This is a genomic window from Pseudoxanthomonas sp. z9 (genome assembly GCF_006542425.1).
Classification (GTDB): Bacteria; Pseudomonadota; Gammaproteobacteria; order Xanthomonadales; family Xanthomonadaceae; genus Pseudoxanthomonas_A.
Map to the genome: position 1 here is coordinate 230,687 of NZ_VFID01000003.1, position 57,671 is coordinate 288,357.

Consider the following 57,671-nt stretch of genomic DNA (forward strand, 5'->3'; position numbering starts at 1 on the left):
CCAGGCGACCCTGGCCAACCCCGACAGCGCCCTGCGTCCGGGCACCTTCGCCCATGTCGGCTTCGATACCGGCAGTGCGCAGGACGTGGTGGTGGTGCCGCAGACCGCGGTCAGCTTCAATCCCTACGGCAACGCGGTCTACGTGATCCAGGAAGTCGCCCGCGCCAAGGGCGAGACCGACATGCAGGGCAAGCCGCTCACCGGCAAGAAGCTGATCGTCAAGCAGCGCTTCGTCAAGACCGGCACCACCCGCGGCGACCTGATCGCGATCACCGAAGGCCTCAAGGCCGGCGAACGGGTGGCCACGACGGGCCTGTTGAAGCTGCGCAACGACGCCGAGGTGGTGATCAACAACAAGGTCCAGCCCAGCGCGAATGCCGCGCCGGCGCCGGAAAACCGTTGACGGAGCCCGGCGATGAAATTCACCGACATCTTCATCAACAAACCGGTGCTGGCGGTCGTCGTCAGCCTGTTCATTCTGTTGTTCGGGCTGCGCTCGTTCACCGAATTGAACGTGCGCCAGTATCCGGAACTGCGCAACGCGGTGGTCAATATCAGTACCACCTACTACGGTGCCGACGCCGACCTGATCCAGGGCTTCATCACCACCCCGCTGGAGCGTGAAGTCGCCAGCGCCGAAGGCATCGAGTATCTCAGCTCGACCAGCTCGGCCGGTGTCAGCCTGATCCAGGCCTACATCCGCCTGGACCAGGATCCGAACGAGGCGTTGACCCAGATCGCCGCCAAGGTCAACAAGATGCGCGGCCAGCTGCCGCCGGAGTCCGAGGACCCGGTGATCGATCTGCAGCAGGGCCAGCAGATCGCGGCGATGTACGTGTCGTTCGCCTCCGAGACCCTGGACAACAACCAGATCACCGACTACCTGACCCGCGTCGTCCAGCCCAAGCTGGTGACCGTGTCCGGCGTGCAGCGCGCCGACATCCTCGGCGCCGGCACCTTCGCCATGCGTGTCTGGCTCAAGCCCGATCGGATGACCGCGCTGCGGGTCACCGCCAGCGACGTCGCCAGCGCCCTGCAGAACAACAACGTGCTGTCGGCGGTGGGTTCGACCAAGGGCGAGATGGTCGCGATCGACATGACCGCGCGTACCGATCTGCGCAACGCGGACGAGTTCCGCCGCCTGATCGTGCGCGAGGAGAACGGCGCGATCGTGCGCCTGGGCGACGTCGCCGACGTGGTCCTGGGCTCGGAGAATTACGGCACCTCGGTCCGCATCAACGGCGAGGCGGCGACCTTCATGGGTATCTTCGTCGCCCCGGACGCCAACTCGCTGGACGTGATCAAGGACGTGCGCAAGCTGTGGGACGGCGAAATCGTGCCGCAGCTGCCGGAAGGTATCAAGGCGACGATTCCCTACGACAGCACCGAGTCCATCCAGGACGCCATCGACGAGGTGGTCAGCACGATCGTCGAAGCGGTGATCATCGTGATCGTGGTGATCTTCCTGTTCCTGGGCTCGCTGCGCAGCGTGCTGATTCCGGCGGTGACCGTGCCGCTGTCGCTGGTCGGCGCGCTGTTCCTGATGCTGCTGATGGGCTTCACCATCAACCTGCTGACCCTGCTGGCGATGGTGCTGGCGATCGGCATCGTGGTGGACGACGCCATCATCGTGCTGGAGAACATCCACCGCCACATCGAGGAGGGCATGTCGCCGTACGATGCCTCGATCAAGGGCGCGCGCGAACTGGCCTGGCCGGTGGTGGCGATGACCACCACCCTGGTCGCGGTCTACCTGCCCATCGGTTTCCAGGGTGGCCTGACCGGCGTGCTGTTCACCGAGTTCGCCTTCACCCTGGCCGGATCGGTGCTGCTGTCGGGCGTGATCGCCCTGACCCTCAGCCCGATGATGTGCGCCAAGATCCTCAAGCCGCACAGCGCCGGCGGCAAGGGCAAGCTGGAGAAGTGGCTGGACGCCCGCTTCGAGACCCTGCACCGCAGCTACCAGCGTCGCCTGCACGGCACCCTGGAAACCAAGGCGGTGATCGGCATCTTCGGCCTGCTGGTGCTCGCCTCGTGCGCCTTCCTGTACACCTCCGCGCCGCAGGAACCGGCGCCGCTGGAAGACGAAGGCTTCATCTTCTCCATCGCCAGCGCCGATCCCTACTCCACCCTGGACTACGTGGAGCGCTACACCGAGGAAGTCACCACGATTGCCAAAGGCGTGCCCGAGATCCAGGACTACTTCCTGTTCAACGGCGGCTTCGGCGGCAGCGGCGGCGGCGCCAGCCCCAGCGCCATGGCCGGCTTCGTGCTCAAGCCCTGGAGCCAGCGCGAGCGTTCGACCAAGGCGGTGCTGGAACAGGAACTGCAGCCGAAGATGAGCGGCGTCAGCGGCCTGAACGTGTTCGCGCTGGTGCCCCCGTCCCTGCCCAGCGCGGGCGGCGACGGCGGCGGCGAGTTCATCATCGGCGGCGTGGGCGAACTGAGCCAGCTCAATGAACTGGCCGACACCATCCTGCAGAAGGCCATGGCCAGCAAGCGCTTCATCTTCCTGGACAAGGACCTGAAGATCGACAAGCCGCGCATCGAGGTGGAGATCAACCGCGACAAGGCGGCCAGCCTCGGCATCGACATGCGGACGCTGGCGGCCGACATGTCGGCCATGCTGTCAGGCGGCTACACCAACCGCTTCGCCATGCAGAACCGCTCGTACCTGGTGATTCCGCAGGTGCAGCGCAACGACCGCCTCAACGCCAGCGATCTCGAGAATTACTACACCCGTACCCGTGATGGCGAACTTGTGCCGCTGTCGACCATCGTGACCCTGAAGGAAAGCGCGCAGCCGCAGTCGCTCAAGCGCTTCCAGCAGCTCAATGCAGTGTCGATCACGTTCGCGCCGCGTCCGGGCGTCAGCAAGGGCGAGGCGCTGGCCATCCTGGATCAGGCCGCCAAGGAGGTGCTGCCGCAGGGCTACTCGGTCGACTACGCCGGCGAATCGCGCCAGTTCAAGCAGGAGGGCTCGGCCATGCTGATGACCCTGGTACTGGCCCTGATCGTGATCTTCCTGGTGCTGTCGGCGCAGTTCGAGAGCTTCCGCGACGCATTGATCATGCTGCTGACCGTGCCGATGGCGATCTGCGGCGCGTTGCTGACCTTGAACGTGCTGGCGCTGGCTGCGCAGGTCCTGCAGATGATGGGTATCGAGGCATTCCCCGGGATGAGCATCAACATCTACACCCAGGTGGGCCTGGTGACGCTCGTCGGCGTGATCTCCAAGCACGGCATCCTGATCGTGGAATTCGCCAACAAGCTGCAGATCGATCGCGGCCTGTCCAAGCGCGAAGCCATCGAGGAAGCGGCCGCCATCCGCCTGCGCCCGGTGCTGATGACCACCGCCGCGCTGGTGTTCGCGATGATCCCGCTGCTGATCGCCACCGGCCCGGGCGCCGCGTCGCGCTTCTCGATGGGCGTGGTGATCGCCTCGGGCATGACCATCGGCACCATGTTCACCCTGTTCGTGCTGCCGGCGTTCTACCTGTACCTGGCCCGCGATCATTCCCGTGAACGTGCCCATGCGGGAGAAACCGCTCCGCCGGCCCTGCCCAGCGAACCCGCGCCCGGGCACTGAAAGACGACGAATCCGTCGTGATTGCAAGGAAAAGCCCCGGCCATGCCGGGGCTTTTTCATTGGTGTTCCCGCTGGGTCGCGAAGCGGTTTGGGAATCCTCCGATGGTGTCGGCCGGCGCACCGGCACAGGCTGGCATCTCCTTTCCCTGCTTCCACGCGACACCATGTCCCACGAATCCCGGCGCCGCCGGTCGGTCTCCGGCCAGGTGCTTCTGCTGCTGGCCATGATGTTGCCGGTACTCATCCCCGGAACGGCAATTGCGCGGACGATCTACGGCAGCGCCACCGGCCATGGCTACGCGGAGTTGTTCGCCGGGCAGCCCGGCCGCGTGTTCACCGCGCCGGCGTACTCGGAACGGGGGCATTCGGTCCGCAATATCTACGTCAGCAGGGAAGCGTACGGCCGGGAGAAAATCGAGGATCCGCGTGCGCGCTTCCAGCCGTACATCGATGGCCAGGACGTCGACGTGTGGCTTGCGTACGATGGCGTCACGGTGGGTGAACGCAGCTTTCGTTTCGACGACGCGCGGACATTCGGCGAAGAGACGTCCGCAACGCATCACCCGATGTACGTCGACCTGCACGTGGCATCGCGCCACGGTGATCGCCCGGCCCTGTTCTGCATCGAAAGCCATCCCGGCGACGAGGATGCCGGTGTCTCCGAGATTCCGCTCTTCCTGCTCGTCGACCCATTGTCTGCGGGGGCCCGACTGTATCGCCTGCCTGGGCTGTTTACCTCCTGCGCGGCCGTGACCGCCACACCGGATGGACAACTCTCGTTCCCCGCCGTCCACCGTGTCCGCGATGAAAACGGGCAGCCTATCGGCGCCCGCCTGATCGACCATCGCATCGACGGGGAACGTTTCGTGGAGACCGGACGCCTCCGCACAGTCCGCTTCGTCGATCCGCCCGATCCATTCCGGTTCGTTGTCGATTCCGATTGATTCCGGCTTTCCGGCACCGACCGGACGGTTTGCCGGCGCGGTTCGGCAGCACCGGGCCATGAAAAAACCCCGGCAAGCCGGGGTTTCTCATCCGGGTCCTTCCGTCCCTTGGGAGCGGAAAGGCGCGGCCGGCTCAGCGCAGGCCGGTCTCGTTGCGGGCGATGACCAGGCGCTGGATTTCGCTGGTGCCTTCGTAGATCTCGGTGATCTTGGCGTCGCGGAAATAGCGCTCCAGCGGCATTTCCTTGGAGTAGCCCATGCCGCCGTGGATCTGCACGGCCTGGTGGGTGATCCACATCGCCGCCTCGGAGGCGGTCAGCTTGGCAATCGCCGCCTCGTTGCTGAAACGCTGGTCCTGGCCCTTCACCCAGGCCGCGCGCAGGGTCAACAGCAGCGCCGCGTCCAGCTTGCACTTCATGTCGGCGATCTTGGCCTGGGTCATCTGGAAGGTGCCAATCGGCGCACCGAAGGCCTTGCGCTCCTTCACATAGGCGATCGTCGCCTCATAGGCTGCACGGGCCACGCCAATGGCCTGCGAAGCGATGCCGATGCGACCGGCATCCAGCACGCCCATCGCGATCTTGAAGCCCTCGCCCTCGGCACCCAATACATCCTCGGCGGGTGCCACGTAGTCGGTGAACTCGATTTCACAGGTGGCCGAGGCGCGGATGCCCAGCTTGGGTTCGGTCTTGCCGCGATGGAAGCCCGCCTTGCCGGTATCGATCAGGAACGCGGTGATGCCGCGCGCGCCCTTGTCCGGCTCGCTCATCGCGAACAGCACGATGTACTTGGCGACCGGCCCGGAGGTGATCCAGCTTTTCTTGCCGTTGATCACGTAGCTGCCGTCGGCCTGCTTGACCGCGCGGCAGCGCATGGCGGTGGCGTCGGAACCGGACTGCGGCTCGGTCAGCGCGAAGGCGCCGATTTCCTTGCCTTCGGCAATCGCGCGCACGTACTTCTGCTTCTGCGCTTCGGTGCCGAACTTGAGGATGCCGTTGCAGAACAGCGAGTTGTTCACCGACATGATGGTCGAGTGGGCCGCATCGCCGGCGGCGATCTCGACCATCGCCAGCACGTAGGCAATCGGGTCCATGCCGGCGCCGCCGTACTCGGTCGGCACCTCGATGCCCATCAGGCCGTTCTCGCCGAGCAGGCGGATGTTCTCCAGCGGAAACTCGCCGGTCTTGTCGTGGTGCTCCGCACTGGGGGCGATCTTTTCCTGGGCGATCCGGCGCGCCACGTCCTGGATCATCAACTGCTCTTCGGTGAATGCGAAATCCACGGCTAAAACCCCTCACTCCAAAATATTTTGAATACCAATTGTAACCCGGCGACCCCACACCATGCGCTGGCGTATGTACCGCTTGACCAGACCCGGTGTCAGGCGGAAAATATCTCTATATCGCGATAGGAAGATATTTATGGATCTGGAAGCCTGGTCCACCCGACTCAAGGTCTTCGCCGATGCCACCCGCGTGCGGCTGCTCGCCCTGCTGTCCGGCGAGGAACTGACCGTGGCCGAGCTCTCCGCCATCACCCAGCTCGCCCAGCCCCGCGTGTCCACCCACCTGGCCAAGCTCAAGGAGGCCGGCCTGGTGCGCGACCGGCGCGCCGGCGTGTCCGCCTATTATCGCTTCGACGAGGACAAACTGGATCCGGCCCAGCGGGACTTGTGGCGGGCGCTGAAAGAAGGCAGCGACGATCCCCTGCTGCGCCAGGACGCCGAGCGCCTGCCGGCGGTGCTGGCCAGCCGCGCCGCCGACCAGAACTGGGCCGATTCGGTCGCCGGCGACATGGAACGCCACTATTCCCCGGGCCGCACCTGGGAAGCGCTGGCGCGCACCGCCCTGCCCCTGCTGGAAACCGGCGACGTGCTCGACATCGCCTCCGGCGACGGCGTGCTGGCGGAACTGCTGTCGCCGCATTCGCACCGCTATGTCTGCATCGACACCAGCGCGCGCGTGGTCGCCGCCGCCGGCGAGCGGCTGCGCCGTTTTCCCAATGTGGAGGTGCGCGAGGGCGACATGCACGCCCTGCCCTTCAAGGACGGCAGTTTCGATCTGGTGGTGCTGATGCATGCGCTGACCTATGCCAGCAAGCCGGCCCAGGCGGTCGCCGAGGCCGCGCGCGTGCTGCGCAGGGGAGGCCGCCTGCTGCTGAGCAGCCTGGGCAAACACGAGCACCGCGCGGTGGTCGAGTCCTACGGCCACGTCAATCTCGGTTTCACCGAGAAGGAATTGCGCAAGTTCGCCGAAAAGGCCGGGCTGCAGATCGTGAGCGCCGAGACCGTGACCCGCGAACGCCGTCCGCCGCATTTCGAAGTCATTTCCCTGCTGGGAGTCAAACCATGAACCCCCTTCCCTGGCTGCACCCGCAGCGCGTGCGGTTGCTGCTCGACGCCCTCGAGCAACGCATCCTGATCATCGACGGCGCGATGGGCACCATGATCCAGCGCCACAGACTGCAGGAAGCCGACTATCGTGGCGAACGGTTCGTGGACGGCTTCGACAGCCGACAACCGGATCACGGGCATGGCCCGGGTTGCGGCCATGATCTGAAGGGCAACAACGATCTGCTGCTGCTGACCAAACCCGAGGTCATCGCCGGCGTGCACACCGCCTACCTGGAAGCCGGCGCGGACCTGGTCGAGACCAATACCTTCAACGCGACCGCGGTCAGCCAGGCCGACTACCACCTGGAACACCTGGTCTACGAACTCAACAAGGCAGGCGCGCAGGTCGCGCGCGCCTGCTGCGATGCGATCGAGGCGAAGACGCCGGACAAGCCGCGTTTCGTCATCGGCGTACTCGGCCCGACCAGCCGCACCGCCTCGATCAGCCCCGACGTCAATGACCCGGGGTTTCGCAACACCAGCTTCGACGAACTGCGGACCACCTATCGCGAGGCCATCGACGGCCTGATCGACGGCGGCGCGGACTGCCTGATGGTGGAAACCATCTTCGACACCCTCAACGCCAAGGCCGCGCTGTTCGCGATCGAGGAAGCCTTCGATGCCCGTGGCGCGCGCCTGCCGATCATGATCTCCGGCACCATCACCGATGCCTCCGGGCGCACCCTGTCCGGGCAGACCGCGGAAGCGTTCTACACCTCCATGGCGCACAGCCGACCGCTGTCCATCGGCCTGAACTGCGCATTGGGCGCGCGCGATCTGCGCGAGCACGTGGAGACCCTGGCCAACGTGGCCGACGGCTACGTCAGTGCCCATCCCAACGCCGGCCTGCCCAACGCCTTCGGCGAATACGACGAAACGCCGGAGGAAATGGCGGCCACGCTGAAGGAGTTCGCACAGTCCAGGCTGCTGAACCTGGTGGGCGGCTGCTGCGGCACCTCGCCCGCGCACATCCAGGCCATCGCCGAGGCGGTGGCGGGAGTTCCGCCGCGGCGCCTGAAGCAGCCACTGGCCCGGGTGGCCTGACGCGCATGAAGATTCTCGTGGTCGGGGCCAGCGGCACCCTGGGGCGCGCGGTGGCCCAGCATCTGGGCGAGCGCCACCAGGTGATCACCGCGGGCCGCAACAGCGGCGAGCATCGCGTCGATCTGCGCGATGACGCCAGCGTGGGTGCCCTGTTCGCCGCGACCGGACGGATCGACGCCATTGTCAGCGCCGCCGGCAGCGTGCATTTCGGTCCCCTGGACGGGATGACCGCCGCCCAGTTCGACGCCGGCCTGCAGGACAAGCTGCTGGGCCAGGTGCGGCTGGCATTGATCGGCCAGCACCATCTCCAGGACGGCGGTTCGATCACGCTGACCACCGGCATCCTCGCCGAGCAGCCGATCCGCCAGGGCGCCAACGCCACCGCGGTCAACGCCGCGGTCGAGGGCTTCGTCCGCGCCGCCGCCTGTGAGCTGCCGCGTGGACTGCGCATCAACGCGGTCAGCCCCACCGTGCTCAGCGAAGCGTGGCACGCCTACGCCGATTTCTTCCCCGGCTTCGAGCCGGTTTCCGCCGCCCGCGCCGCGCTGGCCTTCCAGCGCAGCATCGAAGGCGTGCAGACAGGACAGGTCTACAAGGTCTGGTAATGGACAACAACACATCCCCGCCCCGCTATACCCGCCTCTCCGGGCTCGAACCGCTGGTCATCACCCCGGACCTGCTGTTCGTCAACGTCGGCGAACGCACCAACGTCACCGGCAGCGCGCAGTTCCGCAAGCTGGTCAAGGAGGAGCGCTACGAGGAGGCGGTCGAGGTCGCACGCCAGCAGGTCGCCAGCGGTGCGCAGATCCTCGACGTCAACATGGACGAGGGCCTGATCGATTCCGAGAAGGCGATGAGCCGCTTCCTCAACCTGATCGCCTCCGAGCCGGACATCGCCCGCATCCCGGTGATGGTCGACTCCTCCAAGTGGACCGTCATCGAAGCCGGCCTGAAATGCCTGCAGGGCAAGGGCGTGGTCAACTCCATCTCGCTGAAGGAAGGCGAGGAAGCCTTCATCGAGCACGCCCGCAAGGTCCTGCGCTACGGCGCCGCCGCCGTGGTCATGGCGTTCGACGAGACCGGCCAGGCCGATACCTGCGAACGCAAGGTGGAGATCTGCACGCGCGCTTACCGGATCCTGACCGAACAGGTCGGCTTCCCGCCGGAAGACATCATCTTCGATCCCAATATCTTCGCGGTCGCGACCGGCATCGAGGAACACGACAACTACGCGGTGGACTTCATCGAGGCCACCCGCGTCATCAAGCGTACCCTGCCGCACTGCCACGTGTCCGGCGGCGTCTCCAACGTTTCGTTCTCGTTCCGCGGCAACGAGACGGTGCGCCAGGCCATCCACTCGGTGTTCCTGTACCACGCCATCCAGGCGGGCATGGACATGGGCATCGTCAACGCCGGCGCGATGCCGATCTACGACGACCTGGAACCGGAACTGCGCGAACGGGTGGAGGACGTCATCCTCAACCGCCGCCGCGACGCCACCGAGCGGCTGCTGGAAATCGCCGACCGCTACAAGGGCAAGAAGGGCGAAAGCAAGACCGAGGACCTGGCCTGGCGCGGCAAGCCGGTGCGCGAGCGCCTGGCGCACGCGCTGGTGCACGGCATCGACGCCTTCGTCGAGGAGGACACCGAGGAAGCGCGACAGCAGGCCACGCGGCCGCTGGACGTCATCGAAGGGCCGTTGATGGACGGCATGAACGTGGTCGGCGACCTGTTCGGCGCCGGCAAGATGTTCCTGCCGCAGGTGGTGAAATCGGCGCGGGTGATGAAGAAGGCCGTGGCCTACCTGCTGCCCTTCATCGAGGCGGAAAAGCTGAAGACCGGCGACGCCGGCAAGTCCAATGGCAAGATCGTGATGGCCACGGTCAAGGGCGACGTCCACGACATCGGCAAGAACATCGTCGGCGTGGTCCTGGCCTGCAACAACTTCGACGTGGTCGATCTGGGCGTGATGGTGCCGGCGCAGAAGATCCTCGATACCGCCCGTGCCGAGAACGCCGACATCATCGGCCTGTCCGGCCTGATCACGCCCTCGCTGGAGGAAATGACCCATGTCGCCCGCGAGATGCAGCGCCAGGGTTTTTCCCTGCCGCTGCTGATCGGCGGCGCGACCACCTCGCGCGCCCACACCGCGCTGAAGATCGATCCGCATTACGACGCACCGACCGTGTGGGTGAAGGACGCCTCGCGCGCGGTCGGCGTGGCGCAGTCGCTGATCTCGCGCGACATGCGCGCGGCCTTCGTCGCCGCCAACGACGCCGACTACGCCGAGATCCGACAGCGCCACCGCAACCGTGGCGATGCCAAGCGGCTGGTGTCGCTGGAAAAGGCGCGTGGACAGAAGTTCGATGGTGGCTGGGACACCTATGACCCGCCCGCGCCGCGCCAGCCCGGCATCACCGCGCTGGATGATTATCCGCTGGCCGAACTGGTCGAATACATCGACTGGACACCGTTCTTCCAGGCCTGGGAACTGGCCGGCAAGTATCCGGCCATCCTGACCGACGAGGTCGTTGGCCCGCAGGCCAGCGAGTTGTACCGGGATGCGCGGGCGATGCTGGACCGGATCATCCGCGAACGCTGGCTGACCGCGCGCGGCGTGTTCGGCCTGTGGCCGGCGCAGTCGACCGGCGACGACGTCGTCATCCAGACCGAAGGCGGTCCGCAGACCCTGCATTTCCTGCGCCAGCAGGTCGACAAGCCGGTCGAACGCCCGGACTTCTGCCTGGCCGATTTCATCGCGCCACGGGCATCGGGCAAGGCCGACTGGATCGGCATGTTCGCGGTCACCGCCGGCATCGGCATCGATGAGCATGTGGCGCGCTTCGAGGCCGATCACGACGACTACAACGCGATCCTGCTCAAGGCGCTGGCCGATCGCCTGGCCGAAGCCTTCGCCGAACGCCTGCACCAGCGCGTGCGCACCGAGTTCTGGGGCTTTGCCGCCGACGAATCGCTGGACAACGAAACGCTGATCGCCGAAGGCTACCGCGGCATCCGTCCCGCACCGGGATATCCGGCCTGTCCGGAACACAGCGAGAAGGCCACGCTGTTCCGACTGCTCGATGCCGGCGCCAACGCCGGCATGACCCTGACCGAAAGCTTCGCCATGCTGCCGACCGCGGCGGTTTCGGGGTACTACTTCAGCCATCCACAGAGCCAGTACTTCGTGGTCGGCCGCCTGTCCAAGGAACAGGTCGCCGATTATGCGCGCCGCAAGGGCGTGGACCTGGCCCAGGCCGAACGCTGGCTGGCTTCCAATCTGGATTACGACCCGGATTGAGGCCGGGATCGGGAATCGGGAATCGGGAATCGGGAATCGGGAATCGGGAAAGGCTCGGCTTTTGCCTCCCCCTTGACCAGCCATTCGGCTGCTGAAAACGCAAAAGGGGGATTGAGGGGGATTTGCTTTTGGCGCCAGAAGCAAATCCCCCGTCACCTGCTTCGCAGGTGCCCGCCCCCTTTTTCAAAGGGGGCTACCGGGATTCGGCATGACCGGCTACGCAGCCGTTGAACGCCGGGATTCGGGGGAAAGGCTCGACTTTTGCCTCCCCCTTGACCAGCCATTCGGCTGTTGAAAACGCAAAAGGGGGATTGAGGGGGATGTGCTTTTAGCGCCAAAAGCAAATCCCCCGTCACCTGCTCCGCAGGCGTCCGCCCCTTTTTCGCTTTCAACAGCCGAATGGCTGGTCAAGGGGGCTACCCGCGCCTTGTGGAACAACACGGTTGGAAAACACACCGCATCATGCCGCGGCAAGCTTGTCCAGCGCGCATCGTTTAGGATCCGCGTTCCCTACCGCATCGCCTCCGCATGGACGCTGCCCAGAGCACCAACGCTGCCTTCCTGCTCAAGCATGCCGCGCCGGGCCGGATCGGCCTTTCCGGTGGGCGCGACTGGATCAACAAGCTGATTCGCAAGGCGCAGGCGCCGTTGACGGATGATGGCCATCGCAGCCTGTGGTCGCACGCATTCATCTTCATGGAACAGCGCGTGGACGGGCACTGGTGGGTGCTGGAGTCGGATCTGGATCTGCGCTACCGCCAGATTCGCCTCGGTGTGCAGGAAAACCGGTTGGCCCGCTATTTCGACGAGGAGACGTTTCCCAACCTCGCCGTGCTGGACTTCGGACTGGACGAGACGCAAATCCGCCAAGTGCAGATCGCCGGGCTGGAACTGCTGGCTGGCCTGTCCAGCTATTCACTGGGCGAATTGGTCGGCACGCTGTTCGCCCTGCACAGCACCCGCCTGCGCCAACGCGACAATCTGCTGGCCAAGGAAGGCGCGCTGTACTGTTCGGCGCTGGTCCAGCACTGCTATGCCGCCACCGGACTGGAATTCGTTCCCGGCGTGCCGGGCAAGAACGTGGCCCCGCACGATCTCTACGATTCGCCGCTGCCGCACCAGACCCACTCGCTGATCCGCGATCTGGGCATCTCGCACCTGCGCCGGCTGGCGCACGGCACCCGCGAACTGCTGGCTGCCCCCGTGCAGGATCTGCTGTGACACCGTCGGCCGCCGTTCCGATGGCGCGGCTGTCCAGCTTCTATCTCGCGTACTACGCCGCACTGGGTGCGTTCTCGCCCTACTGGAGCCTGTTCCTGCAATCGCGTGGCATGCAGGTCGGCGCAATCAGCGTGCTGATGAGCCTGTGGTATGCCACCCGCATACTCGCGCCCAGCACCTGGACCACGCTGGCGGCACGTTCGCCGCGCCCCATCCACTGGCTGCACCTGGGATGCTGGCTGACCCTGCTGGCGTTCGCGCTCTTCCTGCTGCCGCTGGGATTCACCGGCCTGTTCGTGGTGATGTGCGCGTTCTGCTTCGCCTACAACGCGGTGATGCCGCAGTTCGAATCCATCACCTTGGGCCATCTCGCCGCGCAGCCGCATCGCTACGGTCAGGTGCGGGTCTGGGGTTCGGTCGGTTTCATCGTGGTGGTCTCCTCCTATGGGCCCCTGCTCGACCGTTTCGGTGCCGGCAGTCTGCCCTGGCTGATGCTGCCGTTGCTGATCGCGCTGCTGGCTTCGGCTTACGCCAACCATTACGAGCATCCCCCGCGGGAAGCGGATTCCCCGGACCAGGCCGGTGTCCGGGAACGCCTGCGACAACCCGCCGTGCGCGCATTCTTCGTCGCCGCCTTCCTCACCCAGATCTCGTTCGGCCCCTACTACACGTTCTTCGCCATCTACCTGGGCGAGCACGGCTATTCCGCCTCCCGCCTGGGCCTGTTCTGGACGGTCGGCGTACTCGCCGAAATCGCGGTGTTCTTCCTGTCGGCGCGGATTTTCCGGCGCTGGGACGCCGGCAAGGTAATGGCGGTGGCGATGTTCAGCGCCGCCCTGCGCTGGTGGGCGACCGCGCTCTGGCCGGACAACGTCTGGTTGCTGGGACTGGCGCAGATCACCCATGCGCTCAACTTCGGTGGTTTCTTCGCCGCCGCGATGCAACTGCTCGCGCGGTTCTTCCCCGGCCGCCTCAATGGCCACGGCCAGGGCGTCTTCTATGGCTTGTCCTCGGGTGTCGGCGGCGTGGCCGGCGCCCTGATCGCCGGCCAGTTGTGGCGTTTCAGCGGCTCGGTGGCGTTCGCCGCCGCGGGTGGCTTCGCCCTGCTTGCCGCGCTCATCGCGTGGCGCTGGCTGGTGCCCCCGCGCCAGTCCGCCCGTCTTCCGGGAGACTAGGCAAGCCCTCGCCGTTCGAGGAATCCGGCAATCGCCGCGACCGCGGCGTCGGCGGACACCTGGAACAGGAAATGCGGCCCCTCGATCCGGCGCAACTCGGCATCCCGCGCCAGTTGAAGCACCTGGTTCCCAGCCCGCCGGCCGATGAGGCGATCCCGCGTCCCTTGCAGATACAGCATCGGCACTTGCAGGCTCGCCAGCGCCTTTCCCGCGTCGCTGCGCAGGGCCGCCAGCGCGCGGCGGCGCAGCACTTCCGTCGGGATGGCCCGCAGTACTGCCTGCAATTCCGCCCTCAGTTCGCCACCCGCGCCGCGACCGGCAAGCATCCGTTCCAGCAACAGACCGGGCGGCAGCGTCGCCGGCAGATGTTCCAGCACACCAGCCAACAGGCGACTGGCCGGCAACGGCGAGGACACGAAGCTCGCGGCCAGCACCACCGCGCGCAGTCCCTGCGGACGTCGGCCCGCAAGTTCGACCGCCAGCGGGCCGGCAAAGGATTCGGCGATCAGGACGAAGTCGCGATCCCGGGGCAACTGCGGTGCGAGCGCATCGGCCAACGGCGAATAACCATCAAACCGGCGGCTGTCATAGGCCAGCGTGCGGACCTCGAAATCCGCTTCCAGGCGTCGGGCCAGATTCCGGTAAAGGCGCCCGGTGCCATCCAGCCCGGGCAGCAGGCACAGCGTCGGCGCCCGCGTGTTCACCGGAGCGGCTTACCAGACCAGATCGTCCGGTACCTGGAACTTCGGATCCGCATAGGGATCGGCTTCGGCCGGCGCATCAGGATCGACCTTCAGCGCGACCGCCGGCGCGAACGCGGCCTCGGCCTGCGCCAGCACCTCCGCGGTCACCAGCAGGTAGCGGCCATTCAACTGGACCACGCCCAGTTCGCCCGCATTGAGCGCCTTGAGTTGGGTTTCGTTGACGTAGATGCGCTTGATCTTGCCGCCATAGGGGAAGTGCCGCGCGATCTCCGCCGCCGGATCGTTCAGCGCCTGGTCCTTCAGCAGGCTTTCCAGCCGCGCCTTGGCCTCGCGGCGCAGGCGCGCCTCTTCCTGTTTCTGGCGTTCGGCCTCGATGCGGTCGTCCTTTTCCTTCTGCGCGCGGATCGCATAGGCCTTGGCGAGATCGATGTCGCCCTCGCGCTTGCCGGTCCTGCCCTGGCCCGCCGCCGGATGCGGCTTGCCGGGTTTGCCGCCCGGCTTCCCCTTGTGGGTCTGTCCCGGCTTGCCGGGATGCCTGCCCTGGGGCTTGTTCGGATGCTGCTGGCCGGCCTGCGGCTTGCGCTCGGGTTTCGGCGCGGGTTTGAAGCCCAGGCCGAGGAGTTGATCGCGGAGGGAATCGCTCATTGCGTGAAATTCGGCGGTGAACACAGCGCGCCCGTGGCGGGCGCGGTGCCAAGCGTATCAATAATGCGGCGGCGGCGGTTCGTCGGCAGGATCGGCGTACAGCTCGCCGCGCAGCTTGCGCAGGTCCGACAGCAGGTTCATCAGCAACTCGGTGTTGCGCCCGCTCTCGGCGCGGGCGTCGGCCAGGGCCTCGCTCAACTCGGCCATGGCCTGCTCCTGGAAGGTCAGGCGCGTCTCCAGTTCGACCAGGCGCTGTTCCAGCCGGTCCTGCGCGAACAGGTCACTCGGCATGGCTGGAACGTCCGCGGCCGATGCCGTAGTACGCGAGGCCGGCCTGTTCGACTTCGGCCGGCTCGTAGAGATTGCGGCCGTCGAAAATCACCGCGTCCTTGAGCAGGCTCTTGAGCCGGGAGAAATCCGGGCTGCGGAACTGCTTCCACTCGGTCACCACCACCAGCGCATCGGCACCGTCCAGCGCGGACGCGGCGGAGTCGCACAGCACCAGATCATCGCGCTCGCCGAAGATGCGGCGCGCTTCATGGCTGGCTTCCGGATCGTAGGCGCGAACCTTGGCGCCGCCCTCCCACAACTGCGCCAGCAGGCGGCGGCTGGAGGCTTCGCGCATGTCGTCGGTGTTGGGCTTGAATGCCAGCCCCCACACCGCGAAGGTGCGACCGCGCACGCCCTCGTCCTCGCCACGGTCGTAGTGGCGCTGGATCAATTCGTACAGGTGTCCCTTCTGGGCGTCGTTGACCTCTTCCACGGCATCGAGCAGGCGCGGCGTATAGCCGTGTTGCTGGGCGGTGCGGGCCAGCGCCTGCACGTCCTTGGGGAAGCAGGAACCGCCATAGCCGGCGCCCGGATAGATGAAGTACCAGCCGATACGCGGATCCGAGCCGATGCCCTGGCGGACGTGCTCGATGTCGGCACCGACGCGCTCGGCGATGTTGGCGATCTCGTTCATGAAACTGATCTTGGTCGCCAGCATCGCGTTGGCCGCGTACTTGGTCAGTTCCGCCGAACGCACGTCCATCACCACGATGCGCTCGTGGTTGCGGTTGAACGGCGCGTACAGGCGCTTGAGCTTCTCGACGGCGCCCGGGTTGTTGGCACCGATGACGATGCGATCCGGGCGCATGCAGTCCTTGACCGCGTCGCCCTCCTTCAGGAATTCCGGATTGGAGACCACGTCGAACGGGATCTCGACACCGCGCTCTCGCAGCTCCGCCTGGATCGCGTCGCGCACGCGATCGGCAGTGCCGACCGGCACCGTCGACTTGTCGACCACCACGGTCGACCGTTGGATGTGCTGGCCGATGGTACGGGCCACCGCCAGCACGTACTGCAGATCCGCGCTGCCATCCTCGTCCGGCGGCGTGCCCACGGCGATGAAGATCACCTCGCCGTGCGCGATCGCTTCTGCCGCTTCGGTGGTGAAACGCAGGCGGCCGGCGGCATGGTTGGCCTTGACCATCGGTTCCAGCCCGGGCTCGTAGATCGGGATGACACCATTGTTCAGGCCTTCGACCTTGGCGGCATCGATATCGACGCAGATGATGTCGTGGCCGACCTCGGCCAGACAGGTACCCGTCACCAGGCCGACGTAACCGGTGCCGAAGATCGCTACTCGCATGCTGGAATTCCGTTGTGGGGGAGAACGGGCTTTATTGCAGGATGCCCATCAACTCAACGTCAAAAGTAAGCGTGGCATCCGGCCCGATCTTGCCGCCGGGCGCGCCTTCCTTGCCATAGGCGAGGTCGCCGGGAATCCAGAAACGGTACTTGGCGCCGACCGGCATCAGCGAAACGCCCTCGGTCCAGCCGGGGATCACCTGGTTCAGGCCAAACTCAGCCGGCTGGCCACGATCGTAGGAACTGTCGAACACCGTGCCGTCGAGCAGCGCGCCGACATAGTTCACGCGCACGCGGCTGCTCGGGGTCGGACGCGCGCCGTTGCCTTCGCGCAGCACCATGTACTGCAGGCCCGACGGCGTGGTGATGACGCCCTTCTTGGCCTTGTTCTCGGCCAGGAACTTGCTGCCTTCGTTGCGGTTGCGCTGCGCACTCTCGCTCTGCCGGCGGATCATGAAGGCTTCCATGGTCGCCTTGGCGTCTTCGGCTGTCAGCAGCGGCTTGGCGCTCTTGTCCAGCGCGGTGCGCATGCCCTGCATCACCACCGCCATGTCGAGATCCTGCTTCAGCGGAGCCAGTGACGGGCCGACCATGTAGCTGCCCAGCATCAGGCCGACCTTGTCCTTGGCCACGGCCGGTGGCGGGCTGCCCGGCGGCATGCCCGGGATCTGTTGGCCCTGGCTGGCGGCCAGATTGATCCGCAGCGCCTGGTCGGTGGCCTGCGCCTCTTCCTGGCTGATCAGCGGCTTGCCACCATCCATCGCGTTCTTCATGGCGCGCTCGAACGCGGCCAGGTCGATGAACTTCGCAATCGGTTCGAACGATTGACCCAGATCCAGGCCGACCGAGTAGCTGACCTTTTCGCGCTCATTCGCCAGCGCGGTTTTTTCCTGTGCAGACACGCTGCCTCCCAGCATCGAAAAAGTGATTGCCACAACCGCGGCAAAACCGCGCACCGACCGCTTCATCCCTCGACTCCTCGCAACTTGCCGCGATGGCGGCACCAATCCCGCATTGTCGCACGCAAGCTGCGGCCGCGTGCAGGGTTCAACGCTGCGCCGCCTTCAGTTCGCGCTCGATGGCGGCCACCAGCGCCGGGTCGTCCGGCTTGATCCTGCTGGGGAAATTCGCCACCACCCGGCCATCGCGCGCGACCAGGTACTTGTGGAAATTCCAGCCCGGCGCGACGCCGGTGGCCTGGGTGAGCGAGCGATACAGTGGCGTGGTTTCCGGGCCGATCACGTGGACCTTCTCGAACATCGGGAACTTGACCCCGTAGGTCAATGTGCAGAACTCTTGGATCTGCTGTTCGCTGCCCGGTTCCTGGCCCTTGAAATCGTTGGACGGAAATCCGAGTACCGCGAATCCGCGCCCGGCGTACTTCCGGTGCAGCGCTTCCAGTCCCTCGTATTGCGGAGTGAAGCCGCATTTGCTGGCCGTATTGACGATCAGCAGGACCTGGCCGGCGTACTTCTCGTTCAGCTTGACCGGCGCCTTGCCGGCCAGCGGCCGGTAGCTGACATCCAGCAATCCGGCGGCCCAGACGCTCCCCGCCGCCACCAGTGCGGCAACGAAAGCCATGTTTTTCAGCCACTTGCGCTTCATTTCGGGTTCCTGCCGGTCGGGGCCGACAAGTATGCCTTCAGTTGGGTTACGAAACGGCACCCGGGCAGTTGACGGCCTGTGTTCTGGTGTTATAGTTACATACAACACCACTCACCCAATGAAGGGGGAGACGCAATGAAACCGAAACTGCTCAATACGCTGTCCGGCCTGGCGGCCAGTGGCGCCCTCCTGACCCTGGGTCTGCTGATGGGCACCACCGAGACCCGCCAGCGGAATGCCATGGAAGGCAGTCCTCTGGCCGGCGTCGATTCCACCATCGAAGCCGCGGCCGCCGCCGAGGAAGCGCAGGTCCACCCGCGCCGCCGCGCCCGCGCCACGCTGTCGATGCCCTATTTCTCATTCGCGCAGTCGCTGCGCCCACGGGGTTGAGCCATGGTCAACATCCAGTGGAGCGACGGTGCTCCCATCTACCGCCAACTGAAGGACCGGGTGATCGCCATGATGCTAGACGGAGTTCTGAAACCGGGTGACGCCCTCCCCTCCGTCCGCCAGGTGGCGGCCGAGTACCAGCTCAATCCGATCACCGTCTCGCGCGCCTACCAGGAACTGGCCGACGAGGCGCTGGTCGAGAAGCGCCGCGGGCTGGGCATGTTCGTCACCGACGAGGCTTCCAGGAAGTTGCTCAAGAGCGAACGCGAGCGCTTCCTGCACGACGAATGGCCGGCCGTGGCCCAGCGCATCGAACGCCTGGGGCTGTCGATCGAGGAACTGCTGCAAGCCAAGGGGAACAAGTGATGAGCGCCGTGATTTCCAATACCGTGGTGACCGCCCAGGGCCTGCGCAAGGCCTACCGGAGCAAGCTGGCGCTGGACAACACCAGCTTCCAGATCGAGGCCGGCAAGATCATCGGCCTGATTGGCCCCAACGGCGCCGGCAAGACCACCGCGCTGAAGGCCATCCTCGGGCTGACCCCGTTCGAGGGGGACCTGAAGGTACTGGGCCTGGATCCGCGCAAGCAGCGTGGCCAGTTGATGAACGACGTGTGCTTCATCGCCGACGTGGCGGTGCTGCCGCGCTGGATGCGGGTCCGGGAAGCCATCGACTTCGTGGCCGGCGTGCATCCCCGCTTCGACCGCGCCAAGTGCGAGCGTTTCCTGGCCAACACCCAACTGCGCCCGGACCTGCGGGTCCGCGAGATGTCCAAGGGCATGATCGTGCAGTTGCACCTGGCCCTGGTGATGGCGATCGACGCCCGCCTGCTGGTGCTGGACGAGCCGACCCTGGGCCTGGACATCCTCTATCGCAAGCAGTTCTACCAGCGCCTGCTGGAAGACTACTTCGACGAGCAGAAAACCATCATCGTCACCACCCACCAGGTCGAGGAAATCGAACACATCCTCACCGACGTGATGTTCATCCGCGATGGCCGGATCGTGCTGACCGCGCAGATGGACGAGGTGGCCGAGCGATACACCGAGCTGCTGGTCTCCTCCGACAAGGTCGAACAGGCGCGCGCCCTGAACCCCATCGACGAACGCGGACTGCCATTCGGCAAGAGCGTCCTGCTGTATGACGGCATCGACCGCGGCCGGCTCGCCGAACTGGGCGAAACCCGCAATCCCGGCCTGGCCGATCTGTTCGTCGCCATCATGAAAGGAACCTACGCATGAACACCGCCACCACTGTGCATGCCACCAAGGGCTCCGCCTTCAAGTGGCTGTTGAAACGGGAGTTCTGGGAAAACCGCGGCGGTTTCCTGTGGGCACCGGTGATCACCGGCGCCATCATCACCGTGCTGTCCTTCATCGCCGCCCTGATCGGGGTCATCAAGTTCTTCCAGGTGAAGAACGACATGGACTTCAACATGAACGTGGACGGCGACATGCTGGAGCACGTCCGCCAGATCGGCCAGGTCGGCGACGGCATCCTGATGGGCGGCATGGGCCTGACCCAGATCGTGCTGGCGTTCGTGGTGTTCTTCTACGCCCTGGGCACCCTGCACGACGATCGCCGTGACCGCAGCATCCTGTTCTGGAAGTCGCTGCCCGTCACCGATACCCAGATGGTGCTGTCGAAGGCGACGTGGGCCCTGTTCCTGGGACCGCTGCTGGCCATCGGCATCGGCGTGCTGGTCGGCGTGGCACTGTGGATCATCGCCGCCAGCGCGATGGGCATCATGGGCGTGCCGGGCGGCTGGGCGATGTTCACCCACTCGCATCCGCTGAGCATCATCGCCAACGTGCTGTCGACCCTGCCGATCTACCTGTTCTGGGCGCTGCCCGCGGTGGGCTGGCTGATGTTCTGCTCGGCCTGGGCGCGCAGCAAGCCGTTCCTGTGGGCGGTGCTGATTCCGGTGCTGGCCTGCGTGATCATCAGCATGCTGGGCATCCTGGGCATCGAGATCCCCTACGGTCCGCTGTGGTACACCGTGGTCTATCGCGGCCTGCTGAGCGTGGTGCCGGGAACCTGGTCGCCGCTGAACCTGAGCGATGACCAATTGGCCGGCCAGCACATCAACGCGCCCGACGACCTGGTGCGGATGATGAACCTGGGCAACAACTGGCAGGTTTTCGGCACCGCCGACCTGTGGATTGGCGCGGTCATCGGTGCCGGCCTGATTGCCGCCGCCATCTATCTGCGCCGCTGGCGCGACAGCGAATGATCCGGCCCGGGCGGCGGCACCCCGCCGCCGCCCACCCCGCCGACCACCCGCATTACGCACGGAGGATTCCCATGCATCGCGTTTTCATGTCGCTGCCCGTCCTGGCCCTCGCCCTCGCCATCGCGGCTCCGGCAACGGCCGCCGAAGACAATTGCAAGCACACCGAACCTCGCCAACTGGACCTGGACATAGGCAACGCCAAGGCCGTGGTGTTCGACGTGGCCTCGCATGACCTGAAACTGGTGGCACGCTCCGGCAACCATCATGGGCTGCGGGGTCGTGCCTGCGCTTCCGACGCCAAACTGCTGCCGCAGTTGTCCGTCACCCAGCGCCGCGAGGGCGACAAGCTGGTGGTGCTCCTGCGGCGCGAAGGCCGGCGCCAGGGCATCTTTTTCAGCAAGAACTACGCCTACCTGGAACTCGACGGCAGCGTGCCCGACAACATGCCGGTCCAGCTCAAGGTCGGGTCGGGCGACGCGGAGATACGCGGGGCCGCCATCGTCAGCGCCGACGTCGGCTCCGGCGACGCGGTGATCCGCGAAACCCGCGGGCTGGTCGCCTTTGATGTCGGATCCGGCGATGTCGAAGTCGATGGCGCCGGTTCGTTGAAGGGCATCAGCATCGGCTCCGGCGATGCACAGGCGCGCCATGTCCGCGGGCCGGTCAGCATCGGCACCATCGGTTCGGGCGATTTCGACCTCGAGGATGGCCAGGGCAGCGTCGAGATCGAATCCATCGGTTCCGGCGACGCCGAGCTGTCCCGCATCGGCGGTGACGTTGTGGTTGGCAGCGTCGGTTCCGGCAACGTCGGCGTACGCGAAGTACGCGGCGGCCTGACCGTGCGCTCCGTCGGCAGCGGCTCGGTCGATCATTCCGGCGTCGCCGGCACTGTTTCCATTCCCCGTCGCGATTGAGGAATCCCGCCATGCGTACCCCGTCCCTTTCCACCAGCCTGGGCGTCGGCCTGGTCCTGGCCCTCTCGCTGGCCGCCTGCAAGCCCCAGACCAGCATCGACAATGGCAACGGCAAGATCGCGCGCTTCGGCGACGGCGAACTCACCATCAACGCCGATGGCTATCCCAAGGCCAAAATCGGCGCCAACGGCGACCTGGTCATCGACGGCAAGGCGGTGGCGCTGACCCCGGACCAGCGCAAGCTGGTCTCGGCCTACTACGGCGAACTGGAAGGCATCACCCAGGCCGGCATCGCGGTCGGCAAGCAGGGCGCCAAGATGGCCGGCAAGGCGGTCAGCGCGGCGATCAGCGGTGTGATCAGCGGCAACACCGACGACATCGACGCGCGGATGGATGCCGAGGCCAAGAAAATTGAGGCCGAGGCGAACAAGATCTGCACCCGCCTGACCGGACTGCGCACCGCCCAGGATGCACTGGCGGCGCAGGTGCCGGCATTCCGTCCCTACGCCAACCTGGATCAGCAAGACATCGACGACTGCGGCAAGGACTGATCCCCCCCAGGACCAGTCATTTTCCCGCCGCGGCAAGGGGTTTGCCGCGGCGGTTCCACGACAAGACGCGAGGCCGAACCATGAAAGGGATGTGGTCGATGTTGTTGTGCCTGTGTGCCGTCGCTGCCCCCGTTGCGGGCGTGGCCGCGGAAACCGCCCCCGACCCGGTGGAAACCCTGATGCGGGAGGCGCGCGTGACCGGTCTCGCGCTTGCCGTGGTCCATGACGGCAAGGTGACCGAGCTGAAGGCCTACGGTCTGCGCGACGTCGAACGGAACCTGCCGCTGACGCCCGATACCACGATGTACGCGGCCTCGCTCACCAAGGGAGCGTTCGCCTATGCGGTGATGGGCCTGGTGCAGGACGGCAGGCTGGACTTGGATCGCCCGATCGCCGAATACCTGCCCCGTCCGCTGCCCGAATACGAGAAGTACGCGGATCTGGCCGGCGACGAACGCTGGCGCCTGCTGACCGCGCGGATGCTGCTGGCGCATACGGCCGGCTTCCCCAATTTCCGCTTCTTCACCCCGCAGGGCTACGACGAACACGCGAAGCTGGCCTTCGCGTTCGACCCTGGCAGCCGCTTTGCCTACTCCGGGGAGGGCATCAACCTGCTGCAGTTCGTGATCGAACATGGCCTGGGCGTCGATGTCGGCACGCTGATGCAGGAACGGGTATTCGATCGCTTCGGCATGCACGCAAGCGGCATGACCTGGCGCGGCGCGTTCGCCGCCGAATTGGCGCAGGGCTACGACGAGGCCGGAGAATCCCTCGGCCACAAGCAGCGCGGCGCGGTGCGGGCCGCCGGTTCGATGGATACCACCTTGCGCGATTTCGCGGCGTTCCTGGCCGGCCTGTCGCGCAACGCGGGGCTGGACGCCGGGACGCGCGGCGAATTGTTCGGCGCACAGGTGCGCATCGACTCGATCCAGCAGTTCCCCACCCTGTCCACCGAGACCACCACCGACAACGCGGCGATCGAACTGGCCTACGGGCTTGGCTGGAGCGTGTACCGGACGCCGGAGGGCCGTGCCTTCTTCAAGGGCGGCCACGACGACGGCACCCGCAACATCGCGGTGTGCGTGCGCGACGGGCGTGACTGCCTGTTGCTGATGAGCAACAGCTCCAATGCCGACAGCATTTTCCCCTATCTCATCGAGTACAAGCTGGGACCGGTCTGCTTTCCCTGGTACTGGCAAGGCTACCTGCCCTACGACCATCCGGAACTGCGTGCGCCGGATGCCAATGCGCAACCGCACCCTCCCTGCACCGGCTGGCCGCTGCCCGCCAAGGTCGCGCCGGCTGATCTTCCGTCCGCGCCTGGTCACACCCGCACTTCCCGCGCGTCCTGATCCCCGGACGCATCCCGCGCCGCCCTCCAGGACATCCCATGAAACGCCGACTTTCGCTGCTGCTTTCCCTGCTCGTGCCCGGTTTCGCGATCGCGGGCGAGCCCATCGATTTCCACTACACCAACCCGCAGGTACTGGCCGCCACCGATGCCCGGGCCGCCGGCGAGGCATGGTTCGCCCGCTGCGCGGCCGGTGGCCAGTTCGCGGATCTGGCTCGTGGCTACGCGCCGGACCCGCGCCTCACCCGCGAACAGCGCGAGGCCGCCGAAAAGGACTTCGATCGCGCCCGTTTCGAGAAAATCGCCCAATCCACCTATGACCGCGTGGTCGCCGATCTGCCGCAAGGGCGGCTGACCCTGTGCGTGGATTTCACCGCGCCCGATGACGCGTTCAGTCGCGATCGCATGCAGGGCGTGATCGCGCTGACCGCCGGCAGCGGCAGGATCGTGGTCAAGCTGCATCCGCAGGCCGACTGGGCGAAGCTGCTGCCGTACGTGCTCGCGCACGAGCTCCATCACAGCTACTGGGCGCAGGAACAGTTCCATCCGGATGCCGCGTTCACCCTCGCCGACTATCTGGTATTCGAAGGCCGCGCCGACTACTACGCCAACCAGGTGTTCGGCGCGCACCCGGCCCCGTGGATCCACGCCCTGGACGATACCCAGTACACCGCGACCCTGGCCGCGTTCCGCCCCAACCTGGGAGAGACCTCGCCGCAGGTATTGATGGGCGCCATGTTCGGCAATCCGCAGGCCGGCATCCCGATGTGGGCGGGCTACACGGTGGGCTACCGCCTCGTCGCCGCGCGCCTGGACGGCAAACCGCACGACTGGGCGGCCATCACCGCGATGAAGGCCGCCGAGTTCATGCCCGCGGCCGAATGATCAAGCCGAATCATCCAGCCAGTTGACGCCGCTGCGGGAGGGGGGTTCAACCGCCTCCGCCGCCGGGCTTGCCATGAATGCCGCCTTTGGCGAGCACGGCCGGATCCAGCAGCGGCTTCAGCACTTTCTCCGGCAGGCCGGTGACCTCGCGCGCCACGTCGAGCACCGCGCGATTCTCCTTGTAAGCCTGCTTGGCGATGGCCGCGCCCTTCTCATAGCCGATCACCGGGTTCAGCGCGGTCACCAGGATCGGATTGCGGTCCAGCGCCCGCCTGACGTTGTCCTCGCGCACCTTGAGTCCGTCGATGGCGGTGTCGGCCAGCAGGCGCGACACGTTCGCCAGCAACTGGATCGAATCCAGCAGGTTGGCGGCGATCAGCGGCAGGGTCACGTTGAGCTGGAAGTTGCCGGTCTGCCCGGCCACCGTGATCGCGGTGTGGTGGCCCATCACCTGCGCGCACACCATCACGGTCGCTTCCGGAATCACCGGATTGACCTTGCCCGGCATGATCGAGCTGCCCGGCTGCAGGGCCGGCAATTCGATTTCGCCCAGTCCCGCGAGCGGACCGGCATTCATCCAGCGCAGGTCGTTGGCGATCTTGGTCAGCGCCACGGCCAGTGCGCTCAGCTGGCCGGACAGTTCGACCGCGTCGTCCTGCGCCGCCAGGCCTTCGAACTTGTTGCCGGCGCTCTCGAACCGCGTGCCGGTTTGCTTCGACAGTGCCTTCGCCACCCGCGCACCGAAACGCGGGTCGGCGTTGATGCCGGTGCCGATCGCGGTGCCGCCCAGTGGCAGCCGGCGCAGCCGCCTGAGGCTGTCGGCGATACGCTCCTCGGCCGAGGCCAACTGCGCCGACCAGGCCGAGAATTCCTGGGCGAAGGTCAGTGGCATCGCGTCCATCAGATGGGTGCGGCCGGTCTTGACGATCCTGCCGAGCGCCTTGCCGCGCCGATCGATGGTCCGGCGCAGGTGCTTCACCGCCGGCAGCAGGTCTTCCAGCACGGCCAGTTGCGCGGAGACGCGGATGGCCGTGGGGATGACGTCGTTGGAACTCTGGCCCAGGTTGACGTGATCATTCGGATGCACGCCCTTGCGTCCGGCCTTGCCGGAACGGTTGGCGAGCGCGGCAATCACCTCGTTGGCATTCATGTTCGACGAGGTACCCGAGCCGGTCTGGTAGATATCGATCGGGAAATGCGCATCGTGTTCGCCGACGGCCACTTCCAGCGCGGCGGCGCGGATGGCCCGCGCGGTGACCTGCGGCAACAGGCCCAGGCCGGCGTTCACCTCGGCGGCGGCGGCCTTGATCAGGCCCAGCGCGCGGATGAAGCCGCGCGGCATCGGCCGGCCGGAAATGGGGAAGTTCTGCACCGCGCGCTGGGTCTGCGCGCCCCAGAGGGCGTCGGCGGGGACCCGCAGCTCGCCCATGCTGTCCCGTTCCACCCGGGTCCGTTCGTCGCGGGCCGCACCCGCCTTGGTTTTCCTGCTCATCAGCGCCTCCTGTGGGGATGATCTACGGCTGGCGCCGGGTGGTGGAACCGGCTGCTTGCGAGGGCCGCCAGCATACGCCAGGCCGGCCGGAGGCCGTCTCGCGGTAAACTAGAACGCTCCTTTTCAGCCCCACGCCCCCCATGTCGGAATCCGCCCTGCTCGCCCTGTCCCCGCTCGATGGCCGCTACGCCGGCAAGGTCGACGCCCTGCGTCCCATCTTTTCCGAGTACGGGCTGATCCGGGCGCGGATCAAGGTGGAGGTCGAATGGCTGCTGGCGCTGGCCGCCGAGCCCGGCATCGTCGAACTGCCGGCATTCTCCGACGCGGCCGCCGCCCGCCTGCGCGCGCTGGCCGAAGGCTTCTCGGTCACCGACGCGGCCCGGGTCAAGGAGATCGAGCGCACCACCAACCACGACGTCAAGGCGGTGGAGTACTTCATCAAGGAACGCCTGAAGGACGATGCCGAGCTCGCCCCGGCGCTGGAATTCGTCCATTTCGCCTGCACCAGCGAGGACATCAACAACCTCAGCTACGGCCTGATGCTGGAACAGGCCCGCCGCGAGGTGCTGCTGCCGTCGCTGGACGCCGTCGCCGCCTCGCTGCGCGCGCTGGCCCACGCCCAGGCCGGCCAGCCGATGCTCTCGCGCACCCACGGCCAGACCGCCTCGCCGACCACCCTGGGCAAGGAAATCGCCAACGTGGTCGCACGCCTGGAACGCCAGCGCCGGCAGATCGCGACGGTCGAGCTGACCGGCAAGATCAACGGCGCGGTCGGCAACTACAACGCCCATGTCGCCAGCTATCCGGACGTGGACTGGCCTGCGTTCGCGCAGCGCTTCGTCGAAAGCCTGGGCCTGGTCTTCAATCCCTACACCACCCAGATCGAGCCGCACGACAACGTGGCCGAAATCGGCGACGCCGCGCGCCGCGCCAACATCATCCTGATCGACCTGGCCCGCGACATCTGGGGCTACATCTCGCTGGGCTACTTCAAGCAGAAGCTCAAGGAAGGCGAAGTCGGCTCCTCGACCATGCCGCACAAGGTCAATCCGATCGACTTCGAGAACGCCGAAGGCAATTTCGGCCTGGCCAACGCACTGTTCGAGCATTTCAGCGCCAAGCTGCCGATCAGCCGCTGGCAGCGCGACCTCACCGACTCCACCGTGCTGCGCGCGCTGGGCACCGCCTTCGGCCACAGCCAGGTGGCGCTGGATTCGCTGGCCAAGGGCCTGGGCAAACTGGAAGTGAACCCGCAGCGCCTGGACGCCGATCTCGACGCGGCCTGGGAAGTGCTGGCCGAAGCCGTGCAGACGGTGATGCGCCGGCACGGCCTGCCCAATCCCTACGAACAACTCAAGGCGCTCACCCGCGGCCAGGGCATCACCGCCGATTCGATGCGTGCCTTCATCGAATCGCTGGAACTGCCCGCCGACGCCAAGCAGCGCCTGCGCGAGATGACGCCGGGCGGTTACACCGGCCTGGCCGAAACGCTGGCCCGGAAGATCTGACACCGCCCGGATTCCGCACGCCGACGCCGCAGGACCGCTCCCATGCAACTGCTGATCAACCTCGACGTGCCGGATCTGCAAGCCGCCGAAGCGCTGTACCGGCAAGCATTCGGCCTGACCACCGGACGCCGCTTCGGCGACGACGTGGTGGAACTGCTGGGCGCGCAGGCGCCCATCTATCTGCTGCGCGCCACCGCCGGCAGCGAGGGCGCGCCCGGTTCACTCCGCCACTACGATCGCCATTGGACGCCGGTGCACCTGGACGTGGTGGTCGAGGATCTGGACACGGCGCTGGCCGCCGCCGTCGAGGCCGGCCTCCACCCTGAAACCCCCATCCGCGAAGCCCGCTGGGGCCGCATCGTGCGCCTGGCCGACCCCTTCGGCCACGGCTGGTGCCTGCTGCAGTTCGTTGGCCGCGGTTACGACGAGATCGCCACATGAAGCTTCTTCCGACCAGGGTGTTCCTCCCGGCCGCCGCGTTCCTGCTGTTGTCCGCGCTGTCTCCTGGCCGCGCCTGGGCGAACGATTCCACCGCCACCTGCCCGGCCGAACCGCGCTGGGACGATCCGGCCACGCCGCTGCGCCTGCACGGCAATACCTGGTTCGTCGGCACCTGCGGCATCAGCGCGCTGCTGATCACCTCGCCGCAGGGACATGTCCTGATCGACAGCGGCACCGCCGCGGGCGGGCGCCAGGTGCTGGCCAACATCCGCGCGCTCGGATTCCGCCCGGAAGACGTGCGCGCCATCGTGATCTCGCACGAGCATTTCGATCACGTCGGCGGCCTGGCCGATCTGCAGCGGGCCACCGGCGCGCCGGTCCTGGCGCGCGAACCGGCCGCCGCCACGCTGCGCCGTGGCGCCAATGACCGCAGCGATCCCCAGTTCGGGCAACTCGAATCCTTCGCGCCGGTCGCCAACGTGCGCACCATCGGCGACGAGGAAACCGTCACCGTCGGTCCGCTGTCGCTGAAGTCCATTCCCACGCCGGGCCATACCCCGGGCGCGGCGTCCTGGACCTGGCGTTCCTGCGATGGCGGCGAGTGCCGCCAGTTCGTCTATGCCGACAGTCTCTCCGCGTTCTCCAGCGACCAGTACCGTTTCGGCGACGAGCAGGCCCATCCCGGTTACGTCGCCGCCTTCCGGCAAGCCCTGGATCGGGTCGCCGCGCTGGACTGCGACATCCTGGTGACGCCGCATCCGTCCGCCAGCCGCCTGTGGTCCCGCGTCGGCCCCGGCGCCAGCGAACCGCTCGCGAATACCAACGCCTGCCGCGACTACGCGCAGTCCGCGCGCGAACGCCTGGACAAGCGCCTGGCCGACGAAGCCGCTCCCGTTCCCGCGAACTCCCCACGCCCATGATCGAAGTCCACGCCACCGCCAAGCATTTCCTCGGCATGCCCGCCGCGCGTTTCCTGCGCGAGTACTGGCAGAAGAAGCCCTTGCTTATCCGCAACGCGTTCGCGCATTTCCAGTCGCCCATCCAGCCGGACGACCTGGCCGGCCTGGCCTGCGAGGAAGGCGCGCTCTCGCGCATCGTCATGCACGATCGCGAACGCGACGCCTGGACCCTGCGCACCGGCCCGTTCCAGGAAGAGGAGTTCCCCGGCATGCCACACCACGACTGGACCCTGCTGGTGCAGGACGTGGACAAGTGGGATCCGGACGTGCGCGCGTTGCTGGCGCATTTCGATTTCCTGCCGCGTTGGCGGCTGGACGACATCATGATCAGCTTCGCCGCCACCGGCGGCTCGGTCGGCGCGCACGTGGATCAGTACGACGTGTTCCTGCTGCAGGCGCAGGGCCAGCGCCGCTGGCAGATCGACGGCGGCGAGAATCCGCCGCTCGGCTTCCGCGACGACGTCGAGCTCAAGCTGCTGCGCGAGTTCACGCCCACCCACGACTGGGTGCTGGATCCGGGCGACATGCTGTACCTGCCGCCGGCCGTGCCCCACCACGGCGTGGCGGTGAATCCGTGCCTGACCATCTCCGTGGGCATGCGCGCGCCCTCCTCCGCCGAACTGATCAGCGACTACCTCGACACCCTGGTGGCCGATGCCGACGACAGCCTGCGCTACCACGACGAGGATCTGGCGCCGCCGCGCGATCCCAACGAAATCGACGCCGCGGCGATGACCCGGGTGGTCGAGGCGCTGAATGTGCTGCGCATGAACGATCCGGATCGCCTGGGCGACTGGTTCGGCCGTTTCATCACCACCTATCGCGCCGCCGGCGATGTCGCGCCCGCGCCGGAACAGCGCTCGCGCATCGAAATCGAATGGGATCTCGAACACGGCGCGCGGCTGTACCGCCATCCGTTCTCCCGGCTGGCCTGGCGGCGCGCGCGCAAGGGCGCGACCCTGTTCTGCTCGGGCCACGATTACGCAATGCCGGTGGCGGACGCGCGCACCCTGGCCGCGGCGGAGACGCTTGACGGCCACGGCTACGCCGGCCTGTCGGCCACCGGCCGCGACGCGGTGATGGCGCTGCTCGCCCAGGGCCATTACCAACTGGTGCTGGCGGGAGAAGAGGATTGAACACCGCCGGCTTCCGGGTCGAGCCGGTCGAGTACGCCCTGCAGCGGGACGATCTGCTGCGGGTGCGCGAAACCGTGTTCGTGCAGGAACAGCAGGTCCCGCTCGAAGAGGAACGCGACGCCATGGATCCGCTCTGCCGGCACGTACTGGCGCGTGATGACGCCGGCAGGCCCATCGGCACCGGGCGACTGACCCCGGAACACCGGATTGGCCGGATGGCGGTCCTGCGGGAATGGCGTGGGCGCGGTGTCGGCGATGCCCTGCTGGCCGCGCTGCTGGCCGAGGCGCGCCAGCGCCGCCTGCCGGAACTGACCCTCAACGCCCAGGTCAGCGCCGAAACCTTCTATGCCCGGCATGGGTTCGTGCCCTACGGCCCGCGCTTCCACGAGGCCGGGATCGAGCACCAGGCCATGCGCCGGCGCCTGGACGGGGCCACCGCCATCGAGGACGTGGCCGGGGCCCGGGCCACCTTCCTCGCCCTGGCCGGCGACAGCCACCGCCGGCTGCGGATCTACAGCCGGGACCTGGAACCGGGCCTGTTCGATGCCCCGGAGGTGCTGGACGCCCTGCGCCGGCTGGCGACCCGCCCCGGCGCGGTGGAAATCCAGGTGCTGCTGCAGGAAGCCGGCGCTCCCCAGCGCCGGCAGGCACCGCTGCTGCCATTGGCCCAGCGCCTGCCCAGCGTGTTCCTGTTCCGCGAAGTGCACGACCCGGTGGACCGCAACTATCCCTCGGCCTATCTCGTCAACGACGCCGATGGCTACTACTTCCGCCCGCTGGGGCATCGTTTCGACGGCGAAGCGGACCTGGACGCGGCCGGCCGCGCGCGCCAGCTGCGCGAGGAATTCGCCCACGTGTGGGAACGCGCCCGCCCGTGCACCGAGTATCGCGCGCTGGGACTGTAACCTTCTCCACGCGAGGTTGCGGAAATCCGCGGGAATCGCGTCGATTGTGTCCGGTTTGTCATCCGCGTGGCCCAGACTGCGCCTTTAGTCCAATACCTTTATGCCCCGTTCCCGCCTTGCGGGTATAATTTTGGGGTTGTCTTCCGCCCGCGCGGGCCCACATCGAATCCGCCGACCCCGTCCCTCCAAGACCATTCCGACAGCAAGCACCTCATCGCCATCGTGGACAATCTCCTGAAGCAGTTTGCGCAATCCTCGCAACTCAACGGAGGCAATGCCTCCTACGTCGAAGACCTGTACGAGCAATACCTGGTCGACCCGGACAGCGTGGGTCCCAAATGGAAGGCCTACTTCGACGGTTTCAAGGGCCGCGAGGCCGGTGACGTGCCCCACTCGGTGGTCATCGAGCAGATTGCCGCGGCCTCGCGCCAGGCAGCGAACAATGGCCATGTGGCGGCCCCGGCCGGCGGCGACGAGCGCGAGCGCAATGTCGGCCGCCTGATCACCGCCTACCGTTCGCGCGGCCATCTGGGCGCCAACCTGGACCCCCTGGGCCTGAGCCCGCCGATGAATCCGCCGGATCTCGGCTTGGCCTTCCATGACCTGTCCGACAAGGATCTGGACAGCGAATTCAGCACCGGCAACGTGGCCGGCCAGCCGCGCATGAAGCTGCGCGACCTGCTGACCCGCCTGAAGGCCGCCTATACCGGCTCGATCGGCGCCGAATTCATGCATATCCCCGAGGTCGAGCAGCGCCAGTGGCTGTACCAGCGGCTGGAAGCGGCCGCCGGCAACTACGGCCTGGACGCGGCGGCCAAGCAGCGCACCCTGGAGCGGTTGACCGCCGCCGAGGGCCTGGAGCGCTACCTGCACACCAAGTACGTCGGCCAGAAGCGCTTCTCGCTGGAAGGCGGCGATTCGCTGATCCCGCTGCTGGACACGCTGATCCACCGCGCCGGTGCCGGCGCGGTCAAGGACATCGTGGTCGGCATGGCCCACCGCGGCCGCCTCAACGTGCTGGTCAACACGCTGGGCAAGAGCCCGCGCAAGCTGTTCGACGAGTTCGAGGGCAAGTTCGAGCACGACAACAGCCTGGCCCACGCCGGCGACGTGAAGTACCACATGGGCTTCTCGGCCGACATCGCCACCCCCGGCGGTCCGGTCCACCTGGCACTGGCCTTCAACCCCTCGCACCTGGAAATCGTCGATCCGGTCGTGGCCGGCAGCGTGCGTTCGCGCCAGGAGCGCCGCAACGACACCTCCCGCCAGGCGGTGCTGCCGATCATCATGCACGGCGACGCCGCGTTCGCCGGCCAGGGCGTGGTGATGGAACTGTTCCAGATGTCGCAGGCGCGCGGTTTCGCGGTCGGCGGCACCCTGCATGTCGTCATCAACAACCAGATCGGCTTCACCACCAGCGCCCGCGATGACGCCCGCTCCACCCTGTACTGCACCGACGTGGCCAAGATGATCGGCGCCCCGGTGCTGCACGTGAACGGCGACGATCCGGAAGCGGTGGTGTTCTGCGCCAACCTGGCCTACGAGTTCCGCCAGCAGTTCAAGAAGGACGTGGTCATCGACCTGGTCTGCTATCGCCGCCACGGCCACAACGAAGCCGACGAGCCGGCGGCGACCCAGCCGCTGATGTACCAGACCATCCGCAAGCACCCGACCACCCGCGAGCTGTATGCGGCCAAGCTGGAAGGCGCCGGCGTGGTGCCCGCCGAAGGCGGCAAGGCGCTGGTCGATCAGTACCGCGACAAGCTGGATTCGGGCGAATACACCACCGAGCTGGCCAAGCAGAAGGGCGACGAACTGGCGATCGACTGGTCGAAGTACGTGTCCGGCAAGCTCAGCGATCCGGTCGACACCAAGGTCAAGCGCAAGGCGCTGGATTCGCTGGCCAAGATCATCAACACCATTCCGGCCGGGGTGACCCTGCATCCGCGCGTGGCCAAGATCTACGACGATCGCGCCAAGATGGCTTCCGGCGAACTGCCCGGCGACTGGGGCTTCGCCGAGAACCTGGCCTACGCCACCCTGCTGGCGGAAGGCAACGGCCTGCGCCTGGTCGGCCAGGATGCGGGCCGCGGCACCTTCTTCCATCGCCACGCAATCCTGCACGATCAGAAGACCGACAGCTATTTCCTGCCGCTGCGGCAGCTGGTGGAATCTCCGGAGCAGGCCACGATCATCGATTCGCTGCTCAGCGAAGAAGCGGTGATGGCGTTCGAATACGGCTTCTCCACCACCGATCCCAACACGCTGTGCATCTGGGAAGCGCAGTTCGGCGACTTCGCCAACGGCGCGCAGGTGGTGATCGATCAGTTCATCGCCGCCGGCGAGGCCAAGTGGGGACGGGTCAGTGGCCTGACCCTGCTGCTTCCGCATGGCTACGAAGGCCAGGGCCCCGAGCACAGCTCGGCCCGCCTGGAGCGCTTCCTGCAGCTGTGCGCGCTGGAGAACATGCTGGTCTGCGTGCCGACCACGCCCGCGCAGGCCTACCACATGCTGCGCCGGCAGATGCGCATGACCACCCGCAAGCCGCTGGTGGTGATGACGCCGAAGTCGCTGCTGCGCCACAAGCTGGCCGTGTCCACCCTGGACGAACTGGCCAACGGCGAGTTCCAGCACCTGATTCCGGACAACGCCGCCGACCCGAAGAAGGTCAAGCGCGTCGTGCTGTGCTCGGGCAAGGTCTACTACGACCTGCTGGAAGACCAGCAGAAGCGCGGTCAGGACGACGTCGCGCTGGTCCGCATCGAACAGCTGTACCCGTTCCCGCGTCCGCAGCTGGCCGCCGAGCTCAAGCGCTTCGGCAAGGCCACCGACGTGGTCTGGTGCCAGGAAGAGCCGCAGAACCAGGGCGCGTGGTACCAGATCCGCCACCACCTCAACGCCTGCCTGGGCGAGAAGCAGAGCCTGCACTACGCCGGCCGCCCGCGCTCGCCCTCGCCCGCCGCCGGCCATTTCGCCGAGCACGTCGAGGAACAGCTGAAGCTGGTCGCCGACGCGCTGGTCAACAAGTTCGAAAACGACGTGGTCGCCGAGTAAGCGGCGCCCGCATTCCACCCTTCAAAGCACGCCACCAAAAAAAACAGGACGCCTCCATCCATGGCCACTGAAGTCAAAGTTCCGGTTCTCCCCGAATCCGTCTCCGACGCCACCATCGCCACCTGGCACAAGAAGGTCGGCGACGCGGTCAAGCGCGACGAGAACCTGCTGGATCTGGAAACCGACAAGGTCGTGCTCGAAGTGCCGTCCCCGGTCGACGGCGTGATCAAGGAAATCAAGTTCAAGGAAGGCGACACCGTGACCAGCCAGCAGCTGCTGGCGATCATCGAGGAAGGCGCGGTCGCCGCCGCTGCCGCGCCGGCCGCCGAGGCACCCAAGGCCGAAGCCCCGAAGGCCGCGGCGCCCGCCGCCGCTGCTCCTGCTCCTGCTCAGGCCGCCAAATCCGCCCCGGCCCCCGCCGCCACCGCCGGCGTCGAGTCCCTGCCGCCGGGTGCGCGCTTCACCGCCGTCACCCAGGGCATCGATCCGTCGCAGGTCGAAGGCACCGGTCGTCGCGGCGCGGTCACCAAGGAAGACCTGGTCAACTACGCCAGCGGCAAGACCGCCGGCGTGTCCGGTGGCGCCCGTCCGGAAGAGCGCGTGCCGATGACCCGCATCCGCGCCCGCATCGCCGAGCGCCTGATGCAGTCCAAGAACTCCATCGCCATGCTGACCTCGTTCAACGAGGTCAACCTGGGCAAGGTCATGGCGATGCGCAAGGAACTGGGCGAATCGTTCGAGAAGGCCAACGGCATCAAGCTGGGCTTCATGAGCTTCTTCGCCAAGGCCGCCGCCAACGCGCTGCAGCGCCATCCGGTGGTCAACGCCTCGGTCGACGGCAACGACATCATCTACCACGGCTACGCCGACATCTCGATCGCCGTGTCCACCGACAAGGGCCTGGTCACCCCGGTGCTGCGCAACGTCGAGCGCCAGAGCTTCGCCGACATCGAAAAGGGCATCGCCGACTACGCCAAGAAGGCGCGTGACGGCAAGCTGGGCCTGGAAGACCTGCAGGGCGGCACCTTCACCATCACCAACGGCGGCACCTTCGGTTCGCTGATGTCCACCCCGATCGTCAACCCGCCGCAGAGCGCCATCCTCGGCATGCACGCGATCAAGGAACGCGCCATCGTCGAGAACGGCCAGGTCGTGGCCGCGCCGATGATGTACATCGCGCTGTCCTACGATCACCGCATCATCGACGGCAAGGACGCGGTGCTGTTCCTGGTCGACATCAAGAACCAGCTGGAAAACCCGCACCGCATGCTGCTTGGCATGTAAGCGACGGGAATCGGGAATGGAGAATCGGGAATCGTCAAAGCCCGCTCCATCCCGCTTTTGCGATTCCCCATTCCCAATTCACCATTCCCGTGTGAGCGAAGCATGAGCGAACAACAACAATTCGACGTCGTCGTCATCGGTGCCGGTCCCGCCGGCTATCACGCCGCCATCCGCGCCGCGCAGCTGGGCATGAAGGTCGCCTGCATCGACGCCGCGCTGGGCAAGGACGGCAAGCCGGCCCTGGGCGGCACCTGCCTGCGCGTGGGCTGCGTGCCCTCCAAGGCGCTGCTGGACAGCTCGCGCCAGTTCTACAACCTGCAGCACCTGTTCGGCGAGCACGGCATCAGCACCAAGGACGCCAAGATCGACGTCGCCACGATGGTGGGCCGCAAGGACAAGATCGTGAAGCAGTTCACCGGCGGCATCGCGATGCTGTTCAAGGCCAACAAGATCACCCCGTTCTACGGCTTCGGCCAGCTGCAGCCGGGCAACGTGGTCAAGGTCAAGCAGCACGACGGCAGCGAGGTCGAGCTCAAGGGCACCAACGTGATCCTGGCGGCCGGTTCTGATTCCATCGAACTGCCGTTCGCCAAGTTCGACAACGAATACATCGTCGACAACGTCGGCGCGCTCGACTTCACCGTCGTGCCCAAGCGCCTGGCCGTGATCGGCGCCGGCGTGATCGGCCTGGAACTGGGCAGCGTGTGGAAGCGCCTGGGCGCCGAAGTCACCATCCTGGAAGCCCTGCCCGATTTCCTCGCCGTCGCCGATGCCGAAGTGGCCAAGACCGCGGCGCGCGAATTCAAGAAGCAGGGCCTGGATATCCGCCTCGGCGCCAAGGTCAGCAAGACCGAAATCACCGGCAAGGGCAAGACCAAGGAAGTCGTGGTCACCTACACCGATGCCGAAGGCGAGAAGACCCTGACCGTGGACAAGCTGCTGGTGGCCGTGGGCCGCCGCGCCGCCACCAAGGGCGTGCTGGCCGACGGTACCGGCGTGAAGCTCAACGAGCGCGGCCAGATCGAGGTCGACGAGCATTGCCACACCGGCGTCGACGGCGTCTGGGCGATCGGCGACTGCGTGCGCGGCCCGATGCTGGCGCACAAGGGTTTCGAGGAAGGCATCGCGGTGGCCGAACTGATCGCCGGCCTGCCCGGCCACGTCAACTTCGACACCGTGCCGTGGGTGATCTACACCGAACCGGAAATCGCCTGGGTCGGCAAGACCGAGCAGCAGCTCAAGGCCGAAGGCACGCCGTACAAGACCGGCAGCTTCCCGTTCGCCGCGATTGCCCGCGCCGTCGCGATGGGCGAGCCGGCGGGCTTCGTCAAGGTCATCGCCCACGCGGAAACCGACCGCGTGCTGGGCCTGCACCTGGTCGGCGTCGGCGTCTCGGAACTGGTGCACGAAGGCGTGCTGACCATGGAGTTCAACGGCTCGGCCGACGACCTGGCCCGCATCTGCCACGCCCATCCGACCCTGTCCGAGGCCATCCACGACGCCGCCATGGCGGTGGACAAGCGTTCGATCCACAAGGCCAATTGACAGCCGGGAATGGGGAATCGGGAATGGAGAATCGAAGGATGCTCCTTTCCATCCCCGCTCCCCGTTTCATACGACGCCGGGCAAGCCCGGCGTCGTGCGTTTCGGCTTTCCACGATTCTCCATTCCCGATTCCCCATTCCCATCCATGAAAAGCATCTGTGTCTATTGCGGCTCCAATGCCGGCAGCAAGCCCCTTTACGCCGAACGCGCGGTCGCGCTGGGTGATCGCATCGCCTGCGAGGGGCTGCAACTGGTCTACGGCGGCGGCAACGTCGGCCTGATGGGGATCGTCGCCGATGCGGTGCTGGCCGGCGGAGGCGAGGTCGTCGGGGTGATTCCCGAGCAGTTGGTCAACTGGGAAGTCGCGCACAAGGGCGTGACCCGGCTGGAAGTGGTCGCCAACATGCACGAGCGCAAGAAGCGCATGTTCGACCTGTCCGACGCCTTCGTCGCCCTGCCCGGCGGCTTCGGTACCTTGGACGAGATGTTCGAAATGCTGACCTGGCGCCAGCTCGGCATCGGCGACAAGCCCTGCGCGTTCCTGGATGCCGATGGCTTCTATGCGCCACTGATGGGCATGATCGACCGCATGGTCGAAGAACGCTTCCTGCACCCTGACCAGCGCAAGGACCTGTGGCACGGCGAGGACCTCAGCGCGATGTTCGACTGGATGAATGCCTATCAGCCGGCCCAGGCGTCGAAATGGATGGATGAGAAGCGGCGCAAGTCACTGCGCTGAGGCGACAGCCAAAGCACTTACCGCCGTCGTCCCGGGGAACGCCGGGAACTATTTTGACTTCCAGAGTCCACGGCAGATGGAATCTGCCATCCTGCGCGAAAAGGCATTGAAGGCATGGAAGCGGATCTGGAAGATCCAGTTCATCGAGGATGCCAACCCCCAGTGACGGGATCCGTATCCGGACATCCTCCCGTCCACCTGTTGATAGTCCCGGAACCCGAGCGCCCCACATGACCCTGCCCACCTCGTTCAACGCCTTCCGCATCCACAACGACGCCAGCGGCTACCGCGGCGGCATCGAAACGATTTCGCTGGACGATCTGAATCCCGGCGAGGTGCTGATCAAGACCGCGTACTCCTCGGTGAACTTCAAGGACGCGCTGGCCGGCACCGGCGAAGGCAAAATCCTGCGCCGGTTCCCGCTGGTCGGCGGCATCGACGTGGCCGGGCACGTGGTGGCCTCCACTGATCCGGCCTTCCGCGAAGGCGACGAAGTGCTGGTCACCGGCTGCGGCCTCAGTGAAACCCGCGACGGCGGCTACGGCGAATACGCCCGGCTGGAGGCGAAGTGGGTGATTCCCCTGCCCAAAGGTCTAAGCCTGCGCGAAAGCATGATCCTGGGCACGGCCGGCTTCACCGCCGCGCTGGCGCTGTACCGGATGCGCGACAACCGCCAGACGCCGGACCTGGGGCCGCTGGCGGTCACCGGCGCGACCGGCGGCGTGGGTACGCTGGCGGTCAACATCTTCAGCCGCGCCGGCTACGAGGTGCACGCCATCAGCGGCAAGCCCGAGCACGCTGACTTCCTGAAGTCGCTGGGTGCCGGCGAGGTATTGGGACGCGACGCATTGGCCACCCGCCGGCCCATGGAATCGGCCCGCTTCGGCGGCGGCCTGGACAACGTGGGCGGACCAATGCTGGCCAGCCTGCTGGCCCAGACCGTGCCCTATGGCAATGTCGCCAGCGCGGGGCTGGCCGCGACCACCGAACTGGACATCACGGTCATGCCGTTCATCATCCGGGGCGTATCGCTCGTCGGCGTGGCCTCGGCCGGCACCGCGCGCGCCATCCGCGACGACATCTGGCGGCATTTGGCCGACGACTGGAAACCGGCCCGCCTGGACGCCATCTGCACCCGCGAAACCACGCTGGACGGGCTGCCGGAGGTGTTCAGGAACATGCTTTCCGGGGGCTCGTTCGGCCGTACCCTGGTCACTTTCTGAGGGCCGTCGGGGGCCGCCCGACGGCGTGTCCGGGAACGCCCCCGTTTCTTTCTCCCGGGCCCGCTCCTACAATCGGTGCGGGGACAATTTGGGGACATCCGGGGAACTCCATGGCACGCATTCTGATCGTCGACGATTCACCTTCGCAGTTGCTGGGCATCCAGCGCATCGTCGAAAAACTGGGGCACGAGTCCCTCACCGCCGAGGACGGCGCCGCGGGCGTGGAAGTGGCCAAGCGCGAGCTGCCGGACATGGTGCTGATGGACGTGGTGATGCCCAACCTCAACGGCTTCCAGGCCACCCGCACGCTGAGCCGTGAAGCCAGCACCAAGCACATCCCGGTCATCCTGGTGACCACCAAGGACCAGGACACCGACCGCATGTGGGGCCTGCGCCAGGGCGCCAAGGCCTACCTGACCAAGCCGTTCTCCGAGGACGAGCTGGCCGAGGTCATCGAGCGCGTGTTCAACGCGCGCGAGCTGCCGGAACCGCCCGCGGCCTGATTCGCCCGGCAACCAGACGCAAACAAGAAGAGCAGGCCTGGGCCTGCTCTTCTTGTTTGGGCAGCGCATGTTTCCCCCTGTGGGAGCGACGTCAGTCGCGATTCGCGAACGCGACTAGCCATCCGGGGAATCGCGACTGACGTCGCTCCCACAAGAGGTCGTTACGGCTTCTCGTCGAAGGCCCGGGCCAGCACGCGATAGGCTTCCCGCTGCTCCTCGCTGGTGGCGCGCGGCGCGGTGATTTCCAGTTCGACGATCTGATCGCCGGCCGGATTGCCCGGCAAGCCGCGACCACGCAGGCGCAGCTTGCGTCCGGCCTCCGAGTCCGGCGGAATCTTCACTTCGACCTCGCCGCCCAGGGTCGGCACCGTCATCGACGCGCCCAGCGCCGCCTGCCAGGGCGCCACCGGCAACACATGGATGATGTTGCGGCCATCGACCTCGAACTGCGGGTGCGCGGCGTACTCGATTTCCAGCAGCAGGTTGCCACCGCTGCCGCCCTGCCCGGCCAGGCGGATGACCTGGCCCGGCTTGATGCCCTTGGGCACCTTGACCTCGAGCTGACGGCCATTGACGTTCACCCGCACGCTGCCGCCGTCGTGGACCGCCTGCAAGGGCACGGCCAGTTTGGCGCGCGAGTCGCGCGGCGCATGCGGTCCCCGCGCCTGCGCACCGTCAGCACGTCCACGGCGACCGAAAAGACCCTCGAAAAAGTCGCTGAAGCCGCCACCACCGCCGGTGCTGCCGAAGACCTCGTCGAAGTCGAAGTTCTGTCCGCCATAGCCGCCCTGGCCGAAATCAGGCGGCGGCCGGAACTCCTCGCCGGGGCGATAACCGCGCGCGCGCAACTGGTCATACGCCGCGCGCTTCTGCGGATCGCGCAGCGCCTCGTACGCCTCGTTGACCGCCTTGAACTGATCCTCCGCGCCGGCCTCCTTGCTGACGTCGGGATGGTACTTGCGCGCCATCCGCCGGTACGCCGTCTTGATCTCGGCATCGCCGGCGCTCGGTTCAACGCCCAGTACCGCGTAGTAGTCCTTGAATTGCATCGGGTCTCCACTGGAAAACCGCGCCTGCCGGCCGCCGGCGGGACACGGAGGCCCGCGAAGCGGGCGCCACGCGCCAATTCTAGCGGTTGGCGCGCCGCTTGCCGGGATGGGTCATCAGACCACCCCGGGCGCGGATGTGGTCGGATTCACGCCGCGGGCATGCCTTCGTAACGCGCGCCGTTGGCGAGGCGGGCTAAACTCCATTCAGCCTTCCTCACCAGGATCCGACCATGACCATCCAGATTGGCGAGCAAATCCCCGAAGTCATCCTCAAGCGCATCCGCGACGGCGTCGAAACCGTGGACACGCGTGCACTGTTCGAGGGCCGCAAGGCCGTGCTGTTCGCGGTGCCCGGCGCATTCACCCCGACCTGTTCGGAAAAGCACCTGCCCAGCTTCGTCCAGCATTTTGACGAATTCCGCAAGCGCGGCATCGAAGTGTTCTGCGTGTCGGTCAACGACCCGTTCGTCATGCAGGCATGGGGCAAGACCCAGCACGTGCCCGACGGCCTGCAGATGCTCGCCGACGGCAACGCCGATCTGGTCAAGGCGCTCGGCCTGCAGATGGACGCCAGCAGCTACGGCATGGGTATCCGCGCGCGTCGCTTCGCGCTCTATGCCGAGGACGGCGTGGTCCGCAACCTGTTCATCGAGGCGCCCGGCGAATACAAGGTGTCTTCGGCCGAGCACGTGCTGGCGAATATCGGCTGAGCGGCTCCATGCGCCAGCGGGAGTTGGCACTGCATGCGCGGTTGGCTGCGCGTGTCTCCGCGCCGCGCCTGCAGATGGCGGTCATCGTCGCCATCACCGCCTTCTCCGGCTTCCTGGCTTCGGTGCTCCTTGCCTCAGCCGGCATGGATTCCATGTGGCTGCGCTACCCGGTCTGCGTCGTCATTGCCTATCTGGTGTTCCTGGCGCAAATCTGGCTCTGGCGTCGATGGCGGGAAGTGGACACGCCGGGGCTCGCGGGTCCGGGCGGCCCGTCCAACGGGGAAAGCCCTGGCGTTCCGGATTGGTCCGGTTCCGGTGGCAACTCCGGCGGCGCCGGAGCCAGCGCACGGTTCGAGGCTCCCCCAACGGCAAGCGCTGGCGACATGGACGCGGAAGCGGTGGACCTATCGATCTCCGATGCGAACCTCGATATCGAGCATGTCTGGATACTGCCCCTGCTTGGCATCCTGGCCGGAGTACTGATTGTGCTCGTCTGGGTGATCTGGAGCTCTCCCATACTCCTGTCGGAACTTGCTCTCGACGCGGTGCTGTCCACTGGTTTGTACCGCAAGTTGAGACGGACCCAGGCCGAAGACTGGCTTTACACGACGCTGCGCCACACGGGTTGGCCTTTTGTGGCCGCGGTGCTGTGTTCCTTCGTCCTGGGGGTGAGCCTGCATGCCATCGCTCCTGGTTCCACGACGCTGGGTGAAGTATTTGCCATCAAGCAATGGTGAGGCTGCACCAAGCAAACCATGAGCAGACGGCACTAGTTCAAAACACTGAAACTCACCCGCGCCCACGCGCCGCTGTCGGCCAGCGCCGTCAGCGTGTGCCGGCCCGGTTCTTCGAAATCGCGCATGAACGGGCGCGCGCCCTGGGTCTCGGCGATCCACTTTCCGTCCAGCAGCCATTGCACGCGGGCTTCGGTGCCGAGCGCGCGCAACTGCAGGCGTACGCCATGTTCGCTGCCCGGCGCGCGCGCCAGGGTGGCGCGGTCGTTGATGCCGTCGATGCGCAGTTCTTCCGATGCTTCGCGGCCATCGTCCACGCAATCCGGCGACAGCGTCGGCAAGCGTGACTGCGCGCGGGTCTGCGCGCCCAACCACGGCGAGGCCAGCGCTGGCCAGCGGGCGACGCGCCGGGTCCGCGACGCATGCGGGCGCGCGCATTCGGCGGACAGGCGCAGGCCGGTCGCCGCATCCACCTCGAACACCTCCGTGCCCGCGCTCCAGCGGCGCGCGTCGCGCTCGGCCAGGGTGGGCGGCGTCGCGCCGTCGAGCGTCCATGCCTTCATCCGCCGCTGGCAGAGTTCCGGCGCGTCGGCTTCCGGCGGCAGGCCCAGCGGCCAGCAGATCTCGGTTTCGGCGACGTTCGCCGGCGGTGGCGAGGCGGCGGCATCGCCGCGCGCGCGCGGCAGGCTGTCGATGATCTCGAACATCAGCGGCAATGCGGTGACCGCGCCGTACTGTCCCGGCAACGGCGTGCCGTCCGGCCTGCCGACCCACACGCCTACGGTGTAGCGGCGCGTGCTGCCCAATGCCCACGCATCGCGGAAGCCGTAGCTCGTTCCGGTCTTCCACGCCACCCGCGGGCGCATCGCCGTGTCGAACGCGCCCTGTCCGTAACCGGGCCGCGGATGCGATTCCAGAATTTCGCGGACGATCCACGCCGCGCCGGGCGAGACCAGCCGGCGATCCTCGCGCACGTCCTGCGGCGTGTAACGCACCCGCCCTGCCAGGCCACCGCGATTGAACGCCGCGAACGCACCGACCAGATCCTCCAGGCGCGCACCAGTGCCGCCAAGAATCAGCGCAAGGTTCGGTGACGCGCCACGCGGATACTTCAGTGCGATGCCGGCATTGGCCAGGCGCGCGGAAAACCGCGCCGGCCCCACCCGGTCCAGCAGATCCACCGCCGGCACGTTGAGCGACAGGCGCAGGGCTTCCGCCGCGCCGATCGGCCCGTTGAAGGCGGCATCGAAATTGCCGGGCCGATATCCCCCGAACGACTGCGGCGCATCGACCAGCAGGCTTTCGGAATGGATCAGGCCGTCATCCAGCGCCAGCCCGTACAGAAATGGCTTGAGGGTCGAGCCCGGCGAACGCCAGGCCTGCACCATGTCCACGTGGCCCAGGCGTTCCTTGTCGCCGAAGGTCACCGATCCGACGTAGGCGCGCGCTTCCATGCTGGCATTGTCGATCACCAGCAGGGCCGCCGAGGTGCGCGCCGGCAGTTGCGAGAAGTAGGCCGCCACCCGCTCTTCCAGCGTGCGCTGCAGGTCCGCATCCACGCTCGATTCGATGCGTGCCGCGCGCGGTTGCCGCTGGCGCAGGCGCTCGGCGAGCAGCGCCGCCGACAGCGGCGGCTGCAGGGAACGCGCCACCACCGGTTCGATGCGCGCCTCCTCCACCTGCGCGGGCGTCCAGACGCCCAGCGCGACCATCCGCGCCAGCACCTTGTCGCGCGCCGCGCGCGCGGCATCGGGATGGCGATCCGGACGCAAGCGGCTGGGCGATTGCGGCAGCACCGCCAGCAGCGCCGCCTCGGCCTGCGACAGGCGCGTGGCGGGTTTGCCGAGATAGGCCCAACTGGCCGCCTCCACGCCTTCGATGGTGCCGCCGAACGGCGCGCGCTCCAGGTACAGCGAGAGGATGTCGCGCTTGGACAGGTGCGCTTCCAGTTGTACGGCTCGCAGCAACTGCTTGAGCTTGCCCCAGGGCGTGCGTGTGTGCGGATCCAGGATACGCGCCACCTGCATGGTCAGGGTCGAGCCACCGGACACGATCCGTCCGCGCTGCAGCCATTGTCCGCCCGCGCGCAGCATCGCCCAGGGATTGACGCCGGGATGCTTCCAGAACCAGCGATCCTCGTAGTTCAGCAGGGCATCCAGGTACAGCGGCGACACGCTTTCCGGTGTGGCCGGATAGCGCCAGACGCCGTCACGATCAGCGAAGGCGCGCAGCGGCGTGCCATCGCGCGCAACCACCAGCGTGCTGGTGTCGCGTGCCTTCGGCAGTGGCGGCGGAAACAGCAGGTCCAGCAACAGCAACGACAACAGCACTCCCACCGCGCCCCAGCGCAGCACGGCTGGCCAGCGCAGCGCGCGCAAGCGCCGCCATGCGCGTTGCCAGCGGGACATCCTCGAACCAACCATCAGTCACGTATCACGTCAGTGGCCACATCCGCACCGCACATGGGCGGCCTGACCGCATCCGCGGTCCCGGCCCTCCTCGCATCCCGGGAAGCAGGGAACCGGCATCGCTCGATTTCCGACGCCCCGGTCCCGACTCCCCATTTCCGACTCCCGCCCTACGGCTGCACCACGGTGATGGTGCCCACCTTCGATCGGCCCACGCCACGGATATCCGGGCGGTACATGTCCTCGACCAACGGCGGCGGCACGGTGTAGGTACCCGGGGTCACCGCGCGCACCAGGTAGAACACCTTGGCGGTGTCGCCGCTGTCCAGCTTCAGCGCGGCCACGTAGCGATCATCGCGAAACTCCTCGTGCTTCACGTCCGCGGCGCTGCCGCGATCACTGACGCTGATGCCGTCGACCACCACGTCGGCCCACTGCTTGGCGTCGCCCAGGTTGAAGTTCTCGATCTCCAGCCCGGCCGGCAGCAGATCGGTGAACAGCGCATCCGGCATGGTCACGTGCGGGGTGATGCTGACCCGGACGATCAGTGCCTCGCCCTCCTTCAGCGTACCGCCGCTCCACTCCTTGCCGTCGGTGGTGTAGTAGCGTCGTTCGATGCCGATCTGGCGTTCGTCGGCGGCCGGCGGCGTGCGCGGGATGCCGCTGACGTCCAGGCTGGCGTACAGCGGCGGCTGGCCTTCCGGCACGAAGCGCGCGCCGCGCGCCAGCGCCGCGTGATCCAGGCTGCGGCCGAACACCTTGCCCGGCGCGACGGTTTCGCTTTCACCACCCAGGGTCCAGGTGCCGGACACCAGCTTCTTCTGATCCACCATCAATGCCTTGCCCAGGCGCGCCAGCGCGACCTGCTCCTGCGTGCTCAGCCACAGCCAGCCGCTGTTGCGGCGGGCATCCAGTTCGCGGCCCAGCGACACCGCGCGGCGGTCGTACTCCGGCTTGGACAGCTTGCGCTCGTGGACCAGCGCGATCATCAACGCGTCATCGCGCAGGCGGGTGCCGTAGTCGCCCAGGTAGTCGGGGCGATCACCGTTCTTGGCGAAACCCTCGGCAATCGCCTTCGCGCCACGCGCCTTGTCGCCCTGCAGCGACAGCGCCAGGCCCAGGTGCACCAGCGGCAGTCCGGTCAGGCTCTTGTTGCGCTCGTTGTCGTACAGCGCGCGCAGCGTGCCCAGCGGCGCGCGATTGACCCGCGCCAGCGCGTAGCCGGCATAGGCCTGGTTGGCGAACTTGAGGTGATCGCGCTGCGAGTAGCCATAGAACTGCGCGCCGCCGGCCAGCAGATCCTCGTTGAGGCGGTTGAGCGCCTTCTGCAGGACGTTGTCCGGCACGGCAAAGCCGCCTTCGCGCGCATCCAGCAGGAACTCGACCACGTACGGGGTCAGGCCCGGATTGACGTAGCCGTCGTCGCCCCACATCGAGAAATGGCCGTTGGCGACCTGCATCGAGGCCAGCCGGCCGAACGCGCCTTCCATGCGTTCGCGCCGCTTCTTCGCATCCAGCCCGCCGACGCCCAGCGACTTGGCGGTGGCGTCATCCAGCTCCAGTGCCGCATAGCCCTTGCTGGTGGTCTGCTCGGCGCAGCCGTAGGGATACTCGAGCGCGCCCTGCAGGGCGCTGGCGAAGGGAATCGGCGGCAGCGCGCTGACCAGCATCCGCGCATTGACCGAACCGGCCATCAATCCGTCGGCCAGTCCGGCCCCCATTTCCACCGGCGCCATGCTGTCCAGCACCAGCGTGCGCGAGCGCAGCACCGCCGGCCAGCCGGCGCGCACCGGCAGGTCGTAGCGGCGATCGACCTTGAAGCCGTTGCCGTCGACCCGTACGCGCACCTTGGCGGTGGTGTAGCCCTCGCCCGCGGTGATCGGGAAGCTCAGGGTGGTCTTGGCGTCGGTCGCCAGTTTCGCGCTGCGCGCGGATTCGCCGATCGACAGCGGGCCCTCGCCGTCCACCCGCACGCTGAATTCACCCGGCTTGCCGGTGAAGTTCTGCACGTCCAGGGTCACCATGCTGCGATCGCCCGGCGCCAGCACGCGCGGCAGGCTGGCTTCGGCCACGATCGGCGCGCGCACCAGCGTCTCGCGATCGCGGTTGCCGTAGCGTTCGTCCGAATACACCAGCGCCGACACCCGCAGGGTACCGTTGAAGTCGGGCACCTTCAGGCGGATGCGCGCGTTGCCCTTGGCGTCCAGCTTCACCGGACCGGCGAACAGATCCACGGTCTGCACCCGCGAGGTCGGCCGCTTGGCCTGCGGCAACGCGGTCAGCACCATGTCGCCGCCGAAGCGGATCTTGGCGCTGCCGCCTTCGAAACTCTCGATCACGCGCCCGTAGATGTCGTACGCGTCCACGCCGAGACGGCGCTGGGCGAAGAACTGCGCGTTCGCGTCCGGCACCGGGAAGCGGGTGATGTTGAGGATGCCCACGTCCACCGCCGAGACGGTGACGTGCGCGGCCTTGCCGGCCAGTTCGGGCACGCTGACCGTCACCGGCAGCTCCTGCTCCGGGCGCATCTGCTTGGGCACGGCCAGGCCGACGGCGACGCGGCGCGCCTTGCGATCCATCGGCACGTGGGCCACGCCGACCGCGCGCGCCGGGGTGATCTTGCTCGGCGCGGATCCACCGCGGAACACCAGCGCGGTGATGTACACGTCATGCCGCTCCCAGTCTTTGGTAACCGGGATGGAGAAGCGGCTGCCGGGCTTGGCATCGATCTCCTGCACGTACAGCATGCGGTCGGCCTCGACCATCAGCAAGCCCTTGCCCGGATGTGGCGGGGTCAGGGTCACCTGCAGGGTGTCACCGGCCTTGTAGCCGGTCTTGTCCAGCGCCAGCTTGACCTTGTCCGGACGCGCATCAAGGCCACGGTTCTGATCGTCCCAGCTCCAGCCGGCGCGGAACGGATAGCGGGTGGTCAGGCCGGAGGCCGGATCGAACACGTCCAGCCGGTACTCGCCCCACTCCACTGGATAGTCGATGCGCGCGGCGGTGGCGCCGGCATCGATCACCTTGGTTTCCAGGTTTTCGAAGCGGCGGGTGAAGTCGTAGTCCCAGCCGCCGTCCTCGTCGTAGTTCCAGTGATAGTCGCGATGCTCGCGCACCAGCGTCGCCTTCAGGCCCTTGCCGGGCTGAGGCTTGCCGGCGGCATCCACCCGCATGATCTCGAAGCCGACGTTGCTGTTGGCATCGGCGCCGTCCTTGTCGTCGAACAGCGGGCGCACGCCGACCAGCGTATTGGCCGGCCACATGACGCGCTTCAGGGTGCGCGTCACCGTGCGGCCACCGGTCTCGTAGACGCTGCCGGAGATCACGGCGGCGATCGGCGTCACCGGCTTGGCTTCGGCCGGGAGCGAGATGGCTTCCCTGTAGGTGCCCTTTTCGTCGAACTGGGCGTCGACGACATCCTTGGCTTCCTTCGGCAGCTCCACGGTCGGGTCACCGAAGAAATAGCCCGGCAATGCCTCGACCGGATGCTGTTCCACCGCCACGGCCAGCCGTGCGGTGAAGCGGTTGCCCGCCGCCGGCGCGCCATACAGGTATGCCGCCGTGGCCTGCAGTTGCAGCGGTTGTCCAGGCTTGAGCGTGGCCTGCCCGGTGCTGTCCAGATCCAGTTTCATCCGCTCGGGCAGGAATTCCTCGATGCGCAGGGTCATGCCCTGCACCGCCTCCTTGCTGGCCGGATCGGTGCGGAATTCCACCTGCCAGCGGCCGGTCGGCGCTTCCTGCGGGATGACCTGCTCGAAGTTGAAGTAGCCCTGCTCGCCCGGTTGCAGGCGGGTCTCGCGAAAAGTCTTGCCATCGGGCTGTTTCAGGCGCAGGAAGATCGGCTGCGCCTTGACCGGCCTGCCATCGAAATCGCGCAACAGCGCCGACAGCCGCACCGTTTCGCCGGGCCGGTACAGATCACGGCCGGACCAGGCGAACACGTCGAACCAGGCCTGCTCGCGGCCGGCCACCGCGAACTCGGACAGGTCCAGCGCCGGCTGGTTGAACGGCAGCATCGACACGTCCTGGCCGCGCCGCGCAATCAGCACATGGCCCGCGTCCAGCGTGTACTTCAGCAGCGCGTTGCCGTTGCTGTCGGTCTTGCCGGTCAGGAAGGTCTCGCCCTTGGCGTCCAGCACCCGCAGTTCGACCCCGCCCACGGCGGCGCCATCACGCAGCGAGGCGGTGTGCACGAACAACTGGTCCTTGTAGGCGCGGGTGTGCAGGCCCAGGTCGCTGACCGTGAAGAACGCGGTCTCGAAATCGCCGGCGAACTTGCCGGTGCGCTTCATCACCGCGAAATACAGGCCGGGCTCCTGCAGTTCCTTGATGTCCTGGATCGGCAGGTAGGTCAGCAGGCGCTCGTTCGGCTTGCCACCCAGCAGGAAGCGGTTGACGTAGACCGGCTCGGCCAACTGCGCGATCGGCGTGTTGTCCCCGTAGTCGCTGTCCAGGTCCCAGCTGCCACGACGGCCGCCGCGCTGGTATTCGGAGAAGAACTTCGGCAGCGATTTCTCGTTGACCCGCAGGAACTCGACATCGACTTCCTTGACGTTGATGGAGACCACCGGGAGGCCGCGGCTCTCGCGCGCCGGCAGCACGCTGCCCTGCGAGGCGAAGCCCACCGCCGGATCCAGTTCGCCGGTGTGCACGCGCTGCTTGAGTTCCTTGCCCAGCCGGCTGCCGTCGGCGGCGAGCAGGTCCGCGCGCACGATCACGTCGTAATCCTTGGCCGCCTCCACCGACGGGAAGCGCAGGATCCTGCCCTTGTCGTCCAGTACCCAGCTGCCCTTGACGGTTTCGCCGTTGGCGCCGGTCACTGCCAGCAACTGGTCGAAGTCCTGCGAGCTCACCAGCGGGCGGCTGAATTCCAATGCGATCGCCAGGCTGCCGTCGTGCTGATCCGGATAGGCGCTGGCCAGCCCGAAGCCGACCACCTCCTGACGTTGCGCCTGCACCGCTTCGCCGCTGGCCTCGGGCAGTTGCCCGGTGTCGTTGCGCTTGCAGCCGGCCAGCGCGCCGAGCGCCAGCAGGCCGACGAAGAGTGCGCGCAGGCCGAAGGCACGCGCGCCGCGGAAGGAAGGAGCCAACGATTCCATGTGCATGTCCCTGATCCGGTCTTGGCGGCAGTATAGAACGCGGAACACGATGCTTTGGGGTCAGCGAAGCCAGGAACCGGAAAAGAAAAACCCCGGCAAGCCGGGGTTTCTCATCGCATTGCCGACGGGCCTCAGGCCTGCGGCGGCGCGGCGGTGACATCGCCGGCTTCGGCGGTATCGATTTCGCCTTCCTCGTCCTCGTCCAGCGACGCGTCCAGGCGCTCAACCGCCTGCAGCACCTCGCCCTCGGACAGCCGCATCAGGGTCACGCCCTGGGTGTTGCGGCCGACGCGGGAGATTTCCGAAGCGCGGGTGCGCACCAGGGTGCCGCCATCGGAGATCAGCAGCACCTCGTCGCCGGCACGCAGCAGCACCGCGCCGATCAGCTTGCCATTGCGCTCGCTGGTCTGGATGCCGATCACGCCCTGGGTGCCGCGGCCCTTGCGCGGGTATTCGGCCAGCGGGGTGCGCTTGCCGTAGCCGTTCTCGGTCGCGGTCAGGATGTAGGCCACGTCGGCGTCGTCGGCGCCGGTTTCCAGCACCGCCTCCTCGCCGGTTTCGACCACGTCCTCGGCGCCCTCTTCCTCGCCCTCGTCCACGCCGCCGGCGGACTCGGACACGATCAGGCTGACCACTTCCTCGCCCTCGGCCAGACGGATGCCGCGCACGCCGGCGGCGGTGCGGCCCATCGAGCGCACCTTGTCCTCGGCGAAGCGGACGGTCTTGCCGTTGGAGGCGAACAGCAGCACGTCGTTGCCGCCATCGGTGAGCGCCACGCCGATCAACGCGTCGCCCTCGTCCAGGCTGATGGCGATCTTGCCGCGGGCCAGGCGGAACGCGAACTCGGTCAGCGGGGTCTTCTTGACCGTGCCGCTGCGGGTGGCGAAGAACACGTAACGGCCTTCCTCGTAGGCGCGCACCGGCAGCACCGCCTGGACCTTCTCGCCTTCCTCCAGCGGAATCCAGTTGATGATCGGGCGGCCGCGGGCATTGGAGCCGGCTTCCGGCAGCTGGTGCACCGGCAGCCAGAACACCTTGCCGCTGCTGGTGAAGGTCAGCAGGGTGTCATGGGTGTTGACCAGCCACAGCTGATCGATGAAATCCTCTTCCTTGGTCGCCGCCGCGCTACGGCCACGGCCACCGCGGCGCTGGGCGCGGTAGGCGCTGACCGGCTGGCGCTTGGCGTAACCGGCATGCGACAGGGTGACCACCACGTCTTCCGGGGCGATCAGGTCGAGGATGTCCAGATCCTCTTCGCTGTGGCGGATTTCGCTGCGGCGCGCGTCGCCGAACTCGGCCTTGACGTTCAGCAGCTCGTCGCGGATGACCTGCAGCAGCACGTCCGGGTTTTCCAGGATGCGGATCAGGCCGGCGATGACCTCCAGCAGTTCCTTGTATTCCTCGGTCAGCTTTTCCTGTTCCAGGCCGGTCAGGCGATGCAGGCGCATCTCCAGGATCTGGCTGGCCTGCACATCGGTGAGCTGGTAGGCGCCATCGACCAGGCCCACGCCCCTGGGGAGATCTTCCGGGCGCGAGGATTCGGCGCCGGCCGCCGACAGCAGCGCGCCGACCAGACCCGGCGTCCAGGTCTTGGCCAGCATCCGCTCCTTGGCTTCCTGCGGATTGGCCGAGGTCTTGATCAGCTCGATCATCTCGTCGATGTTGGCGAGCGCGACCGTCAGGCCTTCCAGGATGTGGGCGCGGGCACGCGCCTTGCGCAGTTCGAAGATGGTCCGGCGGGTGACCACCTCGCGGCGGTGGCGCACGAACGCTTCCAGCATCTGCTTCAGGTTGAGCAGCTGCGGACGGCCGTCCACCAGCGCCACCATGTTGATGCCGAACACCGACTCCATCGGGGTCTGCGAATACAGGTTGTTCAGCACGACTTCGGCCGACTCGCCGCGCTTGACCTCGATGTAGATGCGCATGCCGTCCTTGTCGGACTCGTCGCGCAGCTCGCTGATGCCCTCCAGCCGCTTTTCCTTGACCAGCTCGGCGATCTTCTCGATCAGCCGCGCCTTGTTCACCTGGTAGGGAATCTCGGTGACGATGATGGCTTCGCGGCCGGTGCGGTCATCGACCTCGATGTCGGCCTTGGCGCGCATGCGCACGCGGCCGCGTCCGGTGCGGTAGCCGGCGATGATGCCGGCGGTGCCGTTGATCAGGCCCGCGGTCGGGAAATCCGGGCCGGGGATGTACTGCATCAGCCCGTCGACGTCGATCTCGGGATCGTTGATCAGCGCGATGAGGCCGTCGATCACTTCCGACAGGTTGTGCGGCGGGATATTGGTGGCCATGCCGACCGCGATGCCGGCCGAGCCGTTGACCAGCAGGTTCGGAAACCGGGTCGGCATGACCGTCGGCTCCAGTTCCTTCTCGTCGTAGTTGGGCTGGAAATCGACGGTTTCCTTGTCGATGTCCGCCATCAGCTCGTGGGTCAGGCGCGACATGCGCGCTTCGGTGTAACGCATCGCCGCGGCGCTGTCGCCGTCCACCGAACCGAAGTTGCCCTGCCCGTCCACCAGCAGGTAGCGCAGCGAGAACGGCTGGGCCATGCGCACCAGCGTGTCGTAGACCGACTGATCGCCGTGCGGATGGTACTTACCGATCACGTCACCGACGATACGCGCCGACTTGTAGTACGGCTTGTTGCTGTGCGCGCCCAGTTCGTTCATCGCGTACAACACACGTCGATGCACCGGCTTCAGGCCGTCCCGGACGTCCGGGAGGGCGCGCCCCACGATCACGCTCATGGCGTAATCGAGGTAGCTCTTGCGCATCTCGTCTTCGAGGTTGACGGGGATGATTTCCTTGGCGAGATCAGCCATTCGGGTTCCGTAGTCTCAGGTTTTTCGAGCCGAAACCGGCCTGCCGGGACGGAGCCGGCAACGCTAGCGCGGGCGGGGTTTCAGGCAGGTTTTTACAACCTGCGGAGTGTATCACAGGCGGGACTTTTCCGCCCGTTTTTCAGCCCCGAAACAAGCAGTTAGCCGGTCATCCGATGGCTCGCGGAGGGCATCGCGCCCGAGGCCGCCGGAGCGCCCCTGTCCATGCCCGGGGATCCCCCTCTCCGGACGCCGGCAAATGCCGCCGGGCCGGCGGTTCAGCCGAAAGCGGCCCGCATCTTCGCCAGCGTCGGCTGCTCCACCACGCCCTTCTCGGTCACGATGGCGTCGATCAGACTGGCGGGGGTCACGTCGAACACCGGGTTCCAGGCGGCGATGCCCTCGGCCACCGTGCGGACCCCGCCGATGCCCAGCAGTTCGCCCGGATCGCGTTCCTCGATCTCGATGGCGTCGCCGTCCGGCGTGGCCATGTCGACCGTGGAGGACGGCGCCACCACCATGAAGCGCGCGCCGTGGTGGCGGGCGGCAATGGCGAGCTGGTAGGTGCCGATCTTGTTGGCGGTGTCGCCGTTGGCGCAGATCCGATCCGCGCCCACCACGACCCACTGCACCGCGCCGGTCTTCAGCAGGTGCGAGGCGGCCGAGTCGGCGATGAGGGTGGCCGGGATGCCGTCCTGCTGCAGTTCCCACGCGGTCAGCCGGGCACCCTGCTGCCAGGGCCGGGTCTCGCCGGCGAACACGCGGCCAATCCGGCCCTGCGCCACGCCCGCGCGGATCACGCCGAGCGCGGTGCCGAACCCGGCGGTGGCCAGCGAACCGGTGTTGCAATGGGTCAGCACGCCGCTGCCCGCCGGAATCAGGGCCGCGCCGAGTTCGCCCATGTGGCGGTTGGCGGCCAGATCCTCGTCGGCGATGGCCTGCGCCTCGCGTTCCAGCACCGCGCGCCAGTCCGCGCCCGTTCCATGCAGCGCCGCGCGCATGCGCGCCAGCGCCCAGGCCAGGTTGACCGCGGTCGGGCGCGCCGCGTTGAGGCGTTGCAGCGCCGGCTCCAGCGCGGCGGCGGCCTGCGCACCGTCGGCGGCCTCGACCGCACGGGCAGCCAGCACCACGCCCCAGGCGGCGGAAATGCCGATCGCCGGCGCGCCGCGCACGGCCAGCGCGTGGATGGCCGCGGCGACCTCGTCGCTGGTCGCGCAGGTCAGGTACTCGACCACGAACGGCAGCTTGCGCTGGTCCAGCAATTCCAGGGCGTCGCCGGTCCAGCGGATCGGACGGATGCGGTCGTAGCGGGCGTAGTCGAAGGCGTCGTTCATCGCGCCATTGTAGCGGCCAGAAAAAAGCCCCGCGCGTGGCGGGGCCTTTTCAATGGGGATGTTGCAGTGGATATGTTCCTGCGAAGGTCCGCCGTCACCAGACCCGGAACTCGGCGCGGCAGCCGCCGCTGACCCAGATGCCGCCGCGATCCCAGCCCCAGCTGCGTCCTTCGATGCACGGGGATTTGGAGATCTGCCGCTCCACCCGGGCGCCGCGCCGGACATGGGCGTCGCAATGGCGGGTGCGGTTGTCGTTGGAATCGCAGCGCACGATTGGGTTGTTGCCGCCCCAGTTGCCTCCATTTCCGCCGTTCCAGCCACCGCCGCCGCGACCACCAACCGCGAACTCGGCGCGGCAACCGCGCGAGACCCAGATCTGATCGCGCTCACGGCCCCAGTTGTAGCCCTCGACGCAACGGGTCTTGGAGATCTGCCGATGCAGGCGCACGTAGCCGCCGCGCGGAATCGCGCAGGTGCGGTGGCGATCGTCGTTTGAATCGCAGCGGACGATCTGGTCGCCGCCGTTTCCGTTCCAGCCGCCGCCGCCCCAACCGCCACCACCGCGGGTGCGGAACTCGGCGCGGCAGCCGCCGGTGACCCAGATGCCGGAACGATCCCAGCCCCAATTGCGGCCCTCGGTGCAGTAGGTCTTGGACAGCCCGCGAATCAGTTCGACGCCGCCGCGGGTATCGGCCTGGCAATGGCGGTACTTGGCGTCCTGGGACTCGCAGCGGACGACCTGCCCATAGCCATCCCCCGGGTAGCCATAGCCGCGATCCTGGGCCGCCGCCGTCGCGGCCACGGAGCCCAGGGACAGCAGGGACAACAGCGGCAGCATCCGATGCATGACGCGGATCGTGGCGTGCTTCATGGCGCGATCTTCCGTGGGTGGTGTTGGTGGAGAATCTACCGGACCATCATGAATGTGAACCCAAGAAACCGTTTCCGTTTTTGACGCTGCCCGAAGACGTTTGGCCGCCACTCAGGCTCGCGCGAAATCGAAGCAGAGCACGTCGGCGATGCGCGGCGTATCCAGCATCGCCATCAGCAGGCGATCCACCCCCAGGGCCACGCCCGCGCAGTCCGGAAAGCCGGCATCCAGCGCCGCCAGCAGGCGCGTATCGATGGCCGGCGCACCCTGTCCACGGGCTTGGCGCACGGCGACGTCGCGAAGGAAGCGCCTTGATTGTTCGGTGCCGTCAGCCAGTTCGTGATAGCCGTTGGCCACTTCCAGCGGCCCCAGGTAGATCTCGAAGCGCTCGGCCACCAGCACCGCGTCCGCGCGCACGCGCGCCAGCGCGCATTGCGAGGCCGGATAGTCGTACAGCGCCAGCAGCTGATCGGCGGGAAATGCCGGCTGCAGCCGATGGGTCATCAGCAGATCCAGCCAGTCGTCGCGGTCCAGCCCTTCGGGGTCGATGCGCACGTCCGCCAGCGCATTGCGCAGGACATCGATGTCGTCGAGCATCGGATCGATGCCGAGCGATTCGCGATAGAGATCCCGGTAGGCCACCCGGCGCAGGCGCAGGTCGCGCCCCACCAGCGCTAGGCACTCGCGCACCAGGCCCGCGCACTCGTCGATCAGTTGCTGGTGATCCCAGCCCACCCGGTACCACTCCAGCATGGTGAACTCGGGGTTGTGGCGGCCGCCCGCTTCACCGTCGCGGAATACGCGTCCCAGTTCGTAGCAATCGCCCAGCCCCGCCGCCAGCAGTCGCTTGAGCGGAAATTCGGGCGAGGTCCGCAGCCAGCGCCGGCGCGGGCCGGCATCGACATGCCCGCCGAATTCCAGCGAGAACGAAGCGATGTTGGGATCGGTGTTGCCGGCCTGCGACATCACCGGCGTCTCCACTTCCATCACGTCGCGCGCGGCGAAGAACGCTCGCAACGTGGCGTTCAGGCGGGCACGCAGGCGGATGGCCTCGAACCGTGCCGAGGGCTGCCAGTTCATGCGTGCCGGGCCAGGAACTCGAGCAGTTGTGCCTCGTCCCAGATTTCGATGCCCAGTTCCTGCGCCTTCGCCAGCTTGGAACCGGCGGCCTCGCCCGCCACCACCAGGCTGGTTTTCTTCGACACGCTGCCGGCGACCTTCGCCCCCAGCGCCTCGAGTTTCGCGCCGGCCTCGTCGCGGCTCATCGCCGCCAGGCCGCCGGTCAGCACGACGGTCTTGCCTTCCAGCGGGCCGGCCGGGCCGGTGTCGCCTTCGGGCGTGATCGACAGCAGGTGCTCCACCACCCGGCCCGCGTGAGCGAGCAGCCTGGCGTGTTCGGGCGCTTCCAGCCAGGCCGCGAGCGCGTTGGCCGATTCGGACGGCAGGCCGGCGCTGACGAACTGGTGCGCCGGCGCATCCACCAGCACTTCCACGCGCGGGAACGCGGCGGCCAATTGCTCGGCGCGCACGCGGGTGACCTTGGGGATTTCCAGATCCACCAGCAGCGCGGCCAGGCCGAGATCGTCGCGCAGTTTCGGGTGCGGCGGGTGCGCGTCGGTGAGGGTGACGCCGCGCGACAGCAAATCGTCGATGACCTGCTGGTTGCCGGGCTGGTCGAAGAAATGGCCCAGCGAGCGCGCGACTTCGCCGCCGATGTCGGGCACGCGCTTGAACAGCGGCCACGGCATGCGCCGGATCAATTCCAGATCGCCGAACCACAGCGCCAGCGCCTTGGCGGTGCTTTCGCCGACATGCTGGATGCCCAGCGCGAACAGGAAGCGCTCCAGCGTGGTCGTGCGGCTGTGGTCAATCGCCTCGATCAGGTTGTCCGCCCACTTGGTGGCGACCTTGCCCGCCTTCACCGTTTCCGGGGTGGTGCCGTCGCGCTCGTCGGCGCGGCGCTTCATCTCCAGCAGGTCATCCACCGTCAGCCGGTACAGGTCGGCCACCGAGGTGACATAGCCCAGATCGCTCAACACCTCGACGTAGCGCTCGCCCAGGCCCTCGATGTCCATCGCGCGGCGCGAGGCAAAGTGGCCGATGGCCTCCTTGCGCTGCGCGGCGCAGGTCAGTTCGCCGGAACAGCGCCAGACCGCTTCGCCTTCCTCGCGCACCACTTCCGAACCGCATACCGGGCACCGCGTGGGCATGGACCATGGCTGGGTACCGGGGGGGCGGCGCTCCAGCACCACCCGCACCACTTCCGGAATCACGTCGCCGGCGCGGCGGATGATCACGGTGTCGCCGTTGCGCACGTCCAGGCGGGCGATCTGATCGGCGTTGTGCAGGGTGGCACGGGTGACGGTGACGCCGCCGACCTGCACCGGCTGCATCAGCGCCCACGGCGTGACCGCGCCGGTGCGGCCGACGTTGACCTCGATCGATTCCAGCACGGTCATCTGTTCCTGCGCCGGGAACTTGTGCGCGATCGCCCAGCGCGGCGCGCGCGAGACGAAACCCATCTCGCGCTGGCCTTCGTAGTCGTCGAGCTTGTAGACCACGCCGTCGATGTCGAACGGTAGCGCGTCGCGCTTGTCGCCGACGCTCCTGTAGTAATCGAGCAGGCCCTGCACGCCGTCGACCACGCGGTTCTCCGCGCTGACCGGGAAGCCCCATTCGCGCAGACGCGCCAGGGTCTGCGAATGGCTCGCCGGCAGGTCGCCACCCTCGACCAGCCCGACCGCATAGGCGTAGAACGCCAGCGGGCGCTGCGCGGTCATGCGCGGATCCAGCTGCCGCAGCGAGCCGGCCGCGCCGTTGCGCGGATTGGCCAGCACCTTGCCGCCGTCCTTCAGCGCGCGCTCGTTGTAGGCGCGGAACGCGGCCAGCGGCATGTACACCTCGCCGCGCACTTCCAGCACCCGCGGCCAGCCCTTGCCGCGCAGGCGCATCGGAATGGCCTTGATGGTGCGCAGGTTGGCGGTGACGTCCTCGCCGGTGGCGCCGTCGCCACGCGTGGCGCCCTGCACGAACGCGCCGTCCTCGTAGCGCAGGCTGATCGCCAGGCCATCAAGCTTGGGTTCGACCGAGAACAACAGGTGCGGCCGCTTCAGCTTTTCGGCGATGCGGCGGACGAAGTCCTGCACTTCCTCGTCGCTGAAGGCATTGCCCAGCGACAGCATCGGAATCGCATGGCGGACCTCGGCGAACCGGGCCGAAGGCGCGTTGCCGACCCGCTGGGTGGGCGAGTCCGGGGTGATCAGATCCGGGTTCGCC

The 57,671-nt window shown here is 67.1% G+C and carries 46 protein-coding genes (2 of these 46 running past the window's edge); 30 read left to right on the plus strand and 16 right to left on the minus strand.

All coding sequences use genetic code 11. The features are described 5' to 3' along the window. The 3 genes in view from FG323_RS03535 to FG323_RS03545 are tightly spaced (at most 17 nt apart) and all read left to right on the plus strand, a layout consistent with a single transcriptional unit that may run on beyond the window. On the plus strand, window positions 1-403 hold the final stretch of the coding sequence (locus FG323_RS03535; RefSeq protein ID WP_220094121.1) for an efflux RND transporter periplasmic adaptor subunit. The gene continues 734 nt to the left of window position 1, outside the view; the window shows 403 of its 1,137 coding nt (coding positions 735-1,137); its start codon lies off the left edge, out of view; the stop codon is at window positions 401-403. A gap of 12 nt (window positions 404-415) precedes the next feature. Continuing rightward, on the plus strand, window positions 416-3,589 hold the full coding sequence (locus tag FG323_RS03540; RefSeq protein WP_141453059.1) for an efflux RND transporter permease subunit: 3,174 nt from the start codon (window positions 416-418) through the stop codon (window positions 3,587-3,589). A gap of 17 nt (window positions 3,590-3,606) precedes the next feature. Beyond that, window positions 3,607-4,533 carry a hypothetical protein gene (locus FG323_RS03545; protein WP_141453060.1) on the plus strand — a complete coding sequence of 309 codons (927 nt, stop codon included), beginning with the start codon at window positions 3,607-3,609 and terminating at the stop codon, window positions 4,531-4,533. Between the two features lie 133 nt (window positions 4,534-4,666). On the opposite strand, the gene FG323_RS03550 is transcribed toward FG323_RS03545, so the two are convergent. Beyond that, window positions 4,667-5,815, minus strand: a complete 1,149-nt coding sequence (locus FG323_RS03550; RefSeq protein ID WP_141453061.1) for an acyl-CoA dehydrogenase family protein — start codon at window positions 5,813-5,815, stop codon at window positions 4,667-4,669. A gap of 139 nt (window positions 5,816-5,954) precedes the next feature. Here FG323_RS03550 and FG323_RS03555 point away from each other — a divergent pair, with 139 nt between their 5' ends. The 6 genes from FG323_RS03555 to FG323_RS03580 all read left to right on the plus strand — a co-directional run bounded on the left by FG323_RS03555 (window position 5,955) and on the right by FG323_RS03580 (window position 13,666). Further along, the gene (locus tag FG323_RS03555; protein WP_141453062.1) at window positions 5,955-6,884 is read left to right on the plus strand and encodes a metalloregulator ArsR/SmtB family transcription factor; all 930 of its coding nucleotides are present in this window, start codon (window positions 5,955-5,957) and stop codon (window positions 6,882-6,884) included. Beyond that, entirely contained in the window at window positions 6,881-7,969 is a 1,089-nt protein-coding gene (locus tag FG323_RS03560; protein ID WP_141453063.1) for a homocysteine S-methyltransferase family protein, read from the plus strand. The genes FG323_RS03555 and FG323_RS03560 overlap by 4 nt, the downstream gene beginning before the upstream one ends. 5 nt (window positions 7,970-7,974) lie before the next feature. Then, window positions 7,975-8,574, plus strand: a complete 600-nt coding sequence (locus FG323_RS03565; protein ID WP_141453064.1) for a short chain dehydrogenase — start codon at window positions 7,975-7,977, stop codon at window positions 8,572-8,574. Beyond that, on the plus strand, window positions 8,574-11,270 hold the full coding sequence (metH, locus tag FG323_RS03570; protein WP_141453065.1) for a methionine synthase: 2,697 nt from the start codon (window positions 8,574-8,576) through the stop codon (window positions 11,268-11,270). The genes FG323_RS03565 and metH overlap by 1 nt, the downstream gene beginning before the upstream one ends. Before the next feature lie 528 nt (window positions 11,271-11,798). Then, window positions 11,799-12,491 carry a hypothetical protein gene (locus FG323_RS03575; protein WP_141453066.1) on the plus strand — a complete coding sequence of 231 codons (693 nt, stop codon included), beginning with the start codon at window positions 11,799-11,801 and terminating at the stop codon, window positions 12,489-12,491. A gap of 20 nt (window positions 12,492-12,511) precedes the next feature. Beyond that, window positions 12,512-13,666 (plus strand): MFS transporter, encoded by a 1,155-nt coding sequence (locus FG323_RS03580; protein ID WP_141453265.1) that lies wholly within the window; start codon window positions 12,512-12,514, stop codon window positions 13,664-13,666. Here the strand turns inward: FG323_RS03580 and FG323_RS03585 are convergent. From FG323_RS03585 to FG323_RS03610, 6 genes are all read right to left on the minus strand, one after another. Next, window positions 13,663-14,370, minus strand: a complete 708-nt coding sequence (locus FG323_RS03585) for an alpha/beta fold hydrolase (RefSeq protein WP_141453067.1) — start codon at window positions 14,368-14,370, stop codon at window positions 13,663-13,665. The genes FG323_RS03580 and FG323_RS03585 overlap by 4 nt on opposite strands. A gap of 9 nt (window positions 14,371-14,379) precedes the next feature. After that, window positions 14,380-15,015: a DUF2058 family protein gene (locus tag FG323_RS03590; protein WP_141453068.1), complete on the minus strand. Its 636-nt coding sequence runs from the start codon at window positions 15,013-15,015 to the stop codon at window positions 14,380-14,382. 57 nt (window positions 15,016-15,072) lie between these two features. Continuing rightward, window positions 15,073-15,306, minus strand: coding sequence for a SlyX family protein (locus FG323_RS03595; protein ID WP_141453069.1), 234 nt, complete (start codon window positions 15,304-15,306; stop codon window positions 15,073-15,075). Beyond that, entirely contained in the window at window positions 15,296-16,648 is a 1,353-nt protein-coding gene (locus FG323_RS03600; protein ID WP_141453070.1) for a UDP-glucose/GDP-mannose dehydrogenase family protein, read from the minus strand. The genes FG323_RS03595 and FG323_RS03600 overlap by 11 nt, the downstream gene beginning before the upstream one ends. A 31-nt stretch (window positions 16,649-16,679) precedes the next feature. Then, complete coding sequence (locus FG323_RS03605) at window positions 16,680-17,615, minus strand: FKBP-type peptidyl-prolyl cis-trans isomerase (RefSeq protein ID WP_141453071.1); 936 nt, start codon at window positions 17,613-17,615, stop codon at window positions 16,680-16,682. A 79-nt stretch (window positions 17,616-17,694) separates the two neighbouring features. Next, on the minus strand, window positions 17,695-18,228 hold the full coding sequence (locus tag FG323_RS03610) for a glutathione peroxidase (protein ID WP_141453266.1): 534 nt from the start codon (window positions 18,226-18,228) through the stop codon (window positions 17,695-17,697). A gap of 159 nt (window positions 18,229-18,387) precedes the next feature. On the opposite strand from FG323_RS03610, the gene FG323_RS03615 reads away from it, so the two are divergent. From FG323_RS03615 to FG323_RS03650, 8 genes are all read left to right on the plus strand, one after another. Next, window positions 18,388-18,642: a hypothetical protein gene (locus tag FG323_RS03615; RefSeq protein ID WP_141453072.1), complete on the plus strand. Its 255-nt coding sequence runs from the start codon at window positions 18,388-18,390 to the stop codon at window positions 18,640-18,642. A gap of 3 nt (window positions 18,643-18,645) precedes the next feature. Further along, a complete protein-coding gene (locus FG323_RS03620; RefSeq protein ID WP_141453073.1) occupies window positions 18,646-19,008 on the plus strand; it encodes a GntR family transcriptional regulator in 363 nt (120 codons plus the stop codon). Beyond that, window positions 19,008-19,883 (plus strand): ABC transporter ATP-binding protein, encoded by an 876-nt coding sequence (locus FG323_RS03625; RefSeq protein WP_141453074.1) that lies wholly within the window; start codon window positions 19,008-19,010, stop codon window positions 19,881-19,883. The genes FG323_RS03620 and FG323_RS03625 overlap by 1 nt, the downstream gene beginning before the upstream one ends. Then, window positions 19,880-20,875 (plus strand): ABC transporter permease, encoded by a 996-nt coding sequence (locus FG323_RS03630; RefSeq protein ID WP_141453075.1) that lies wholly within the window; start codon window positions 19,880-19,882, stop codon window positions 20,873-20,875. Before FG323_RS03625 ends, FG323_RS03630 begins: the two co-directional genes overlap by 4 nt. Window positions 20,876-20,946: 71 nt before the next feature. Further along, window positions 20,947-21,789: a hypothetical protein gene (locus FG323_RS03635; protein WP_255470008.1), complete on the plus strand. Its 843-nt coding sequence runs from the start codon at window positions 20,947-20,949 to the stop codon at window positions 21,787-21,789. An 11-nt stretch (window positions 21,790-21,800) separates the two neighbouring features. Continuing rightward, window positions 21,801-22,340 carry a DUF2884 family protein gene (locus FG323_RS03640; protein WP_141453076.1) on the plus strand — a complete coding sequence of 180 codons (540 nt, stop codon included), beginning with the start codon at window positions 21,801-21,803 and terminating at the stop codon, window positions 22,338-22,340. 98 nt (window positions 22,341-22,438) lie between these two features. Further along, on the plus strand, window positions 22,439-23,692 hold the full coding sequence (locus FG323_RS03645; RefSeq protein WP_181444077.1) for a serine hydrolase domain-containing protein: 1,254 nt from the start codon (window positions 22,439-22,441) through the stop codon (window positions 23,690-23,692). Between the two features lie 38 nt (window positions 23,693-23,730). Then, window positions 23,731-24,576, plus strand: coding sequence for a DUF2268 domain-containing putative Zn-dependent protease (locus FG323_RS03650; protein WP_141453078.1), 846 nt, complete (start codon window positions 23,731-23,733; stop codon window positions 24,574-24,576). A 46-nt stretch (window positions 24,577-24,622) separates the two neighbouring features. On the opposite strand, the gene FG323_RS03655 is transcribed toward FG323_RS03650, so the two are convergent. Next, window positions 24,623-26,068, minus strand: a complete 1,446-nt coding sequence (locus FG323_RS03655) for a class II fumarate hydratase (RefSeq protein WP_141453079.1) — start codon at window positions 26,066-26,068, stop codon at window positions 24,623-24,625. Window positions 26,069-26,208: 140 nt separating this feature from the next. Between FG323_RS03655 and purB the strand changes: the two genes are divergently transcribed. From purB to pilH, 11 genes are all read left to right on the plus strand, one after another. After that, on the plus strand, window positions 26,209-27,576 hold the full coding sequence (gene purB / locus FG323_RS03665) for an adenylosuccinate lyase (RefSeq protein ID WP_141453080.1): 1,368 nt from the start codon (window positions 26,209-26,211) through the stop codon (window positions 27,574-27,576). A gap of 42 nt (window positions 27,577-27,618) precedes the next feature. Continuing rightward, on the plus strand, window positions 27,619-28,017 hold the full coding sequence (locus tag FG323_RS03670; RefSeq protein WP_141453081.1) for a VOC family protein: 399 nt from the start codon (window positions 27,619-27,621) through the stop codon (window positions 28,015-28,017). Further along, window positions 28,014-28,937, plus strand: coding sequence for a subclass B3 metallo-beta-lactamase (gene bla, locus FG323_RS03675; protein ID WP_141453082.1), 924 nt, complete (start codon window positions 28,014-28,016; stop codon window positions 28,935-28,937). The genes FG323_RS03670 and bla overlap by 4 nt, the downstream gene beginning before the upstream one ends. Then, window positions 28,934-30,112: a cupin domain-containing protein gene (locus tag FG323_RS03680; RefSeq protein ID WP_141453083.1), complete on the plus strand. Its 1,179-nt coding sequence runs from the start codon at window positions 28,934-28,936 to the stop codon at window positions 30,110-30,112. The genes bla and FG323_RS03680 overlap by 4 nt, the downstream gene beginning before the upstream one ends. Window positions 30,113-30,150: 38 nt before the next feature. Continuing rightward, window positions 30,151-31,017, plus strand: a complete 867-nt coding sequence (locus FG323_RS03685; RefSeq protein ID WP_255470023.1) for a GNAT family N-acetyltransferase — start codon at window positions 30,151-30,153, stop codon at window positions 31,015-31,017. A gap of 222 nt (window positions 31,018-31,239) precedes the next feature. Beyond that, window positions 31,240-34,071: a 2-oxoglutarate dehydrogenase E1 component gene (locus tag FG323_RS03690; protein ID WP_141453085.1), complete on the plus strand. Its 2,832-nt coding sequence runs from the start codon at window positions 31,240-31,242 to the stop codon at window positions 34,069-34,071. A gap of 60 nt (window positions 34,072-34,131) precedes the next feature. After that, window positions 34,132-35,355, plus strand: a complete 1,224-nt coding sequence (gene sucB, locus FG323_RS03695; protein ID WP_141453086.1) for a dihydrolipoyllysine-residue succinyltransferase — start codon at window positions 34,132-34,134, stop codon at window positions 35,353-35,355. 102 nt (window positions 35,356-35,457) lie between these two features. Further along, window positions 35,458-36,900 (plus strand): dihydrolipoyl dehydrogenase, encoded by a 1,443-nt coding sequence (gene lpdA, locus FG323_RS03700; RefSeq protein WP_141453087.1) that lies wholly within the window; start codon window positions 35,458-35,460, stop codon window positions 36,898-36,900. 145 nt (window positions 36,901-37,045) lie between these two features. Beyond that, window positions 37,046-37,639 carry a TIGR00730 family Rossman fold protein gene (locus FG323_RS03705; protein ID WP_141453088.1) on the plus strand — a complete coding sequence of 198 codons (594 nt, stop codon included), beginning with the start codon at window positions 37,046-37,048 and terminating at the stop codon, window positions 37,637-37,639. Between the two features lie 230 nt (window positions 37,640-37,869). Next, window positions 37,870-38,862: a YhdH/YhfP family quinone oxidoreductase gene (locus tag FG323_RS03715; RefSeq protein WP_141453089.1), complete on the plus strand. Its 993-nt coding sequence runs from the start codon at window positions 37,870-37,872 to the stop codon at window positions 38,860-38,862. Window positions 38,863-38,972: 110 nt separating this feature from the next. Further along, window positions 38,973-39,365: a twitching motility response regulator PilH gene (pilH, locus tag FG323_RS03720; RefSeq protein ID WP_141453090.1), complete on the plus strand. Its 393-nt coding sequence runs from the start codon at window positions 38,973-38,975 to the stop codon at window positions 39,363-39,365. A 161-nt stretch (window positions 39,366-39,526) separates the two neighbouring features. On the opposite strand, the gene FG323_RS03725 is transcribed toward pilH, so the two are convergent. Then, a complete protein-coding gene (locus FG323_RS03725; protein WP_141453091.1) occupies window positions 39,527-40,414 on the minus strand; it encodes a DnaJ C-terminal domain-containing protein in 888 nt (295 codons plus the stop codon). Between the two features lie 230 nt (window positions 40,415-40,644). Here FG323_RS03725 and FG323_RS03730 point away from each other — a divergent pair, with 230 nt between their 5' ends. After that, window positions 40,645-41,124 (plus strand): peroxiredoxin, encoded by a 480-nt coding sequence (locus FG323_RS03730; protein ID WP_141453092.1) that lies wholly within the window; start codon window positions 40,645-40,647, stop codon window positions 41,122-41,124. 8 nt (window positions 41,125-41,132) lie between these two features. Then, window positions 41,133-41,861, plus strand: coding sequence for a hypothetical protein (locus FG323_RS03735; protein ID WP_141453093.1), 729 nt, complete (start codon window positions 41,133-41,135; stop codon window positions 41,859-41,861). Between the two features lie 32 nt (window positions 41,862-41,893). Here FG323_RS03735 and pbpC read toward each other — a convergent pair whose 3' ends face one another. The 7 genes from pbpC to ligA all read right to left on the minus strand — a co-directional run. After that, a complete protein-coding gene (gene pbpC, locus FG323_RS03740) occupies window positions 41,894-44,266 on the minus strand; it encodes a penicillin-binding protein 1C (protein ID WP_255470010.1) in 2,373 nt (790 codons plus the stop codon). 170 nt (window positions 44,267-44,436) lie between these two features. Then, a complete protein-coding gene (locus FG323_RS03745) occupies window positions 44,437-49,371 on the minus strand; it encodes an alpha-2-macroglobulin (RefSeq protein ID WP_141453095.1) in 4,935 nt (1,644 codons plus the stop codon). Window positions 49,372-49,496: 125 nt separating this feature from the next. After that, window positions 49,497-52,193, minus strand: coding sequence for a DNA gyrase subunit A (gyrA, locus tag FG323_RS03750; RefSeq protein ID WP_141453096.1), 2,697 nt, complete (start codon window positions 52,191-52,193; stop codon window positions 49,497-49,499). A 275-nt stretch (window positions 52,194-52,468) separates the two neighbouring features. After that, window positions 52,469-53,524 (minus strand): S-methyl-5-thioribose-1-phosphate isomerase, encoded by a 1,056-nt coding sequence (mtnA, locus tag FG323_RS03755; protein WP_141453097.1) that lies wholly within the window; start codon window positions 53,522-53,524, stop codon window positions 52,469-52,471. Window positions 53,525-53,618: 94 nt separating this feature from the next. Further along, window positions 53,619-54,395, minus strand: coding sequence for a DUF3011 domain-containing protein (locus FG323_RS03760; RefSeq protein WP_141453098.1), 777 nt, complete (start codon window positions 54,393-54,395; stop codon window positions 53,619-53,621). Window positions 54,396-54,506: 111 nt separating this feature from the next. Then, window positions 54,507-55,475, minus strand: a complete 969-nt coding sequence (gene epmA / locus FG323_RS03765; RefSeq protein WP_141453099.1) for an EF-P lysine aminoacylase EpmA — start codon at window positions 55,473-55,475, stop codon at window positions 54,507-54,509. After that, a protein-coding gene (gene ligA / locus FG323_RS03770) for an NAD-dependent DNA ligase LigA (RefSeq protein ID WP_141453100.1) crosses the window boundary here: on the minus strand, window positions 55,472-57,671 show its 3' portion. Its footprint extends 146 nt past the window's final position; the window shows 2,200 of its 2,346 coding nt (coding positions 147-2,346); its start codon lies off the right edge, out of view — the gene reads right to left on this strand; it ends in the stop codon at window positions 55,472-55,474. Before ligA ends, epmA begins: the two co-directional genes overlap by 4 nt.

What these genes read in the sequence shown, in the direction of transcription:
- FG323_RS03540 (WP_141453059.1), top strand. Translation starts at nt 416, where the DNA reads ATGAAATTCACCGACATCTTCATCAACAAACCGGTGCTGGCGGTCGTC.
- FG323_RS03555 (WP_141453062.1), top strand. Translation starts at nt 5,955, where the DNA reads ATGGATCTGGAAGCCTGGTCCACCCGACTCAAGGTCTTCGCCGATGCC.
- FG323_RS03560 (WP_141453063.1), top strand. Translation starts at nt 6,881, where the DNA reads ATGAACCCCCTTCCCTGGCTGCACCCGCAGCGCGTGCGGTTGCTGCTC.
- FG323_RS03565 (WP_141453064.1), top strand. Translation starts at nt 7,975, where the DNA reads ATGAAGATTCTCGTGGTCGGGGCCAGCGGCACCCTGGGGCGCGCGGTG.
- metH (WP_141453065.1), top strand. Translation starts at nt 8,574, where the DNA reads ATGGACAACAACACATCCCCGCCCCGCTATACCCGCCTCTCCGGGCTC.
- FG323_RS03575 (WP_141453066.1), top strand. Translation starts at nt 11,799, where the DNA reads ATGGACGCTGCCCAGAGCACCAACGCTGCCTTCCTGCTCAAGCATGCC.
- FG323_RS03580 (WP_141453265.1), top strand. Translation starts at nt 12,512, where the DNA reads ATGGCGCGGCTGTCCAGCTTCTATCTCGCGTACTACGCCGCACTGGGT.
- FG323_RS03590 (WP_141453068.1), bottom strand. Translation starts at nt 15,015, where the DNA reads ATGAGCGATTCCCTCCGCGATCAACTCCTCGGCCTGGGCTTCAAACCC.
- FG323_RS03595 (WP_141453069.1), bottom strand. Translation starts at nt 15,306, where the DNA reads ATGCCGAGTGACCTGTTCGCGCAGGACCGGCTGGAACAGCGCCTGGTC.
- FG323_RS03600 (WP_141453070.1), bottom strand. Translation starts at nt 16,648, where the DNA reads ATGCGAGTAGCGATCTTCGGCACCGGTTACGTCGGCCTGGTGACGGGT.
- FG323_RS03605 (WP_141453071.1), bottom strand. Translation starts at nt 17,615, where the DNA reads ATGAAGCGGTCGGTGCGCGGTTTTGCCGCGGTTGTGGCAATCACTTTT.
- FG323_RS03610 (WP_141453266.1), bottom strand. Translation starts at nt 18,228, where the DNA reads ATGGCTTTCGTTGCCGCACTGGTGGCGGCGGGGAGCGTCTGGGCCGCC.
- FG323_RS03615 (WP_141453072.1), top strand. Translation starts at nt 18,388, where the DNA reads ATGAAACCGAAACTGCTCAATACGCTGTCCGGCCTGGCGGCCAGTGGC.
- FG323_RS03620 (WP_141453073.1), top strand. Translation starts at nt 18,646, where the DNA reads ATGGTCAACATCCAGTGGAGCGACGGTGCTCCCATCTACCGCCAACTG.
- FG323_RS03625 (WP_141453074.1), top strand. Translation starts at nt 19,008, where the DNA reads ATGAGCGCCGTGATTTCCAATACCGTGGTGACCGCCCAGGGCCTGCGC.
- FG323_RS03630 (WP_141453075.1), top strand. Translation starts at nt 19,880, where the DNA reads ATGAACACCGCCACCACTGTGCATGCCACCAAGGGCTCCGCCTTCAAG.
- FG323_RS03635 (WP_255470008.1), top strand. Translation starts at nt 20,947, where the DNA reads ATGCATCGCGTTTTCATGTCGCTGCCCGTCCTGGCCCTCGCCCTCGCC.
- FG323_RS03640 (WP_141453076.1), top strand. Translation starts at nt 21,801, where the DNA reads ATGCGTACCCCGTCCCTTTCCACCAGCCTGGGCGTCGGCCTGGTCCTG.
- FG323_RS03645 (WP_181444077.1), top strand. Translation starts at nt 22,439, where the DNA reads ATGTTGTTGTGCCTGTGTGCCGTCGCTGCCCCCGTTGCGGGCGTGGCC.
- FG323_RS03650 (WP_141453078.1), top strand. Translation starts at nt 23,731, where the DNA reads ATGAAACGCCGACTTTCGCTGCTGCTTTCCCTGCTCGTGCCCGGTTTC.
- FG323_RS03655 (WP_141453079.1), bottom strand. Translation starts at nt 26,068, where the DNA reads ATGAGCAGGAAAACCAAGGCGGGTGCGGCCCGCGACGAACGGACCCGG.
- purB (WP_141453080.1), top strand. Translation starts at nt 26,209, where the DNA reads ATGTCGGAATCCGCCCTGCTCGCCCTGTCCCCGCTCGATGGCCGCTAC.
- FG323_RS03670 (WP_141453081.1), top strand. Translation starts at nt 27,619, where the DNA reads ATGCAACTGCTGATCAACCTCGACGTGCCGGATCTGCAAGCCGCCGAA.
- bla (WP_141453082.1), top strand. Translation starts at nt 28,014, where the DNA reads ATGAAGCTTCTTCCGACCAGGGTGTTCCTCCCGGCCGCCGCGTTCCTG.
- FG323_RS03680 (WP_141453083.1), top strand. Translation starts at nt 28,934, where the DNA reads ATGATCGAAGTCCACGCCACCGCCAAGCATTTCCTCGGCATGCCCGCC.
- sucB (WP_141453086.1), top strand. Translation starts at nt 34,132, where the DNA reads ATGGCCACTGAAGTCAAAGTTCCGGTTCTCCCCGAATCCGTCTCCGAC.
- lpdA (WP_141453087.1), top strand. Translation starts at nt 35,458, where the DNA reads ATGAGCGAACAACAACAATTCGACGTCGTCGTCATCGGTGCCGGTCCC.
- FG323_RS03705 (WP_141453088.1), top strand. Translation starts at nt 37,046, where the DNA reads ATGAAAAGCATCTGTGTCTATTGCGGCTCCAATGCCGGCAGCAAGCCC.
- FG323_RS03715 (WP_141453089.1), top strand. Translation starts at nt 37,870, where the DNA reads ATGACCCTGCCCACCTCGTTCAACGCCTTCCGCATCCACAACGACGCC.
- pilH (WP_141453090.1), top strand. Translation starts at nt 38,973, where the DNA reads ATGGCACGCATTCTGATCGTCGACGATTCACCTTCGCAGTTGCTGGGC.
- FG323_RS03725 (WP_141453091.1), bottom strand. Translation starts at nt 40,414, where the DNA reads ATGCAATTCAAGGACTACTACGCGGTACTGGGCGTTGAACCGAGCGCC.
- FG323_RS03730 (WP_141453092.1), top strand. Translation starts at nt 40,645, where the DNA reads ATGACCATCCAGATTGGCGAGCAAATCCCCGAAGTCATCCTCAAGCGC.
- FG323_RS03735 (WP_141453093.1), top strand. Translation starts at nt 41,133, where the DNA reads ATGCGCCAGCGGGAGTTGGCACTGCATGCGCGGTTGGCTGCGCGTGTC.
- pbpC (WP_255470010.1), bottom strand. Translation starts at nt 44,266, where the DNA reads ATGTCCCGCTGGCAACGCGCATGGCGGCGCTTGCGCGCGCTGCGCTGG.
- FG323_RS03745 (WP_141453095.1), bottom strand. Translation starts at nt 49,371, where the DNA reads ATGCACATGGAATCGTTGGCTCCTTCCTTCCGCGGCGCGCGTGCCTTC.
- gyrA (WP_141453096.1), bottom strand. Translation starts at nt 52,193, where the DNA reads ATGGCTGATCTCGCCAAGGAAATCATCCCCGTCAACCTCGAAGACGAG.
- mtnA (WP_141453097.1), bottom strand. Translation starts at nt 53,524, where the DNA reads ATGAACGACGCCTTCGACTACGCCCGCTACGACCGCATCCGTCCGATC.
- FG323_RS03760 (WP_141453098.1), bottom strand. Translation starts at nt 54,395, where the DNA reads ATGAAGCACGCCACGATCCGCGTCATGCATCGGATGCTGCCGCTGTTG.
- epmA (WP_141453099.1), bottom strand. Translation starts at nt 55,475, where the DNA reads ATGAACTGGCAGCCCTCGGCACGGTTCGAGGCCATCCGCCTGCGTGCC.